Source organism: Nonomuraea sp. NPDC049400, from assembly GCF_044466425.1.
Classification (GTDB): Bacteria; Actinomycetota; Actinomycetes; order Streptosporangiales; family Streptosporangiaceae; genus Nonomuraea.
In genome coordinates this window covers 1-55259 of sequence record NZ_JBITMP010000031.1, presented here as the reverse complement: position 1 = coordinate 55259, position 55259 = coordinate 1, and the positions used below count along the sequence as shown (strand labels likewise).

The following is a 55259-nucleotide window of genomic DNA, read 5'->3' as shown; positions in this document are numbered from 1 at the left end:
GCCGCAGCCGGCCCCACGCCAGCGACCCGGCCACCGACCTCGCCGCCAACACCACCTGGCACCTGGTGGCCGACATGGAGAAGCTGCGCGAGCACCTCGGCATCGACCGGTGGCAGGTGTTCGGCGGCTCGTGGGGAAGCGCGCTGGCGCTCGCGTACGCCCAGACGCATCCCGACCGCACGACCGAGCTGGTCCTGCGGGGGATCTTCATGCTGCGGCCCCATGAGCTGCGCTGGTTCTATCAGGAGGGCGCCTCCTACCTGTTCCCCGACCTGTGGGAGTCCTACGTGGCGCCCATTCCGGCCGAAGAGCGCGGCGATCTCATGGCCGCCTTCCGCAGGCGGCTCGAGGGGCGGGACGAGGGCGCCAGGCTGGCCGCGGCCAAGGCGTGGACGCAGTGGGAAGGGGGCACGATCTCGCTGCTGCCCGACCCGGACCGGGTCGAGGAGTACGGCGAGGACAGACACGCCGTCTGCTTCGCCCGCATCGAGAACCACTACTTCCACCACAACGGCTGGTTCGAGCCCGACCAGCTCCTCAGGGACGTGCACAAGATCCGGCACATCCCCGCCGTGATCGTCCAGGGCCGCTACGACGCCTGCACGCCCATGGCCACCGCCTGGGACCTGCACAAGGCGTGGCCGGAGGCGGACTTCAAGGTCGTCCACGACGCCGGGCACGCCTTCACCGAGCCGGGGATCACAGACCGGCTCGTCGAGGCGACAGACGGGTTCTCGCGAGCCGTACGGCAGGTGTGACGGCCCCCACCACCAGCAGCGCGAACAACGGCGCCAGCGTCAGCCCGATGAGGAAGCCCGCGACCACGTCGTGCGGATAGTGCACGCCCACGAAGACCCGCGAGAACGCCATGACCGCGGCCAGCGGCAGCACCGCCCAGGCGAGGGCGCGCCAGGCCAGCACGAGCGTGGCCGCGGCGCCGGCCGCGATCACCGAGTGGTTGCTGGGGAAGGACCAGTCGTCGGTGGGCGGGCAGGTGACGAGCGTCGTGATCCCGCCCCGGCACGGCCGGTCCTCCCTGACGATGGTCTTGAGTACCTCGCTCACGACGTACGCGAACACCACGCCCGCCGGACCCGCGATCACCAGCGCCAGATCGCGTGCCGGACCCCGCCACGCCCGGAAGGCGGCGACCGCGAACAGCGCCACGAACAGGAATAATCCGGCGTCCGTCCCGACTTCGGCGAGCGTGTGCAGCCACCCGGGCGTGGTCATGGCGAAGTCGACGATGTCGCGGTACACGTATGTCCAATCCGTTAATGAGGAGTGGACATGACCTTACGGACTATCGCTGTCAGATGCCTCGACCATTAGGCCGAAATATCGGGGACAAGTCTAGGCGAGGAACTGCCGGGCGAGGGCTGCCTGCTGGGTCTCCAGCTCGCCTCTGGTGATGAGACCCTGGTCGAACGCCTCGGCGGTGGCGTCGCGGGAGGCGGCGTAGTAGGCGGCCATGATCTCGCTGCGGAGCGGCGTGAACCCGCGCTCCACGCAGTCGGAGAAGATGACGACCTTCTGCTCCACGGTGTCCGCGGCCACCGTGCAGGCCAGATCGCGCTCTCTGAGCTGCTGGACCGCCTCACGGAGCGTGACCACATGGGACCCGTTGAAATTGAAGCGGGTGTCAAGGGTGATCTTCACTTCTTTACGCCTCCACAGGTTTACAACGTTCCGATCAAGGCCGCGTATTCCCAGCTCAGAGCGGGTATGAGGGCATTCGTGATCGGAGAGCACGTGATCGTCGGCTACACCACCGACCAGGGCGGGCGGGACGCGCTGGCCCTCGGCGCGGCGATCACGCGTGTCACGGGCGGCGAGCTCACGGTGGCCACGATCTACCCGCCGGGCAGCCCGGGGCTGGCGGTGGAGGCGCAGGCCAACCTGGCGCACGCGGCCGAGGAGCTGGGGCCGGTCCCAGCCGAGTACATCTCGTACGAGAGCCGGGGCACGGGGCGCGGGCTGTCAGTGCTGGCCAGCCGGATCAGGGCGGACCTGATCGTGGTCGGCTCGGAGGAAGGCGGCCAGCACGGCCGCATCGCGATCGGCGCCACCGCCGACCACCTGCTCCACCTGTCGTCGGAGGCGGTCATGCTGGTGCCCGCCCAGTACGTCCCCGTCGACGGGCCGGGACGCTTCACCCTGGCCTACGTGCACCGGCCGCAGTGCGACGAGGCGGTCGAACGCGTCGCGCAGGCGGCACTGCGGCTCGGGATCCCGCTCCGGCTGATCACTCTCGACCTGCGCACGGAGGACCAGGGCAAGCTCAGGGACGACCTCGCCCTGGCCGTGCGGCTGGCGTGGGAGACCACGGGGATCGAGGCGGAGTCGGAGGTGGCGGAGGGGCACGACGTGGCCACCGCGCTGGCCGGCGTCGAGTGGCTGCCGGGCGAGCTGCTGGTGTGCGCGGCGAGCGAGGACGCGCAGCCGCACCGGGTGTTCCTGGGCGAGCTGGCCATGAAGGCACTACGGGCCTCGCCCTGCCCGGTCATCGTGCTCCCCCGCGGCTTCGCCTGACCCCTCGGTGCGCCGTCAGCGGGCTGTGACGAGCTCGTACAGCTCCAGGTAGCGCTCCGCCATGACGGCTGGCGAGAAGCGGCGGCGGGCCTCCCTGCGGCACTCCTCGGGATCCAGCTCGTCCACCCGCAGCACCCACTCCGCCAGCTCCTCCTCGGAGTCGGCCAGGAACCCGGTGCGGCCGTGGTCGATGATCTCGGGCAGGCAGCCGCGGCGCAGGCCGACCGGAGGCACTCCGAGCGCGAGCGCCTCGACGACGGCAGTGCCGCCGGGCTCGTCCCACTGGATCGGGAAGAGCGCGGCCCTGGCAGAGGCGTAGAGGTGGTCCCTGTCCTGGCCGCCCACCGCGCCGACCCACCTGACCAGCTTCCCGTCTAGGTAGCGGGACACCTGGTCGAGGTGGTAGCGGACGTCCGGGTGGCTGTGCAGCGGGTGGTACGGGTTCTGGACGACGACGTCCAGCTCGGCGGGGGTGTTCCGGCCGCTCACCGGCCCCGCGAGCACCAGCGGCAGGCCGAGCTTCTGGCAGATCCTGGCCGCCACGTGCTGGCCCTTGAGCGAGCAGATCCGCCCCATGACCACCAGGTGCTCGCCCCGGTCGACCCGCAGGTCGCGGTCGGCGAGCGGGCTGGCCAGGTAGACGGCGCCGAGCGAGGCCGCGCGCAGGGCGTCGGGGGCGCGGGCGATCTGCGACTCCGAGACGCCGTTCACCGCGATCCCCGGCGGGAACGCGCCGTAGAAGGCCGGATGCTTGTGCAGGTCCCAGTGAAGGGTGTGCAGGACGGGCGGCCCGCCGAGCGCGGACAACACCGCCGGCCCGACGACCTCCACGTGGTCGTGCACGAGGTCGATGTCGTCGCGGGCGCGCAGCTCGGCCACCACCCTGGCCTGGTGCGCGTGGGCGATCCCCATGACCTGGTTGTACGGCTTCTGCAGCTCCGTGAACTGGCCGTCGTCGAAGACGCTGATCAGCTCGTCCACCTCGAGCGTGCTGGACCCGACGGAGGCCAGGACGACGCGCACGCCGCGCTCGCGCAGCGCGGGCACCAGCGTGGCCACCACGTTCTCGATCCCCCCATAGCCAGGGGGCGGGACCGCGAGCCACGGCCCCGCGTTCACCAGGACTTTCATGCCACATCCTCCTCAAGTACAAGGGAGGCGAGCGGAGGTCGCTCCGCCACGGCCATGTCCACCAGGTCGACCCCGTCGAGCCCGAACTGCAGCATCGTCTGCGCGGGCGGGTCGTTCGGCTGCACCCGGCCCTGCCGCTCCAGGCGGGACCAGGCGGTGAGCATGATCTGTCCAGCCATCCGGCCGAGGGCGGCCATCGACTGATGCGTGTGCGTACGCGTGCCCAGGTCCACCTGGGCCATCCCGTCCAGCCCGACGAGCTGGAGCAGGTCGACGAGAAGCCCGAACTCCACGCCGTACTCGGTGACGAACGGAACCTGTTCCAGCACCTCGCGCCGGGCGGCGTACTCGCCGCCGAGCGGCTGGGCGAACCCGGCCAGCTCCGGCCAGAACATGTTCAGCAGCGGCCTGGCCACCAGCTCCGTCACGCGCCCGCCCGCGCCGCGGCGCACGACCCCATCGTCACCCGTGAACGGCCGCTCGTACGCCGCCTTGACGAAGTGCGTGTCGCCGTTCACCAGCAGCGGCCCGACCAGACCGGACACGAAGTGCGCGGGGAAGTCGCGCAGGTCCGCGTCCACGAACACGACGATGTCGCCGCTGGAGGCGGCCAGCCCCTTCCACAGCGCCTCGCCCTTGCCGGTCAGTGGCGGCAGGTGCGAGAGCACCTGGTTCTGTGCCACCACGCGGGCGCCCGCCTCGCGTGCCCGCTCGGCGGTGGCGTCGGTGGAGTTGGAGTCGACGACCAGGATCTCGTCGACCAGTGGCAGGCGCTCGACGAGTTCGCGACGGATCACGCGGACGATGTCGCCCACGGTGCGCTCCTCGTCACGCGCGGGGAGTACGACGCTTACCGTCGTGGATCCCTTGGCCAGCATTAAGGCTTCGACCGGCCACTCGGCTGCCGTGCTCGAGTGCGGGCCGTACCACTCCTGGACCCTGGCCAAGGCTCGCAGATCTGTCTCCATGCATCAGCCCCGATCTCATGAGGTCACGACTTCTGCCCGATCTATACGCCTTCGAACCTCTTTGTTTGGCCGCGAGTAGACGTGGCATATGCCGGATTGTGTCCCCAATGACTCGCGTCGGCATCATAGGTGCCGGAAATGTCGCCGCTCGCCACGCCGATGTACTGTCCGGCTTCCCCGATGTCACGATCGCTGGGATCGCCGACACAGATCCCCGCAGGGCCGAGGCTCTGGCCTCAAGGCATGGCGCAACCGCCTATGGCGGCCATGCCGACCTGCTCAGTGCCGGCGGTCTTGACGCCGTCTACGTGTGTGTGCCTCCTTTTGCGCACGGTAACCCGGAACACGATGTTCTGTCGTGCAATCTGCCGATTTTTGTGGAAAAACCCCTTTCTCTCGACCTCCAAACCGCAGAAATCATCGCGTCCGAAATCGAGCGGAGATGTTTGCCCTCCGCGGTCGGCCACCACTGGCGCTATCTGGACATCGTCCAGCAGGCCCGCGATCTGCTCGCCGAGCGCCCGGTACGGCTCGCCCTTGGCCACTGGCTGGACAAGGTGCCCCCGGTCGCCTGGTGGCTGGACCCGACCATGTCCGGCGGCCAGATCGTGGAGCAGGCGGTCCACGTACTGGACCTGGCCCGGGTCCTGGTGGGCGAGGTGACGATGGTGCACGCCGTACCGGCCGACAACAAGAGCGACGGCGAGGTGGACCGGGCGACGGCGGCGGTCCTGCGCTTCGCCGACGGGGCAGCCGGACTGCTGGCCACCTCCTGCCTGCTCTCCCAGAAGCACCGGGTGGGCCTGGAGGTGTGCGCCGAGGGCCTCGCGCTGGAGCTGAGCGAGACCCGGCTGCTCGTGGACGGCGAACGGGTGATCGAGGACGACGGCCTGGCGAAGACGCGGGTGGACCGGGAGTTCATCAACGCCGTGCAGGGTAAAGACGCCGACGTGCGCGTGCCGTACGGTGAGGCCCTGCGGACCCACCGCCTGGCGCTGGCGCTCGCACGGTCCGCGGCGGAACGGAGGCCGGTGGTGATCAGTGAGTGATGTGCTCAGCATTGAGGCGCCGGGCGAGGTTTGCCTGGTGCAGGAGAAGCTGCCCGAGATCCCCGAGGGCGGGTTCATGGTGGCGACCACCCACAGCGGGGTATCGGCCGGCACCGAACTGACCTATGTGAAGGGCACCAACCCGTACCTGTCCTCGAGCTGGGACCCGGCGCTCGGGCTGTTCACGGAGGGCGCGCCGTCGGTGAGCTATCCCGTGCGCGGCATCGGCTACATGCAGGTCGGCCTGGTGGTGGAGACGCGTACGCGGGCGGTGAGCGAGGGCGCGCTGGTCGCGATGTGCTACGGGCACCGCACGGCGTACGTGGCGGACCCGATGAACGACAGGTTCGTGGCGCTGCCGGACGACCTCGACCCGATACTCGGCGTCTACGTCGCGCACATGGGCCCGATCTGCGCCAACGGCCTCCTGCACGCCGCCCACGACCTGCACGGACCGGCCGTGCAGCAGTTGGGCGACGGCGTGCGCGGGCGGCGGGTCGCGGTCGTGGGCGCCGGCGTGGTCGGGCTGCTGACGGCCTGCTTCGCCATGTCCTGCGACGCGGCCGAGGTCGTGGTCGTGGACGAGACCCCGGCCAGGCTTGCGGTCGCCGAGGCGCTCGGCGCGAACGTCCTGACCGCCGACGACGATCCGGCGGTGGACCTGAAGCGCCGCTGGCGCCACGGCCGCGACGACCGGGGCGCCGACCTGGTGTTCCAGTGCCGCGGCCAGCCCCGGGCGCTGGCGCTCGGGCTCAGGCTGCTCCGGCCCCAGGGCACCCTGGTGGACCTCGCCTTCTACACGCGGGGCGCGGACGAGGTGCGCCTGGGCGAGGAGTTCCACCACAACGGGCTGACCGTGCGCTGCGCCCAGATCGGCCGGGTGCCGCGCGGCCTGTCGCACGCCTGGGACAGGGAGCGGCTCTCGCACGAGACGATCGCCCTGCTCAGGCGGCACGGCCCGCGGCTACGCGAGCACGTGATCACTGACCTCGTCGGCTTCGGCGAGGCCCCCCAGTTCCTTTCCGAGCTCGCGTCCAGACGCCGCCAGACCGTTCAGGCCGTGCTCTGCGACCACGTCGAGGATGAGGGCGGCTGACCAGCTGAAGTCGCGGCAACCATGGCCGTCCAGCGCGAACGGGTCGAAGTACTCCCTGAACCCGGCGTGCGAGACCGCGTTGATCATCCCGTCGGCGACCAGGCCGGCCAGGTCGGGGCGGCGCTCCTTCAGCCCCTGCCAGACGAGCCAGGTGAGGTTGATCCAGCTCGGGCCCCGCCAGTAGCGGGCGGAGTTGAACTCGGGCGCCGCCGGCGAGTAGCTGGGCAGCGCCCCGTCCTTGAGCGCGAACCGGTCGAGCGCGGTCGCGATCAGCGCGTCGGCGACCTCGCCGGGCAGGCCGGGGAGCATGAGCGGGGTCAGCCCGGCGGTGCTGCTCGAGCGGATCAGCTCGCCGGTGCGCACGTCGCGGGCCTGGAAGAGGGCGCCGTCGAAGAGGTGCTCGACCATGGCGGCGGTCATCGCGGCCGCCTCGCGCTCGTGCGGCTCGGGGTCGAGGCCGAGCACGTCCGCGATCTTGGCCAGCGTCGCCTCCGCCACCCCGTACGCCGTGTTGAACAGCGGGCACTCGACCTGGAACTCCCCAGGACTGCGGTAGCCGGAGTCGCGGTAGGCGCGGGCGAGGGAGACGTAGCGCTCGTAGTCGCGGTCGGTGGGCCGCTCGTCGGCGCTGACGGTGGCGAGGTCCCGGCGGACGAAGCCCGTGGTGGCGCGCCGCACGGCCTGCAGCGGCAGGTCCCAGGCCGGGCTGTTGTCCATGCCCGACTCCCAGGGGTGCACGATCGAGATCAGCCCCTCAGGCGAACGCCTGGCCGCGCGCAGGAACTCCTGCTGCGCCACGAGCCTCGGGTAGATCCGGCGCAGGAACGCGGTGTCCGGCTCGGCCAGGTGCGTCTTCCACGCGGCCAGCGCGTGGACCGGCGGCTGGATGATGCCGGAGGTCGCGCAGCCGGAGGGAGCACGTGACTCCCAGAACTCCGGCCCGGGGAAGTAGGCGCCCTCCGGCACCTCCGGGTTGAACACGATGTGCGGCACCCTGCCGTCGCGCCACTGCGCGCCGAACAGGGAGAGCAGCTCCACCCTGGCCCTTCGCGGCGACCACTGCGCGTTCCCGATCGCGATGAAGGCCGAGTCCCAGCTCCACTGATGCGGGTACAGCCGACGGGAGGGAACCGTGTAGCTGCCGTCCCAGTTCGCCACCAGGACACGCACGGCGTCGCGAAGGATCATAGGTATTTCCTGACGAAGGCTGCGGTCTGGGGAAGGACGATCTCGGGCTCGCCCCGCAGGCGGCACTCCAGGGCGAGGTAGCCGTCGTAGCCGACGGCGTCCAGCGTGGCCAGCTGCGCGCCCCAGTCGAGGTGGCCGGTGCCGGGCTGGTTTCTGTTGGACTCGCTGATCTGCATGTGGGCGAGGTAGGGGGCGGCCTCGGCCAGGGAGCGGCAGGGGTCGTCCTCCTCGATGTTCATGTGGTACGTGTCGCCGACGACCCTGATCGAGTCCATGGAGCAGTACGAGACGGCCTCGGCCAGCGTGTTGACCATGTGGTTCTCGTACCGGTTGAGCGGCTCCAGCATGATCAGCACGCCGTTGCGCTGCGCGTGCTCGCCGAGGACGCCCAGCGCCTCGGTCAGCACCTCGCGGTCCTCCTCGGGGCTGCGCGGCGGCTCGAACGGCGGCAGCCGGCGCGAGAACTGCCCCCAGGAGGCGGGCGTCATGACGCCGATGCCGCCCAGCTCGCCGATCACCGAGAGCTGCGACCTGAGCTGCTGGATGGCGTCCTTGCGCTTGGCCGGGTCGAAGTCGCCGATGAAGTGCGGCATGTCCACGCAGACCGTCGGCATGACGACGCCGTCGGCCTTGGCCCGCTTGAGCTCGGTCAGGCGGCCCGCGAAGTGGAAATCGCCCTTGCCGCGCAGCTCGATCGCGTCGAACCCGGCGTCGACCGCGAACGCGAACTTCTCCTGCAACGTGCGGCCGGGCAGAAGCTGCTCCTGTACGGCGAGCTTCACTGTCACTCCTCGAAGGTGAAGACGAGCTGGAGCACCTCGGACTGGTGCTTGTCGATCAGGTCGAAGGCCTCCGCGGCCCTGTCTACGGGGACGACGTGGCTGATCAGCTCGCCGACCTCGACCTGGCCCTCGTGCACGAGAGCCATGAACGTGCGCTGCAGGCGCTCGACATCCCACCGGTGCGCCAGCCACGAGGCCACGCCGCCGATCTGGGAGGAGACGAGCTGGACCTGGTTGTGGTGGAACTCCTCGCCCAGGCGCAGCCCGATGCCGTCGCCCTGGTAGAACCCGGCGGCGACGACCCGGCCGCCCTTGCGCACGGTCCTGATGGCCTCGTGCAGGCCCTGGTGGGTGCCGCTCAGCTCGATGACGGTGTCGGCGCCCTCGATGCGCTTGCGCATGTACTCGGCCACGGAGCCCGAGCGCACGTCGATCACCTCGGCCGCGCCGAACCTCCTGGCCAGCTCCAGCCGGTCGGGAATGGCGTCGGCGGCGAGCACCCTGGCGCCGCTCAGCACGGCCAGGCGGGTGGCCAGCAGCCCGATGACGCCCTGGCCGAAGATCGCGATCTGGTCGCCCAGATGCACGTCGGCGGCGTGCACGGCGTTGAGCGCGATGGCGCCCACGCGGGCGAACACCCCGGTCAGCGGGTCGGCGCCGGGCGGCATCACGTGGCCGACGAGCTTCTCCGCCGGGACGACGGCCTCGGCGCGGTGGCCCCAGATGCCCCACACGATGCTGCCGACAGGGGGATCCGCGACGTCGGGCGCGGCCTCGACCACCTCGCCGACCTCCTGGTAGCCCCAGCCGGTCAGCGGATAGGCGTGCGTCTGCCCGTCGACGAAGAGCCGGCGCTCGGTGTCCCAGTGCCGGTTGAGATATGGATTTGTGCCGCGATAGGCGGTGAGCTCGGTGCCTGCCGAGACGCCGGAATAGATCGTACGGACTCGTACGGTGCCCGGCACCAGGTCGGCGGGCGACTCCAGGCTGACGCGGACACGGCCTGGCTCTTCAAAGGTGATGACGCGCATTCCCCAACACTTACGCTTATTGATCAAACAAAAGTCAAAGCTTTAGTACCTGTTTGCATACGATAGTTGCGCTCGTAACACTCATAAGTCTACGACTTCAGCCGGTAAGCGCCGATGAAATTGGGGTTTCTGCCAGCGTGTCTTCCGGAAAGCGACCTTATCGGCAAAGCGGACTTAGCCGCACACCTGGGCTTTCTAGGGCGTGAGGCGACCTAAGGATGACCGAAATCACACGAACGTAGATCTTTTGCGGTAGAAGATCCTGATCTGTGGGCGTAGGCACGGAGTGGGTACAGACCGGTCTCGTTATCGACTACTGCGCGTTGCCGGGATCACGGTGAGGGTAAGGGCGGCATATCCCCTACCGGAGGAGCGTGCCATGCCGAAGAAGGTAACCGCCGTCCTCTCTGTCGCGCTGCTGGCAGCCGCTTCGCTGGCGGCGTGCGGCGACGGCGGTGGCGAGTCGTCCGCGAGCAACCAGATCACCGTCTGGACCGAGGAGAACCTCAATGACCGGATGGCCGTACAGAACCAGATCGTCGCCGAGTTCACCAAGAAGACCGGGATCAAGGTCAAGCTAGTCGGCGTGGCCGAGGACCAGTTCAGCCAGACCGTGACGGCCGCCGCCGCGGCCGGGGACCTGCCGGACGTCATCGGCGCGCTGCCGCTGTCGGCCGTGCGCGAGCTGGAGGCCAACGACCTGCTCGACACCGAGACGCCGGGCAAGGTCGTCGATCAGCTCGGCAGGGACTCGTTCTCGCCGCGGGCCCTGGAGCTCGACAGCTCGGGGGGCAAGCTGCTCGCGGTGCCCAGTGACGGGTGGGCGCAGCTCATCCTCTACCGCAAGGACCTGTTCGAGAAGGCCGGGCTGCAGCCGCCCGACACGTACGAGCGGCTGGAGGCGGCGGCCGCCAAGCTCAACACGGGCGGGGTCGCGGGCATCACGCTGGCCATCGCGCCCAAGGACTCGTTCACCGCGCAGAGCTTCGAGCACGTCGCGCTGGCGAACGGCTGCCAGCTGGTCGACAATTCCGGAAATGTCACCCTCGACTCGCCACAGTGCGTGAGGGCGTTCGAGTTCTACGCGAAGCTGGCGAAGGACTACTCCGTCAAGGGCAAGCAGGACGTCGACTCCACCAGGGCCACCTACTTCTCCGGCAAGGCGGCCATGACGATCTGGTCGTCGTTCATCCTGGACGAGATGGCCGGCCTGCGTAAGGACGCGCTGCCGAGCTGCCAGGAGTGCCGTGCCGATCCGCAGTGGCTGGCCGAGAACACCGGGGTGGTCACGGCGCTGAAGGGGCCCGACGGGAGCGCGCCCGCGCAGTACGGCGAGATCGTCTCGTGGGCGATCACCCGTGACGCCGCCAAGGACTCCGCGGCCAAGTTCGTGGCCTTCATGATGAACGAGGGTTACGAGCGCTGGTTCGGCATGGCGCCGGAGGGCAAGTTCCCGACCCGCAAGGGCTTCGAGGACAAGTGGAACAAGCTGCCCGCCGGGGTCGACTCCAAGAAGCCGCTGGCCGACGTCTACCCCGCCGACGTGCTCGACGCCCTGCGCAAGAGTCCCGATACGTTCGCCCGCTGGGGCATCCCGCAGGGCCAGGGCAAGCTGGTCGGCGCCATCATGGGCGAGCTGCCCGTGCCCAAGGCGCTGAGCGCGGTCGTGGACGGCTCGCAGACCCCGCAGGCCGCCGCCACGCAGGCCAAGACCGACGTGGAAACGATCAAGCGCGGGATCCGCCAATGAGCCCGCGACCGGGTCCGGGTCCGGCGGCCGCGCCGCCGCGCGGGGTGCGGCGATGAGCCCGCGGACGTTGCGGCAGCAGGAGGGGCGGGCCGGGCTGGCGCTCATCTCGCCCACGCTCGTCATCACGCTGGTCGTGGTGGTGCTGCCGCTGCTGTGGGCGATCATGCTGGCGTTCCAGGACGTGCGGCTGATCAACATCAGGCGGGCGGGCATCTTCGGGCACTACACGCTGGAGAACTTCTCGTACGTCGTCTCCGAGCCGGGCTTCTGGTCGTCCCTGGTCAACACGCTCGTCTACACCGTCGCGGGCACCGCGTTGTCGATCGCGATCGGGCTGGTGGCGGCGCTGGCCCTCCGGGACAGGTTCAAGGGGCGGACCCTGGTCAGGGCCTCGATCCTGATCCCGTACGTGGCGCCGGTCGTGGCCGTGGCGTTCCTGTGGGAGACGATGCTCAACCCCCAGTACGGCATCGTCAACACCTGGCTCAGCGAGCCGATCGCGTTCCTCACCCAGGCGAAGGGCGAGTTCCTCGGCGTGCAGGTGCCGGTGGCGCTGCTCACGGTGATCGCGTTCGAGGCGTGGCGGTATTTCCCGTTCGCGTTCCTGTTCATCCTGGCCAGGCTGCAGGCGCTGCCCGCCGAGCTGGACGAGGCGGCGGTGGTGGACGGGGCCACACCGACCCAGCGGTTCCGGTACGTGATCATGCCGCAGCTCTGGCGGATCATCGCGCTGCTGTCGGTGCTGCGGTTCGTGTTCACGTTCACCAAGTTCGACGACGTCTACCTGCTGACCGGCGGCGGAGCCGGCACCGAGGTGGTCAGCGTGCGGGTCTACAACTTCCTGACCGCGCGCGACGACATCGGCGCCTCAGCCGCGCAGGCGATCGTGCTGGCGGTCTTCCTGGTCGTGTTCCTGGCCATCTACCTGCGGTTCTTCGGCGGGGGTGAAGATGAGCAGAGATAGGTTCGAGCGCGGGCTTTTCCGGGTCCTCAAACCGCTGGTCATCGTGGTGCTCTTCCTGATGACCGCGTTCCCCTTCTTCTACATGGTGATGCTGTCCATACGCGACATCCAGGAGCTCATCCTGGACCCCGGCTCGCTCTGGCCGCGCAGCTTCACCCTGGACACGTACGTGGACGTGCTGACCAGGCAGGGCTTCCTGACCTTCCTGAGGAACAGCGCGATCGTGGCGGTCGGCTCGGTGGCGTTCACGCTGCTGATCTCGATCCCGGGCGCGTACGCGGTCGCCCGGCTGCGGTTCTTCGGGCGGCGGCAGGTGCACTTCCTCTTCCTGGCGGTGTACCTGTTCCCGGCGATCGTGCTGGCCATCCCGCTGTTCGTGTTGTTCACGATGCTGGGACTGCGGGGGTCGCTTTTCGGGCTGATCGCCGTGTATATCGCGCAAACCGTGCCAGTCACGGTATACATGCTCCGCAACTACTTCGAGACCGTGCCGCAGAGCGTGGAAGAAGCGGCCGCGATCGACGGGTGCACGAGGCTGTCGACCATCTGGCGCGTGGTGCTGCCGCTGTCCAAGCCCGCGCTGATGGCCACCGGCCTGTACGCCTTCATGATCGCGTGGAACGAGTTCCTGTTCGCCCTGCTCTTCCTCGTGGAGAGGCGGGAGAGCTGGACGGTTTCCCTGGGGCTCTCGCAGCTGGCGGGCAGCATAGAGATCCCCACAACGGTCCTGATGGCAGGATCGGTGGTGCTGACGCTGCCCATCGTGATCGTGTTCTTCGCCAGCGAGCGACTGCTGACGGAGGGCCTCACGGCAGGAGCAGAGAAGGGATAGATCATGCTGACGGCAGGGCAGATCCTCCAGCTCATCCGCAATGGCACCTGCCGTACCCGCAAGGAGCTCATCGAGTACACCGGGCTGTCCCGATCGACGATCACCGATCGGGTCGACCGGCTCATCGACGCCGGATACATCCACGAGTCCGGCGTCGGCACCTCCGGGGGCGGGCGACCGCCCTCGGTGCTCGACGTGGACGCCACCAGGCGCCTGATGCTGGTGGCCGATCTGGGCGCCACCCACGCCAGGGTCGCGCTCACCGACCTCGCCGCCCGGCCCATCGCCGAGGAGAGCACCGAGATGCGCATCGAGCTCGGGCCCGAGGCCGTCCTGTCGTGGGTGCGGCAGGCGTTCCAGCGGATGCTCGACAGGACCGGACGCCCTGCGAGCGAGGTGTGCGGCATCGGGCTCGACGTGCCCGGCTCGGTGGACCACGCCACCGGACGGGTGATCAGGTCGTTCCTCATGCCGGGGTGGGACGACTATCCGCTGGGCGGGGCGATCGGGGAGACGCACGACGTGCCCATCCTGGTCGAGAACGACGCCAACGCGATGGCGCTGGGCGAGTGGTGGTCGTCGTGGCGGGACACGGACTCGCTGATCCTCATCAAGGTGTCGACCGGCATCGGCACCGGCATCGTTCTCGACGGGCAGATCTATCGGGGAGTCGAGGACGCCGCCGGAAACATCGGGCACGTGCGGTTGCGCGAGACCGACGACCGCGTGTGCACGTGCGGTTCCCGCGGTTGTGTGGCCTCGCTGGCCAGCGGCCACGCCCTCGCCGTCGATCTGGGCCAGGAGTCCAGCCGCGACCTGGTGCGCCTGGTGCAGGCGGGCGACCCCGAGGCCATCGCGCGCACCCAGGAAGCGGGCCGCACGCTGGGCATCGTGCTGGCCACCGCGGTCAGCCTGCTCAACCCCGGCGTGCTGGTGCTGGCCGGGGACATGGCGGAGACCAGGGAGCACTACCTGACGGGCATCAGGGAGATCGTCTACCGCCGCAGCCTGCCGTACACGACCAGGAATCTGGAGATCGTCACCACCTCGCTGGGGGACCGGGCGGGGATCGTGGGGATGGCGGTGATCGTCATGGAGCACGTGCTCTCCCCCGCCTCCGTGGACGCCGCCCTGGCCTCCCGTACGGACGCGGCGAGCTGACGGGTCAGCCGAGTGCGCGTCGCAGGATCTCCGGCGCCTGCACGAGCGAGGGGCCGTACCAGGTGAGCAGGCGCCCGCTGACCAGCGCGCAGGCGAGCCCGGGGAAGCACTCCGGGCCGTCGGTCTCCGAGAACGCGTAGGGCTCGTCGGGCAGCACCACCAGGTCGGGCCGCCGCTCGACCAGCTCGGGCAGCGGGATCTTGGGGTAGCGCTCCCCGTGGCCGGCGTAGAGGTTGTCCACGCCGAGGTTCCTGAGCACGTCGCCGGTGAACGTGTCGCGCCCCACCACCATCCACGGTCGCCGCCAGATCGGGACGATCGCCGTCCTCCTCGGCCCGTCCACGGGCGCGCGCCACGCCTGCTCCGCCGCGTCCAGCCACGCGGGACGTCCGGTACGGCACGCCAGCCGGAACATGCGATCCAGCGAGGCGAAGGCCTCCTCGAGGGTCTCGATCCTCGTCACCCAGACCGCGATGCCCGACTCGCGCAGGGCCTCGATGTCGGGCGCGCGGTTCTCCTCGGCGTTGGCCAGGACGACGTCGGGCCTGAGCCGCATGATCGCGGCCAGGTCCGGGTTCTTGGTGCCCCTGACCCTGGCCACGTCGAGATCGGCGGGGTGCGAGCACCAGTCGGTCGCCCCCACCAGCGCTTCCGGCACGGTCGCCGCCACCGACTCGGTCAGCGAGGGCACCAGAGACACGATCCGCCGCACGGTATCGGGAATCTTCACAGGCACACCGGTATCGTCCACAGCTAGATTCAACCGAATGTCGGCCTGTATCCGTAGAATCCAGGTCGAAGATCGTTGACTCTTGATCGGGGGAATGACGGTTGGAGAGAGAGTCGCCAGCCTTCGATCCGCACACGCCCAACGTTGCCCGGCTCTACGACTACTTCCTCGGCGGCAAGGACCACTTCCCGGCCGACCGGGCGGTGGCGGCGAAGATCCTCGAGGTGGCTCCCGAGTTACGGGCGGCGGTCAGGGCCAACCGGGCGTTCGTGCGGCGGGCGGTGCGCTTCCTCGCCGAGTCCGGCATCACGCAGTTCCTCGACATCGGCACGGGACTGCCGACCCTGGACAACGTGCACGCGGTGGCCAGGAAGACCGCCCCCGAGGCCAGGGTGGTCTACGTCGATCGTGATCCCGTGGTGCTCGTGCACGCCAGGGCGCTGCTGGCCGGGCGGACCGGCACGACGGCGGTGGACGGCGATCTCCGCGAGCCCGACAGGATCCTGAAAAATCATGACGTGACGGAGGTGATCGACTTCGACCGCCCCGTGGGCGTGCTGCTGACGGCGGTCATGCATTACCTCAGCGACTCCGACCGGCCCCACGAGATCGTCGCGAGCCTGCGCGACGCCCTGGCCCCCGGCAGCCACCTCATCATGTCCCACGCCACCAGCGACGCCCGCGCCCAGGCGATGGACACGATCGCCGAGGTCTACGAGAGCACCAACATCCCGCTCACGTTCAGGAGCCGCGAGCGGATCGCGGGGCTGCTCGAAGGGTTCGAGCTGGTCGATCCGGGCCTCGTCTGGCTGCCCGAATGGCGTCCTGACCAGGCCGACACGATCGACTTCGTGGACGGCCCCGAGTCGTCGCTGATCTTCTGCGGCGTCGGCAGGAAGGGCTGAGCTCATGGACATCGGGCTGGCCGTCCCCCAGTTCGGCAGGTTCGCCGCGCTGTCGAGCGTGGTGCGGGTGGCGCGGGAGGCCGACTCGATGGGGTTCGCCGGTCTGTGGGCGGGCGACCGGCTGATGACGCCGCTGCGGCCGAAGGACCGCTATCCGGGGGGCGACCTCCCGGAGGCGTACCGGGTGTTCCTGGATCCGTTCGCGGTGTTGTCGGTGGCCGCCTCGGCGACCTCGTCCGTACGGCTGGGCACGAGCGCGCTGAACGCCTGCTGGTATCCCCCCGTGGTGCTGGCCCGCTCGCTCAGCACGATCGACCACCTCAGCGGCGGGCGGCTCGTCGCCGGCCTCGGGCTGGGCTGGTCGTCCGACGAATACGCCGCCGCGGGAGTGCCGTGGCGGGGCCGGGCGGCACGCTATGACGCCACCCTGGACGCGCTGGAGGCGATCTGGGGCACCGACCCGGTGTCGTTCGAGCACGAGTTGTGGACGATCGCGCCCAGCCACATCGGGCCCAAGCCCGCCCGCCGGCCGCCGCTCTATCTGGCCGGGTTCACCGAGCCCGCGCTGCGCCGCATCGGCCGCCGGGCCGACGGCTGGCTGACGGCGACGCTCCCGATAGCCATGCTCACCTCGATGTGGCGGACGGTCTGCCGGAGCGCCGAGGAGGCCGGGCGCGATCCCGCCGGGTTGCGCATGGTGCTGCGCGCCAACCCGGTCATCACCGATCAGGGAGCTCCGCCGAGGAGCGGCACGGTCGCCCAGATCAGCGCCCACCTCGCCGCCGCGGCGGAGGCCGGGGTCCACGAGATCATCCTGGACCTCCAGCACACCGCCGAGAGCGACCAGCACCTGCTGGACCTGGCCGGCGACTTCAAGACTCGCTTGAGCGCCGCGCCGTGACCTACTTGAGCGCGGACAGCGCGGCCTCGTAGTCGGGCTCCTGCGTGATCTCCGGCACCAGCTCGGAGTAGACCACGTTGTTGTCGCCGTCGAGCACGACCACGGCACGCGCGGCCAGCCCCGCCAGCGGCCCCGACTCCTGCGCCACGCCGTAGTCGGCCAGGAACTCGCGGCCCCGCATGAGCGAGAGCATGGTCACGTTGTCGAGCCCCTCGGCGCCGCAGAACCGCTTCTGCGCGAACGGCAGGTCGGCGGAGACGCAGAGCACGGCCACGTCGGGGTGCTCGGCGGCCACCTGGTTGAAGCGGCGCACGGAGGCGGCGCAGACGCCGGTGTCGACGCTCGGGAAGATGTTGAGCACCTTGGTCTGCTGGCCGAAGTCCGCCAGCGACAGCTCGGCGAGGTCGCCGCCCACCAGCTTGAACGCGGGCGCGCTGTCGCCGGCCTTCGGGAAGGTGCCGCCTACGGTGATGGGGTTGCCCTTGAAAGTGACGTCGGACATGAAAGCCTCCTGGTTAGCGATGTTCCCGCCCGCTGATCCTATCCGCGCCGCCCGTCCACCCCACGGCCCGCCCGCGTGTCCCGGCACGCCCCGGCGGGGACTCGTCAGACGTTACGGCGGTACTGGCCGCCCGCCTCGAACAGCGCCTCTGTGATCTGGCCGAGCGAGCAGTGGCGGGCCGCCTCCATCAGCACCTCGAACGCGTTCCCGTCCGACATCGCCACCTCGCGCAACCGGGTGAGCTGGACGGGGGCCTCGGAGCGGTTGCGCTCGTGGAAGGCCTGCAGGCGGTCCAGCTGGGAGCGCTTCTCCTCCTCGGTGCCCCTGGCCAGCTCCAGCTTGCGCTCGGGCTGCTGCTCGTCCCCGTTGCGGAAGGAGTTGACCCCGATGATGGGCAGCGAGCCGTCGTGCTTGCGCATCTCGTACAGCATGGACTCGTCCTGGATCTTGCCGCGCTGGTAGCCCGTCTCCATCGCGCCCAGCACGCCGCCCCGGTCGGACAGCCGCTCGAACTCGCCGAGCACCGCCTCCTCCACCAGGTCCGTCAGCTCCTCGACGATGAACGAGCCCTGCAGCGGGTTCTCGTTCTTCGCCAGGCCCCATTCCCGGTTGATGATGAGCTGGATCGCCATCGCCCTGCGCACCGACTCGGCTGACGGAGTGGTCACGGCCTCGTCGAAGGCGTTGGTGTGCAGGCTGTTGCAGTTGTCGTAGATGGCGATCAGGGCCTGGAGGGTGGTGCGGATGTCGTTGAAGTTCATCTCCTGGGCGTGCAGGGATCTGCCCGAGGTCTGGATGTGGTACTTCAGCTTCTGCGAGCGCTCGCCGGCGCCGTAGCGCTCCCTCATGGCCACCGCCCAGATGCGGCGGGCCACCCGCCCGAGCACGCTGTACTCGGGGTCCATGCCGTTGGAGAAGAAGAACGACAGGTTCGGGGCGAAGTCGTCGATCTTCATGCCCCTGGCCAGGTACGCCTCCACGTACGTGAAGCCGTTGGCCAGGGTGAAGGCGAGCTGGCTGATCGGGTTGGCCCCCGCCTCGGCGATGTGGTAGCCCGAGATCGAGACCGAGTAGAAGTTGCGCACGCCGTTCTTGATGAACCACTCCTGGATGTCGGCCATCATCCTGAGCGAGAACTCGGTGGAGAAGATGCAGGTGTTCTGGCCCTGGTCCTCCTTGAGGATGTCGGCCTGGACGGTGCCCCTGACCGTGGCCAGCGTCCTCGCGCGCAGCTCGGCTGCCTCCTCGGCCGACGGCGCGCGCCCCTGCTCCGCCTGGAAGCGGGCGAGGGCCTGGTCGACGGCGGTGTTGAGGTAATAGGCCAGGATCGTGGGCGCGGGGCCGTTGATCGTCATGGACACCGACGTGTTGGGCGCCGACAGGTCGAACCCGTCATAGAGCACCTTCATGTCGTCGAGCGTCGCGATGGAGACCCCTGAGGTGCCGACCTTTCCGTAGATGTCGGGCCGGAGGTCCGGGTCGTGGCCGTACAGCGTCACCGAGTCGAACGCCGTGGACAGCCTGGTCGCCGGCTGGCCCTCGGACAGCAGCTTGAAGCGCCTGTTGGTGCGGAACGGGTCGCCCTCCCCCGCGAACATCCTGGTCGGGTCCTCGTCCTCACGCTTGAACGGGAACACCCCGGCGGTGAACGGGAACGTGCCCGGGAGGTTCTCACTGCGCAGGAATCTCAGCAGGTCGCCGTGGTCGCTGTAGCGGGGCAGGGCCACGCGCGGGATGCGGTTGCCCGAGAGGGTCTCGCGCCAGAGCGGGGTGTGGATCTCACGGTCGCGGACCTTCACCACCAGCTCGTCGGCGGTGTAGCGCTCCTTGACGGCGGGCCAGGTGTCGAGCAGGGCCCGGCTCTCGTCGGTGAGCTCCCGGTCCGCCTGCGCCTGCAGCTCCTCCAGCCGCGCGTCGTCCAGGAGGGCGCGCACGGCGGCGAGCTGCTGGCGGCGGCGGGCGATCTCGGCCTGGGCGAGCGTCTCCGCGTGGTACGCGCGCACGGTCTCGGCGATGTCGGCCAGGTAGCGGACCCTGGCCGGCGGGACGATGGCGGCCGAGGCCTGCGAGATGCGCCCGGACACCTTGGGCAGCAGGCCGGGCCCCGAGTCGGCCAGCAGGAGGGGCTTGATGTGCTGGTAGAGGGCGGTGACCCCGGCGTCGTTGTAGCGGGCGGCGATGGTGCCGAAGACCGGCATGTCCTCCGGCCTGACGCCGAACGCCTCGCGGTTGCGTACGAGCTGGCGGCGCACGTCACGCAGGGCGTCCTCCGCGCCGCGCCGCTCGTACTTGTTGATCACCACGGCCTCGGCGAAGTCCAGCATGTCGATCTTCTCGAGCTGCGAGGCCGCGCCGAACTCGGGCGTCATCACGTATACCGGCACGTCCACGTGGGGGACGATCCCGGCGTCGCCCTGGCCGATGCCGGGCGTCTCGACGATCAGCAGGTCGTGGCCCGCGGCCCGGCAGGCGACGATCACGTCGTCGAGGCAGGCGGGCACCTCGCTGGCGGCGCCCCTGGTGGCCAGGGAGCGGAAGTAGGTCTGGGGGCCCAGGCTGTTCATCCTGATGCGGTCGCCGAGCAGCGCGCCGCCGCCGCGCCTGCGGGTGGGGTCGATCGCGATGATCGCGATGCGCAGCTTGTCGTCGTTGTCGACGCGGAACCTGCGTACGAGCTCGTCGGTCAGCGAGGACTTGCCCGAGCCGCCGGTGCCCGTAATGCCGAGCACGGGGGCGCGCCTCTCCGCACCGGCGGCTCTGAGGCCCTCGACCAGCTCGGCGGGCGCGCGACCCGACTCGATGAGGGTGATCGCCCGGGCCAGCGCCGCCTGGTCACCCGAGACCACGGCCTCGACCGACGGCGAGCCGTCCAGCTCGACGTCGCACTCCTCGATCAGCTGGTTGATCATGCCGGGGAGCCCGTACTTCTGGCCGTCCTCGGGCGAGAAGATGCGGGTGACGCCGCGGGAGTGCAGCAGCTCGATCTCCTCGGGGACGATCACTCCCCCGCCGCCGCCGTACACCTTGACGTGCCCCGCCCCGCGCTCGCGCAGCAGCTCGACGAGATACGTGAAGAACTCCACGTGCCCGCCCTGGTAGGAGCTGATCGCCACGCCCTGGACGTCCTCCTGGATGGCGGCGGTGACGATCTCGTCGACCGAGCGGTTGTGCCCGAGATGGATGACCTCGGCGCCCTGTGACTGGAGGATGCGCCGCATGATGTTGATCGCCGCGTCGTGGCCGTCGAACAGGGCCGCGGCGGTCACGAAGCGCACTGGGTGTTCCGGGACGTGCACGCCTTTTCACTCCTTCGTGAGGGCTCTTCCTCGAAGATACTAGGACGTCCAACTATTTCGATAGTATGACGTCCTACTATTTGCCGTGTCCGTCTGGGGTAGGGAGCTCCAGGGGGTGAGGCCGAATGCGTGCGCTGACGTTCGCGCCGGGCAGGAAAGGGACGCTCGCCGTCGAGGAGGTGCCCGACCCCGTGCCGGGCAAGGGCCAGTTGCTCGTCGAGGGGCTCGCCCTGGGCGTCTGCGGGACCGACAGGGAGCTCGTGACGGCCGAGTACGGCTGGCCGCCGCCCGGCAGGGAGCGGATGGTCATCGGGCACGAGTCGCTCGGCCGGGTGCTGGAGGTGCCCGAGGGGTCCGCGTTCTCGCCGGGCGACCTGGTCGTGGGCGTGGTGCGGCGGCCCGACCCCGTGCCGTGCGGGGCGTGCTTGCGGGGCGAGTTCGACATGTGCCGCAACGGCCAGTACACCGAGCGGGGCATCAAGCAGCTCGACGGGTACGCCTCCCAGCGCTGGGCCGTCGAGGCCGGGTACGCCGTGCGGCTGGATCGTGCGCTGGAGAGCGTCGGCATGCTGGTCGAGCCCGCCTCCGTGGTCGCCAAGGCGTGGGAGCAGATCGAGCGGATCGGGTCGCGGACCTGGTTCGAGCCCCGGACGCTGCTGGTCACCGGCGCGGGGCCGGTCGGGTTGCTGGCGGCGCTGATGGGGCGGCAGCGGGGACTGGAGGTGCACGTGCTCGACCGCGCCCCGCAAGGGCTCAAGTCCCAGCTGGTGGAGGACCTTGGGGGGACCTACCACTCGGCGACGTCGCTGAAGGCGTTCGCCTCCGACAAGCCGGACATGATCATCGAGTGCACGGGGGCCGGGGCGCTGGTCATCGACGCCATGATCGGCACGACCGCCGCGGGCATCGTGTGCCTGGCCGGCCTCGCACCCGGCGGGCGTACGCACCGGGTGGACGCCGGGGTGATCAACCGGGACATCGTGCTGGAGAACGACGTGGTCTTCGGCACCGTGAACGCGAACCTGCGGCACTACCGGGACGCCGCCGTCGCCCTGGCCAAGGCCGACCCCGGGTGGCTGGAGCGGCTCATCACCCGGCGGGTGCCGCTGTCCCGCGCCCCTGAGGCCTTCGAGCCGGGCGAGGATGTCAAGGTGGTCATCGACCTCACGAGCTGACCGGCTTCGCGGCGGGAGCGTTGAGTTGTTCCGCGTCAGCCGGGCTCGTAGGGCTTGCGTCTCGTCGGGGTCGGACGCCTGGTCGCCGTGGTGGCCGAGCCCGCCGGCACGCGCGTTCTGACAGGACGGGCCGAAGGCGGCTGGGTGGCAGGCGGTTTGGCCTGCGCGTTCGCGAAGGGCGGCGGGGTGGCGTGCGGCTTGGCCTGCGCGTTCGCGAAGGGCGGCGGGGTGGCGTGCGGCTTGGCCTGCGCGTTCGCCCGATCGTTGCCGGAGGGCGTTCGCGGGTGGGTTGGCGCGTTCCACGGCAGCCAGGAAAGGCGGCGGTGCGTACCACGGCGGCGGCCGGAGATACGGAAGGAGAGGACGACGGTCATGAGCACCATCGCGGTCAGCAGCGCGGGCGGCGTGCCCAAGAAGTCAAGCGGCGACCCCTGCCCCAGCTCCGAGCGCGGCGCCGGCACGAAGGGCCATTCGGTCGAGCGGATCTCGTCCAGCTTGTCGGCCTCGGCCTTGACCAGGCGCGGGATGCCGTACCCCACGACCTTGTCGGTCTCCCTGGTCTTGCGCTTGAGATGGATCCGGTCCACGTTCGCCTCGATGGTGTGGATCTTCGAGCCGCTGACGCGCTCCACGATCCCGACGTGGTCGATGCCCTTGTAGCTCTTGCCGCCCCGCCAGTCGAAGAAGACCAGCGCTCCCGGCTCGGGTTTCTGGGTCCACGCCCCCCGCTGGATGAACCAGGCGGCATGGGAGGGCGTCCAGGCGAATTCGCCCACGTACTGGCTGATGCCGGCCTTGTCCGCGGCCCAGGCGATGAACATGTCGCACCACGGCGCGTCGCGGTACTGGGTGTCTTGGACGCGATCTGCGTACCACTGGCCGAACTTGGTGAACTGGCCGCTCTTCTCCTTGTAGCCGAGTTCCTGCCGCACCGTCTTCAGCAGCTCGTCCGCGATCGGGTCCAGGGTGACTCCTCCCAGATAACCGACAAATCACGATGGACTGTAGTAGCGCCATCGCGGGATTGCGCGAATCACCCAGAAAGTGTCGTGGTATGAGCTGAAATTTCGGGTTTGTGACTGGCGAGGCTGGCGGGACTGACTACTAACCTTGTTAGGAGCCGGCGCCCACCCGGTAGACAGCCGCCTCACCTGCGCCCGGCGCGACGACGTCGGCCACGATCACGGTCACGTTGTCCGGCGAGCCGCCCTCGTTGGCCAGATCGATCAACCGCTGGACGGCCGCGCCCGGGTCTGCCACCGTGGTCAGCACCTCGTGCAGCACTTCGGGACCGAGCACGGTCGTGAGGCCGTCGGAGCAGAGGAGGTAGCGATCGTCGGGCTCGGCTTCGCGCAGCGCCATGTCAGGCTCGGCCCTGCCCTCGCTGCCCAGCACACGCAGCACCATCGAACGCCGGGGGTGCACGGCGGCTTGATCCTCCGTTATCCGGCCTTCGTCCACCATCGACTGCACAAGTGTGTGATCCTTGGTCATCTGGTAGAGAGCGCCATCGCGAAGCAGATATCCGCGGGAGTCACCCAGATGAGCCAGGGCGAACCGGTAGCCGTCCCACAACATGGCGGTCACCGTGGTCCCCATCCCCCGGCGCGCGGGGTCGATGTCGGCCAGCTCGACCAGCCGGCGCGCCGCCTCGTGCACGGCACCCTCCAGCGCCGCCTCGAGGTCCGCCCCCGTCTCGGGAAGCGTGGCATCCAGCTCTCGCATGACGGCGATCGCCGCCGAGCTCGCCAGCTCGCCGGCGGCGTGTCCGCCCATCCCGTCAGCCACCACGAGCAACCGGCCACTCGCATAGCCGGAATCCTCGTTCTGCTCCCTGCGGCGGCCAACGTCTGATCCGGCGGCATAGCGGATGTTGTGCTTCATACCTTGCAGTAAATCATTGGTTGAAAGACTTCACAAGCAGATGCGCTGAAGACTCTTGTGAACTACTGTTGGCTCCATGAGCCACGACCCGACCGTCAACGCCGGGGACATCGCCCGGCTCGCAGGCGTCGGGCGTGCCGCGGTGAGCAACTGGCGCCGTCGCCACGACGACTTTCCCGATCCCATCGGCGGCACGGCCAACCAGCCGCTCTTCTCGCTGCGACAGGTCGAGTCCTGGCTGCGCCGCTATGGGAAGTCCTACCAGGTCTCCCTGGGAGATCGGGTGTGGCAACGCATGAAAGCCGCGGGCGATTTGCGCCTGGGCGAGCTGGTGGCCCGGGCAGGCGCCCTGCTGACCAGCCAGGCTGACGCTCCGGACGGCGGGGCGACCCGCGCCGAGGCGCGGATGGGCGACGGAGGCACCCCGGGCGTGGCGCGGGCCGTCGCCGAGGGTGAGCCGGGCGAAGGCGCGCAGGCGTCCGGGCAGGACCTCGATCCGGAGTTGGCGGAGCTCGTGCTGGAGCTGGCCGAGCAGCATGGCGCGCTGACCGCGTACGAGTTCCTGTGCGAGCGTTACCTCGAGGCGCACTCCCGGCAGCTCTCCGTGACCCGCGAGGACGTGGCCGGGCTCATGGTCAAGCTCGTACGCCCGGGCTCCGCCACGATCCTCGACCCGGCCTGCGGCGTCGGCACGCTGCTCCTCGCTCCCGCCCAGGCGGAGCCGGGCACGGTCAAGGTGCTCGGGCAGGAGCTCAGCGAGACCTCGGCGGCCATCACCGCCTCCCGGCTCCGGCTGCGCGGCGTCGATGCCACGGTCATGGCCGGCGACTCGATGCGCCATGACGCCTTCGCCGGCGAGAAGGCCGACGGCGTGGTGTGCGACCCGCCGTTCAACGAGCGGGCCTGGGGCTACGAGGAGCTGACCGGCGACCCGCGCTGGGAGTACGGCCTGCCGCCGCGCGGCGAGCCGGAGCTGGCCTGGGTCCAGCACTGCCTCACCCACGTCAAGCCGCGCGGCCTGGTCGCCATCCTCATGCCGCCGGCCGCGGCCAGCCGCAAGGCGGGCCGCCGCATCCGCGCCAACCTCCTGCGCGCGGGCGCCCTGCGTGCCGTCATCGCGCTGCCGGGGTCGGACCTCTGGCTGCTGCGCCGCCCGGCGGCCGGCGAGCGCCCGCCGTCCGACGTGCTCATCCTCGACGCCACGGACGACCTCGGGAGCGTCGAGCCGGCCTGGCAGGCGTACCTGGAGGACCGTTCCGACCAGACCGTACGCATCATCGACCTGCTGGCCGACGAGGTCGACATGACCCCGGCCCGCCACCAGCGGCGCGACGACGTCGGCAAGGCGTACGCCGAGGCCCGCGACCGCTTCCTGGCCGCCGCGGCGGCGCCGCCCGACCTGAAGGTCCTGGAGCAGCCGCTCGACCAGCCCGCCACCACGCTGGGCGACCTCATCAAGGAGGGCCTGGTGACCACGTCGCAGGCCCCGCCCAAGATGGCCGCCGACGGCGGCGACGTGCCGGTGCTCACCTCCGACGACGTGCTCAACGGCACCCCGCCGTCCGGCTTCACCACCATGCAGCAGGGCCTGATCGCGATCCGCCCCGGCGACGTGGTGGCCTCCTACTCCAGCGTGCGGGTGATGGCCGACGGGGGCGCGATGCTCGGCCCCCACCTGACCCTCTACCGGGTGGACGCGCGCAGGCTGGACCCCGACTTCCTGGCCGGCTTCCTGCGGGCCGCGGGCGGCCGGGTGACCACCGGCTCCAGCAGGTTCGATGTGCGCCGCACCCGGCTGCCGCGCCTGTCGTTGAAGGAGCAGAAGGCGTACGGCGAGGCCTTCAGGCAGCTCGCCGTTCTGGAGGACGCCATCCGCGAGACCTCGATGCTGGGGCAGACGCTGATCCGGCTGGGCCTCGACGGCCTCGCCGACGGCCACCTGCACCCGCCCGGTCATGGCCTCACTCCCTGAGGCGGGCTCGGTCGCTGGGAGCCGTCAGGCGGCGGCGCGCCCTCGCTGTGTTCATGGCCTCCACTCCGTGGAGGCGGCTCGGTCGCTGGGAAGCCGCCGCCTTCCCTCGCCGCTCTGGTCGCTACGCTCCCGCCGCTCCTCAGTCCAGGCGGCGGCGCGCCCTCGCTGTGTTCATGGCCTCCACTCCGTGGAGGCGGCTCGGTCGCTGGGAAGCCGCCGCCTTCCCTCGTCGCTCTGGTCGCTACGCTCCCGCCGCTCCTCAGTCCAGGCGGCGGCGCGCCCTCGCGTGACGGTGTAGTTTTTTCCCGAAGGCTGCTGGGAGGGGCGGAATGGTCATCGGCGACCGCTATGAGCTCGACGACCTCCCCCTCGGGCAAGGTGGCATGGGCGCCGTCTACGCGGGCCACGACCGCCACCTCGACCGCCGGGTCGCGGTGAAGCTGCTCAGGCTGCCGAGCGGGCCGGATCACGAGCTGGAGCGCAGGTTCATCCGCGAGGCGCGCATCCTGGCCAGGCTGGAGCATCCTGGCGCCCCGGTCCTCTACGACTTCGGCACGCACGAGCAGCGGCTCTACCAGGTGATGCAGTTCATCGAGGGCGTCACGGTGGCCGACGTCGTCAGCGAGCACGGCCCGCTGCCCGTGTCGTGGGCCGCCGCGATCGCCGCCCAGGCGTGTGCCGTGCTGTCGGCGGCCCACGCGCTGGCGATCTGTCACCGCGACCTCAAGCCGACGAACCTCATGCTCTGCCCGGACGGCAGCGTGAAGGTGCTCGACTTCGGGCTGGCCATGCTGCGTGACGCGGACGTCACCACGTTCACCAGGATCGGGCAGATCCTGGGCACTCCCGCGTACATGGCTCCGGAGCAGATCCAGCACGGCGTCGCCGAGCCGCGCAGCGACCTCTACTCGCTGGGCTGCGTCCTGCACGAGATGCTGACCGGCCACCAGCTCTTCACCGGCCCCACCGACTACGTGGTCTTCGAGAAGCAGGTCAAGGAGCGCCCGCCGGCCATCCCTGGGCTGCCGCACGAGCTGAGCGCGCTGCTGTCGCAGCTGCTGGAGAAGCGGCCGGACGACCGCCCCGCCGACGCGAACGAGCTGTACGAGCGGCTCGACCCGTTCGCGGTGGAGCTGCCCGTCCTGCCCGGTTTCCTCACCAAGGCCCCGAGCCCTGGCCGCATGTACGCCCGCATGGCGGGCCGCGCGCTCAACGCCTGAGGTTTCTTCGGGAAACCCCTGTAGGTTTTTGCCGTGCTCTCCCTCTTGGTGATGTCATGAGACGCCCGACCCTCGAGGCGGTCGCCGCCCGGGCGGGTGTCTCGCGGGCCACCGCATCCCGGGTCGTCAATGGCCAGACGACGGTGGCGCCCCACATTCGCGACGCCGTGCAGCGCGCGATCGACGAGCTGGGCTACGTGCCCAACTCGGCCGCGCGCAGCCTGGTCACCCAGCGCACCGACTCGATCGCCCTGGTCGTCAGCGAGCCGGGCACCCGGGTCTTCTCCGAGGACCCGATGTTCTCCACGGCGATCAGGTCGGCGTCGATGGCGCTCGAAACGGTGAACAAGCAGGTCGTGCTGATGCTGGCCGCCTCCGCCAAGAGCCACGCCCGCGTGGAGCGTTACATCGCGGGCGGCCACGTCGACGGGGTCATGCTGATCTCCATGCACGGCGCCGACCCCCTGCCCTCCGCGCTCTCGCGCCTGCGCGTCCCCGTGGTCTCGTACGGCCGGCCGGCTGTCCCGGTGGACATCCCGTACGTCGACAACGACAACGTGGGCGGGGCGGAGACCGGGGTCCGGCACCTGGTGGAGTCGGGGCGCCGGAGGATCGCCACGATCGCGGGCCCGCAGGACATGATCGGCGGCCAGGACCGGCTGGCCGGCTACCGCAACGTGCTGCGCGCCTGCGACCTCCGCCCGATCGTCGCGGTCGGCGACTTCACGCGGGAGTCGGGCGCGGTCGCGATGCGGCAGCTGCTCCACGACGACCCCGGCCTGGACGCCGTCTTCGTGGCCAACGACCTGATGGCGGTCGGTGCCCTGCAGTCGCTCCGGCAGGCCGGGCGCCGGGTGCCCGATGACGTGGCCGTGGTGGGCTTCGACGACATCGAGGCGGCGAGATACACCGAGCCGCCGCTGACGACGCTCAGGCACCCGGTGGCCGAGCAGGCGGCGGCCATGGTCCGGCTCCTGCTCAGCCTGTTCGAGGGCGGGCCGGCGGATCCGGTGATCATGCCCACCGAGCTCGTGATCAGGGAGTCCGCCTAAATGGTCCCCGCCGTGGCCGCCGCCGTCTCCCTGGCCGTGGAGCACGGCATCCGAGTGGCGGATCCCGTGGTCCTCAATGACTCGTTCAACCTCCGCGTCCACCTACGTCCGGCGCCGGTCGTGGCGCGAGTGCCGACCGTGACCGCGCTGGGGCGGGCGCGGCCGGCCGGCGCACGCGGTCCACGAGGACGCGCATCCCGGCAACCTCCTCGCCACCCCCGCCGGGCTGCTCTGGAACGACTTCGAGGAGAGCATGGCCGGCCCCGTGGAGTGGGACCTGGCCTGCCTGCTGCGCACGAGGCGGCTCGACGGGCGGGCGGCCGTGTCGGCCTACGGGCATGATCCCGATGATCCGGCGCTGCGGGAGTTGATGGCGGCGCGCGCGCTGCAGGGCACGCTCTGGATGCTCGTCCGGGGTCTGCGGCTGCCCTCCGGGGCCGCCGACGGCCACGCGGCGCTGGAGGCATGGCTCCGGGACCCCAGCGGCGCGACGCGGTGAACCCGGCCTGATCGTAAGGCCGGGCGGGCGCTAGACCGGGGCCACGCCGCCGCGCGGGCCGAGGAAGTAGCCGCCGGTGACGTCCAGGACGTGACCGGTGATCCACCGGGACTCCTCGCGCGCGATCAGTGCCACGGCGTCCGCGATGTCCTGGGGGCGGCCGATGCGGCCGAGCGCGGTGACCTCGGTGACCGCGCGCTCGCCGGTGCCGTCGTCCTCGCGGAGCCAGGCGTTCATGTCCGTCTCCGTGACGCCCGGGGAGACGGTGTTCACGGTGATGTTCCGGTCGCCGAGGATGGGCGCCAGGCTGAAACTCAGCGTGTCGAGCGCGCCCTTCGTCATCGAGTAGACGAGGTCCGGGAGGGCGATGCGGACGACGGCGGAGGAGATGTTGATGATCCGGCCGCCGTCGTTCAGCTGCGGAAGGGCGCGCTCGATGATGAAGTACGGCGCCCGCACGTTCACCGCGAAGACCCGGTCGAACTGCTCCTCGGTCACCGTGCCCAGCACCCCGCCCAGGATGGCGGCGTTGTTGACCAGGATGTCCAGCCGCTCTCCCTGGATGCCCTCGAACAGCGCGTCCACGCCGTCCTCGAACGCGGCCTTGACCGCGTACGCCTGCCCGCCTCCGCCCTCGATCGCGGCCACCGTCTCCTTGGCCAGGTCGTCGTTGCTGGCGTAGTGGACGATCACCCGGGCGCCGTCGGCGGCCAGCCGCTCGGCGACGGCCCGTCCGATGCCGCGCGAGGCTCCGGTTACCAATGCGGTCTTGCCTGACAGATCTCTCATGCGCCCATCGTGGGCCGCGGCTTTCCCGCCCGTCCAAGACCGGCTGTTATAGCTTTTTGCTATGGATGCCCATATTCGGGATCTCAGGTATTTCGTGGCGGTCGCCGAGGAACTGAGCTTCACCCGGGCGGCGGCAGAGCGGCTGTTCATCTCGCAGCCATCGCTGAGCAGGCAGATCAGGCAGCTGGAGGTGTCCATGCGGGCCAGGCTGTTCGAGCGCGACCGCCGTACCGTGACGTTGACCGCGGCGGGGGCGGCGCTGCTGCCCGAGGCGCGGCGCATCGTCGAGCAGTGGGAGGGCGCGCAGCGGGCGGTGGCGGCGGCACGCGAGGACCGGACGCTGGTGGTCGGGTTCCAGACGCGCATCGGGCGCGGGCTCGTGCCGTCCATCTCGCGCGCGCTGCCCGGCTGGGACCTGCGCTTCCGGCAGGTGGCGTGGAGCGATCCCACCGTCGGGCTGGGTGACGGGCAAGTCGACGTGTCCGTCGCGTGGCTGCCCATGCCCGGCCACGGTGAGTACGAGTGGACGGTGGTGAGCACGGAGGAGCGCTGGGTGGCGCTGCCCGCGGGCCATCCACTGGCCGTGCGCCCCGAGATCACGCTCGCCGACCTGGCCGAGGAGCCGTTCGTGGCGATGCCGGCCTCGGCGGGGCCCATGCGGGACTTCTGGCTGGCCGGCGACCAGCGGTCCGAGCCGGCGGTCGTGGGGGCGGAGGCGGAGACGGCCGAGGAGGCGTTCGAGCTGGTCGCGGCCGGGCGTGCCGTGGTGCTGGTCTCGGCCGGGAACGCCGAGCTCTACCGGCGCGACGACGTGGTCAGCAGGCCGGTCGCGGGGTTGCCGCCGAGCAGGCTCGCCATCGTCTGGCGGCGGAGCGACCGGCGGCAGGCCGTGCGGACGCTGGTGGAGGCGTTCGTCAGGTGCATGTGCGCCACCTGAACGGCCTATGTTGACACCGTATACCTCGCTGTTTACGGTGTATACATGGCGATCAAACTGGGGGCGCTGGTTTTATCGGCGGTGCTCTTCTATTTCGGTACGGGTTTCGCGCCGGTCCCGGCGTTGACCTGGTTGGCTCCGCTGCCGGTGCTGCTGCTGGCGCCGCGGGCGAGCGGGAAGGCGACCTTCACCGTCGCGTTCCTGGCGTACCTGCTGGGGCTGACGAACCAGGTGAACTTCTTCCTGCGCACCCCCTCGGTCCCGTTGCCGATCGGGATCGGCATCATCGTCGGCTCCTCGCTGCTGTTCGGGCTGGTGGTCTGGCTCTTCCGTGCGCTCGGCCGGCGCGGGCTGCTGCTGCTCGCCGCCTGCGCTCCCCCCGCGCTGTGGGTGTCGCTCATGTACCTGACCGTGCTGACCAACCCCACCGGCATCATCTGGCCGCTCGCCACATCGGTGGCCGGCGTGCCGGCCGTCACCCAGATCGCCTCGGTGACGGGCGCCTGGGGAGTCGAGTTCACGGTGCTGCTGGCTCCGACCGCACTGGCGGCGGTGCTGTGGCCGGGGGCGGCCGTGGGGGCGCGGCTGCGTACCGGCGTGGTGGGGGCGGCCGTGTGCCTGCTCGCGATCGCCTTCGGGGCCGTGCGGCTGGCCGGCGCGGATTCGACCGGCTGGCGGGGAGTGGCGGTGATATCGGCCAGCCGATACCAGTGGGCGCCCGACGCGGCGAAGCCGGACACGCAGGCGCTGGTCCGGGAGTACGTGAAGGAGATCGCCGGGCTGCCCGCCGGGATCGCCACGGTGGTGCTGCCCGAGGGCACGCTGGGCACCGACGAGGCGAGCCTGGAGCGGGCGCTCGCGCCGCTGCGCGAGGTCGCCCGCGATCGGGGCGTCGACGTGGTGATCGGGGTCGTCCACACGACCCCGGAGATCAAGTACAACTACTCGGTGGGCCTCCCGGCAGACGGTTCCGCGCCGCTCTACTACACGAAGTGGCACTTCGCGCCCGGGGAGCCGTTCCGGCGCGGCGACAAGCTGGTCTTCGCACGCGACCGCGTCGGCCTGGCCAACTGCATGGACCTCAACTTCCCCGCGCCGATCCGCGACTACGCCAGGGCCGGGTCTCGCCTGATGGCCGTGCCGGCGGCGGACGAGTTCGGCAACGGCTGGCAGCACAGCCGGATGGGGCTGCTGCGCGGGGTGGAGACCGGCGTCTCGGTGGCCTGGGCGGCGCAGTGGGGCACGCCGATGATCTCGGATCCATGGGGCCGGGTGCTCAGCGAGCGGGACACCGAGAGCGCGCGGCAGCCGTTCGTCGCGGCCTTCGCCGACGTGCCCTCGGGTCCAGGACCCACCTTCTACGCCCGTTTCGGCGACTGGTTCGCCTGGCTCTGCCTCGCGCTGGCCGTCGCCGGGCTGGTGGCGCTGCGGTCAGCCCCGCGTGAGCCAGGCCGTGGTGTCGGTGGGGAGGGCGCCGTCCGCCAGCGGGCCGCTGGCCAGGAGGAGCCGTCCCGCGGGTAGCGGCACCGGATCAGGGCTCAGGTTGGTGAGGCAGATCAGGCCCGAGTCGCGGGTGAAGGCCAGGACCTCCCCGCCCAGCGGGAACCAGGTCAGGGTGCCGTCCCCCAGCAGGTCCCGGCGCAGTCCCAGGGCGTCGCGGTAGAGGTTGAGCATCGAGCCCAGGTCCGTGCGCTGCGCGTCGGCCGTCAGCTTGCGCCAGCTCTCCGGCTGCGGCAACCACGGCGTGCCGGCGCCGAAGCCGAACGGGGGCTCGTCGCCCGACCACGGCAGCGGGATGCGACAGCCGTCGCGGCCCGGGTTCGTGCCGCCCGATCTGGCGTACATCGGGTCCTGGCGGAGCTCGTCCGGGAGGTCCTCCACCTCGGGGAGGCCCAGTTCCTCGCCCTGGTAGACGTACACCGAGCCGGGGAGCGCCATGGCGAGCAGGGCCGCCGCCCTGGCCCTGCGGTAGCCGAGCTCCAGGTCGGACGGCGTGCCGTGGAGGCGGCCTCCGTGCGCGAACGTCGTGTCGGCACGGCCGTACCGGGTGACCGGGCGCGTCACGTCGTGGTTCGACAGGACCCACGTCGGCGGGGCGCCGATGGGGGTGTGGGTGGCGAGGGTCAGGTCGATGACCCTGCGCAGCTCGGCCGGGTCCCACGGGCAGGACAGGAAGTCGAAGTTGAAGGCCGTGTGGAGCTCGTCGGGGCGGAGGTAACGCGCGAAACGCTCCTGATCGGGGAGCCAGACCTCCCCGATCAGGACGCGCTCGCCGTACTCGTCGGCCACCTCGCGCCACCGGCGGTAGACGTCGTGGACCTCGTCGAGGTCTTCGTACTTCGTGTCCGACTTGATCAGCAGGGCCGCGGAGTCGATCCGTACGCCGTCCACGCCCCGGTCGAACCAGAAGCGCAGCACGTCCTCGAACTCCTGGTGCACCTCCGGATTGCCCCAGTTGAAATCCGGTTGCTCCGGAGCGAACAGGTGCAGGTACCACTGCCCGTCGGGCACCTGGGTCCAGGCGGGGCCGCCGAAGATCGACTGCCAGTCGTTGAGCGGCTCGTCGGCGAACCAGAAGCGGTCCCTGGCGGCGTGGTTCGCCAGCGCCTCCTTGAACCAGGCGCTCTGCGTGGAGCTGTGGTTCGGCACCACGTCGATGATGACCCTGATGCCGAGCTCGTGCGCCTCCCCGATGAACCGCTCCGCCTCAGAGAGCGTGCCGAAGACCGGCTCGATGCCGCGGTAGTCGGCCACGTCGTAGCCGCCGTCGGCCATCGGCGACGGATACCACGGGTTCAGCCAGATGGCGTCGATCCCGAGCTCCTTCAGGTACGGCAGGCGGGAGCGCAGACCGGCGAGGTCGCCCACCCCGTCACCGTTCCCGTCGGCGAAGCTGCGCAGGTAGACCTGGTAGATCGCGGCCCCCCGCCACCACGTTTGCGACATGCGCTTATCCCTTGATGCTTCCGGCGGTGAGCCCCGCCATGATGTGACGTTGGAAGATGAAGAACACGATGATCATGGGGATGCCGGCGATGACCAGGCCGCCCATGACCTGGTTCTGGGTCACCGCTCCCGCCGTCTGCGACAGGCCCACGCTGATCGTCATCTTGTCGCTGTCGGTCATGACCAGCAGCGGCAGGACGAAGTCCTTGAACGCGGTGACGATCGTGAAGATGGAGACCACGCCCAGGATCGGCCTGGAGACCGGCAGCACGACCGACCACAGCACCCTCAGCGGTCCCGCGCCGTCGATCTGCGCCGCCTCGATCAGCTCCCGCGGTATGGAGTCGAAGAACCGCTTGAGCAGGAAGATGTTGAAGCCGTTCGCCGCCGCCGGGAACCACAGGCCCCAGGCGTTGTTGAGCAGCCCCAGGTCCACGATCGTGACGTAGAGCGGGATGAGGATGACCATCGGCGGGATCATCAGCGTGGCCAGCATCGCGCCGAGGATCACGTTGCCGAACATCGGGCGCAGCTTCGACAGCGCGTACGCCGCCGTGACGTCCACCGCCATGGAGAACAACCAGGCGCCCAACGCGTAGTAGGCGGTGTTCGCCAGCAGCGTGCCGATGTCGAACAGGTCCCACGCCTCGAAGAACGCCTCCAGCGTGGGATCGGCCGGGACGAGGGTCGGCGGCATCTGGGCGATCTCGTCCGGCGTCTTCATGGCGCCGGTGACCATCCAGTAGAGCGGGAAGACGAAGGCCAGGGTGAAGGTCACGATGACCGCGACGAGCACGAGCCAGTAGATCCGCCTGCCCCATCTGCTGTTGAGCTGGTGCGGCGAGACGATCGTACGGAACTGCGCCTGGATCGGTTTCGGCGGTCGCTTCCGCTCCCGCCGCCGCCCGGCAGCGGCTCGGGCGATCATGCCTTGTCCTCACGGGTCGTCCTGAGCTGGAAGGCCGCGAAGAGGAGGAGCGCGAGCATGAGCAGCATGCCGAGCGCGCCCGCCTGGCCGTAGTTCATCTGCGAGAAGGCGAACTGGTACATCAGGTACGCGACGGAGACCGTGGCGTTCTCCGGGCCGCCGCCGGTCAGCATGTACGGCTCGATGAACACCTGCATGGTCGCCACGATCTGCAGCATCAGCATGAGCAGCAGGATCAGCCGGGTCTGCGGGATCGTGACGTGCCTGATCCGCTTGAGGATCCCGGCCCCGTCGAGCTCGGCGGCCTCGTACAGCTCGGGCGGGATGTTCTGCAGCGCCGCCAGGTAGATGAGCGTCGCGCTGCCCATGTTCATCCAGGTCGAGACGAGGACGAGGGAGATCAGGGCGGTCGACGACGAGTCCAGCCAGGCCAGCGGCGGCAGGTGGAGGAAGTCCAGGACCTGGTTGAACAGCCCGGGCCCCGGGTCGTAGAACCACCTGAACAGCAGCACCGCGACGATCGGCGGCAGCATGACCGGCAGGTAGACCACGAACCGCAGGTAGGCCCGGGCGTGCCGCAGCTCGTTGAGCACGAGCGCGACGACGAACGGCACGGCATAGCCGCACAGCAGCGCGAGCAGCGTGAACTCCACGGTGTTCAGCCAGGCCTCGCCGAAGGCCGGATCCTGGACGGCAGCCTTGAAGTTGTCCAGCCCCACCCAGGTGGGCGGGTTGATCAGGTCGGTCTTCTGGAAGCTCAGAATGAACTCCCTGACCATCGGATACCAGGCGAACACCGTGAAGCAGAACAGCGCCGCGCAGAGGAACCCGTAGGCCGTCAGATTGCGCCTCAAGATCCCCATAAGGTCAGCCCTTGGCCGCCAGCATGGAGTTGGCCTTGGTCTCGGCGTCGGCCAGGAGCTGGTCGATGCTCGCGTCCTTGCGGCTCAGCACGCCCGACATGACCACGTCGAGGATGGCGTACAGCTCCTGCGCGTGGACCGGCTCGGCCTTCGGCGGGATGGCGGCGGCAGCCTGGACGTACGGCTCGTAGTTCTGGACCGGCAACGAGGCGTTCTTCACCCGGTCGGCCCGGATGGCCTTGCCGGTGGCCGAGTCGCCGTAGACGTCGTTGTCGGGCACGCCGACCGGGTTGCCGTTGGCCTTGCCGCGGGCGAAGTCGAAGCGGCCCTTGCCGACGGTGTTGAAGCGGAAGCCGACCCACTCCAGTCCCGCCCTGGCCTCCTCAGGAGTGGCCTTCGGGTTGATCATGAACGCTTCGCCGCCGCTCAGCGACGCCCTGGCCTCGGGGAAGCCGGTGATGCCGTAGTCGGCGACGTTGCCCTTGAACTTGTTGACCACGTCGGTGACCACGTCGGGCGCGCCCAGCATCATGCCGACCTTGCCGCTGCCCATCGCCATCATCAGCGACTCCCAGCCGACCAGGAGCTTGTTGCCCATGCTGTTGTCCACCCAGCGCATGTCGTGCAGGTTCTGCAGCACGGCCTTGCCCTCGGGCGAGTTGAACGCGGCCTTCTTGTTGTCGGGGGTCAGGATGGCGCCGCCGCGGCCGTAGATGGCCTGGGTGAAGTGCCAGCCGCCGGTGTTGCCGCCGGAGTACTCGCCGTAGCCGACGTAGCCGGGGCCGAGCGCGGCGATCTTCCTGGCCGCCTCGCGGACCTCGGCCCACGTCTTGGGCGGGGTGTTCGGGTCGAGGCCGGCCTTGGTGAACAGGGCGCGGTTGTAGACCAGGCCGACGCTGTAGTGGACGTTCGGCACGCCGTACACCTTGCCGTCCCTGGTGACCAGCTCGCGGACGTCGGAGCGCAGGTCGTTCCAGTTCTTGACGGCGCCGGTGTACTGCGTGACGTCGAGCGCCTGGCCCTGGCCGATGACGTCGTCGTAGTTCGTCACGGGCACCACGAAGACGGTCTCCATCTGGCCGCCGGCCAGCTTGGGGCCGAACGTCTTGGGGTCGAAGCACGGCTGCTGGTCCGTACTCTTGACCGTCACGCCGGGGTGCGCCTTCATGAACGCGGCCACGTCGTCGTCCCAGGCCTGCCGCTCCTTCGGCGCGGACTTGGCGGGCTGGCACGCCACCGTGATCGTCACGGCCTTGGCGCCACCCGCCGTCGGGGCGGCGGGCTCGCCGGAGCCACAGGCTGTGGCCGAGATGCCGAGCACGGATACGAGCAAGAGTCCGGTGGATCTCCGCATGGTCTGACCCTTCTGATGCGAGGTGCCCACACCATAGGATCGCGGACCAGAGCGCGCAATATTTCGACTAGCTATTGCAAGATAACGACTGGATCACGTCCGCGCGCGGGCGGTGGAGGCGCGCACCACGAGTTCCGGCTCGAACAGGAGCTCGTCGGCCGGCACCACCGCCTTGTCGATCTGCGCGACCAGCAGGTCCACGGCGGCGCGGCCCATGGCGTCGATGGGCTGGCGGACGGTGGTCAGCGGGGGCTCTGTGCAGTTCATCAGGGCCGAGTCGTCGAAGCCGATGACCGAGAGGTCCCCGGGCACTGAGAGCCCCGCGCGGCGGGCCGCCCGCACGGTGCCGAGCGCGAGCAGGTCGCTGGCGCCGATCACGCCGGTCACGCCGCGCCTGACCAGCCGGGCGGCGGCCGCGTGCCCGCCCTCCAGCGAGAACATCGTGTGCTCGACCAGCGTGGGGTCGCCGCCCTCCGCCTGGAACGTCTCCAGCTTGCGCCGCGACGGCATGTGGTCCTTGGGCCCGAGCACCATGCCGACCCGCTCGTGGCCGAGCGCGCGCAGGTGGGCCAGCGCGATCTCGGCGGCCACCGCGTCGTCGCACGAGACCTGCGGGAAGTCGAGGTGCCGGACGGCCGCGTTCACCAGCACGGTGGGCAGCTTGCGCTCATGCAGCAGCTCGTAGTGCCCGTGCGAGGCGTCGGCCTGGGCGTAGAGGCCGCCGGCGAAGACCACGCCGCTGACCTGTTGCTGGAGCAGCAGGTCCACGTAGTCCGCCTCGGAGACGCCCCCGACCGTGCGCGTGCACAGCACCGAGGTGAACCCCTGCTGGGCCAGCGCCCCGCCGACCACTTCCGCGAAGGCGGGGAAGATCGGATTCTGCAGCTCGGGGAGCACGAGGCCGACCAGCCTGGCCCGGTCGCCGCGCAGCTGGGTCGGGCGTTCGTAGCCGAGCACGTCGAGGGCGGTCAGCACGGCCTCGCGGGTCGCGTCGGACACCCCGGGCTTGCCGTTGAGCACACGGCTCACGGTCGCCTCGCTCACCCCGACCTTCTTGGCCACCTCTGCGAGTCGTCGCGTCATGCGCAAACTATACGACCTTCGACGCAAACGCTTGCAACGGCTTACGTGGACAGGACGTCGGCCCTTGCAGCTTCTCCATGACGGTCTTCCTGCTCTCGGCCCCTTCCTGACCAGCGAAGAGATGCCGCAGCCCACATATCTCGGTCAGTCAAATGCTTGCGAAATATAGTCGAAATATTGCGGCTATCTGCTCGCCATCCTATGGTTCGGCCATCCGCCTTACCCTGAAGGGCCACCCCCATGAGAGCACTGTTAGCCGCCCTTGCGTTACTGATCGGACTCCTGGCCGCACCCGCGTACGCGGCGGCCGACACCAACCTCGCGGCCGGCAGGCCCGCCACCGCGAGCAGCTTCACCGACGTCTACACCGCCGCCAACGTCACCGACGGCAACCAGGCCACCTACTGGGAGTCGGCCAACAACGCCCTGCCCCAATGGGTCCAGGTCGATCTCGGCGCCGCCGCGAGCATCACCAAGCTCGTGCTCAAGCTCCCCTCCGGCTGGCCCGGCCGCACCCAGACGCTGACCGTCCAGGGCAGCACGAACGGCTCAGGCTTCAGCACGATCGCCGCCTCGGCGGCCTACACGTTCAACCCGGCCGCGACGATCACCTTCGCCGCCACGACCGCCCGTTACGTCCGGCTGCAGATCACCGCGAACACCGGCTGGCCGGCGGGCCAGATCTCCGAGTTCGAGGTCTGGGGCGGCACGACCGGGAATCCGGGCGCCAACCTGGCCCTCGGCAAGCCGATCACCGGGTCCTCACACACCCACACGTACGTGGCCGCCAACGCCAACGACGACAACCTCCAGACCTACTGGGAAGGCGCCGCCTATCCCGGCACCCTCACCGTGCAGCTCGGCGGCAACGCCGACCTGACCTCGATCACGCTCAAGCTCAACCCCGACCCCGCCTGGGCCAGGCGCACCCAGGCCATCCAGGTCCTCGGCCGCGAGCAGAGCGCCACGGGCTTCACCAACCTCGTCTCCTCGGCCACGTACACCTTCGACCCGGCCACGGGGAACTCGGTGACCATCCCGGTGACCGCCAAGGTCGCCGACGTCCGGCTGCAGATCACCGCCAACTCCGGCGCGCCGGGCGGGCAGGTGGCCGAGTTCCAGGTCTTCGGCACCCCGTCCGCCAACCCCGACCTGACCGCGAGCAGCCTCACGTCGAGCCCGGTCGCGCCGGTCGAGACCGACGCGGTCACCCTCTCCGCCACGGTCAGGAACGCCGGGACCGCGGGCTCGGCCGCCACCTCCGTGAACTTCTACGCGGGCACCACCAAGGTCGGCAGCGCCGGCGTGGGTGCGCTGGCCGCAGGGGCGTCGACCACCGTGTCCGCAGATATCGGGACCAGGGATGCCGGGACGTACCAGCTCTCCGCCAAGGTGGATGAGGACAACAAGGTCATCGAGCTGAACGAGGCCAACAACACCGCCACCGGCACGCTGACCGTGAAGCCGGTCGACACGGCCGACCTGGTCGCCTCCCCCGTCGCCTGGACGCCCGGCAACCCCGCCGCGGGCAACCCGGTGACGTTCTCCGTGGCGATCAAGAACCAGGGCACAGTGGCCGCCAGCGGCGGCTCCCACGGCATCACGCTCATTGTCACGAACGACTCCGGCACCGTCGTCAAGACCCTGACCGGCTCGACCAGCGGCGCCATCGCGCCGGGCGCCACCACGAGCCCGGTCAGCCTCGGCACCTGGACGGCCGCCAACGGCAGGTACACGGTCAAGACCGTGCTCGCCGACGACCCCGACGAGCTGCCGGTCAAGCGCGCCAACAACACCAGCGAGTTGCCGCTCTTCGTCGGCCGCGGCGCGAACATGCCGTACGACACGTACGAGGCCGAGGACGCCGTGATCGGCGGCGGCGCGGCCCGCGTCGGCCCGAGCAGGGACATCGGCACGCTCGCCGGCGAGGCCTCGGGGCGGCGCGCGGTGACGCTCGACCAGACCGGCGCGTACGTCGAGTTCACCACCAGGGCGGACACGAACACCCTGGTCACCCGCTTCTCGATGCCCGACGCCCCGGGCGGCGGCGGTCTCGACTCGACGCTGAACGTCTACGTCGACGGCGCCTTCCGCAAGGCGATCAACCTGACCTCCCGCTACGCCTGGCTCTACGGCGCCGAGGCCAGTCCGAACAACTCGCCCGGCTCGGGCCCGCCCAGGCACATCTACGACGAGGCGAGCCTGCTGCTCGGCACCACCGTGCCGAAGGGAAGCAAGATCAGGCTGCAGAAGGACGCGGCCAACGGCCAGACGTACGCGATCGACTTCGTGGACTTCGAGCAGGCGACCCCGGTCACCAACCCGGACCCGGCGAAGTACGCCGTACCGACCGGCTTCACCCACCAGGACGTGCAGAACGCCCTCGACAAGGCCCGGACGGACGCCGGCTTGGCCGGCGTCTACCTGCCCCAGGGCGACTACCAGACGTCCGGCAAGTTCCAGGTGTACGGCAAGCCCGTCAAGATCGTCGGCGCCGGCCCCTGGTTCACCAGGTTCCACTCCCCCAGTGGGCAGGAGAACACCGACGTGGGCTTCCGCACGGAGGCCTCCGCCAACGGCTCGACGTTCGCGAACTTCGCCTACCTCGGCAACTACACCTCGCGCATCGACGGCCCCGGCAAGGTGTTCGACTTCTCGAACGTGGCGAACATGACGATCGACAACATCTGGGCCGAGCACCAGATGTGCCTGTACTGGGGCTCCAACACGGACAACATCACGATCAAGAACTCGCGGATCCGTGACCTGTTCGCCGACGGCCTGAACATGACCAACGGCAGCACCGGCAACCACGTCACCAACGTCGAGGCCAGATCCACCGGCGACGACAGCTTCGCGCTGTTCTCGGCCACCGACAACAACCCCGGCGAGCAGACCGGCAACGTCTACGAGAACCTGACCTCGCTGCTCACCTGGCGGGCCGCGGGCGTGGCCGTGTACGGCGGCTACGACAACACCTTCAGGAACATCTACGTCGCGGACACGCTGACCTACTCGGGCGTCACGATCAGCTCGCTGGACTTCGGGTACCCGATGCACGGGTTCGGCGCGAGCCCGCCCACCACCTTCGACAACATCTCGCTGGTCAGGGCCGGCGGGCACTTCTGGGGACAGCAGACGTTCCCGGCGATGTGGCTCTACTCGGCCTCGAAGGTCTTCCAGGGCATCCGCGTCAGCAACCTGGACATCGTGGACCCGACCTACCACGGGATCATGTTCCAGACCGACTACGTGGGTGGTCAGGCGCAGAACCCCGTCAAGGACACGGTCATGACGAACGTGTCGATCAGCGGGGCACAGCGGAGCGGCGACGCGTTCGACGCCAAGTCGGGCTTCGGCATCTGGGTCAACGAACTGCCGGAGCCGGGCGAGGGCCCGGCCGTCGGATCGGCCACGATCAACAACCTGAGGTTCAGCAACAACTACCAGAACGTCAAGAACACGACCTCGACCTTCACCCTGACCACCGACTAGAGATCTGACCTGGTGGGCAACCCCTGCCAGTCACTGACGCTGGTCACCGCGGCGGCGCTCAGCTGCGCCCCGCGGTGCAGGCGTTCCTGGGGGATGAGGCCGTCGAGGGCGGCGCTGATGTAGCCGGCCGCGAACGCCTCCCCCGCGCCCGCCGTGTCCACGATGGGGACCTGCCAGCCGGGCACGTCGTACCGCATCCTGTCGGCGCGCACGCTCGCGCCCTTCGCGCCGCGGTCCACCACGACCTCCCGCTCCGGCGTGAGCGCGGGCTTGACCAGGTCGAGCTCGTCCTGGCGGAGGAAGAGCAGGTGCGAGGCGCAGGCCAGCTCGCCGAGCACCTCCTCGGCCTCGCGTACCGACGGCCACAGCTCGGGGACGTACTCGACGGAGAAGGAGATCATCACCTCGGCGTTCCTCGCGGCGCTCACGGCGGTGCGCACCGCGTCGAGCGCGTCCCTGCCGAGACCGGCAGTGAGGCCGGTGACGTGCAGCATCTTCGACGCGGCGATCCGGTCGATGGGCACGTTGCCCGGAGTGAGCCGCGAGCCCGCCGAGCCGGCGCGGTACTGCGTCACTCTCTGTTCACGGCCGACGCGGATCTCCCTGAGGATCAGCCCGGTACGCAGCCCTTCGGAGACGCGCATGTCCGCGACGTCCACGTCCTCGCCCTTGAGCGCGGTGAGCACCCTCGCGCCCAGCTCGTCATCGCCCACCTTGCCCAGGTACGCGGACCGGTGCCCGAGTCTGGCCAGCGCGATGGCGAGGGTGAACTCCGGTCCGCACACGTCCAGCCGGGCCTCGCTCTCGTGGCGGACCCTTCCGCTGGAGACGACGCCCAGAGGCTCGCCGAGCGTGTAGACGTCGGTCATGCGCCAGACTGTACTTGGTCACGTAGATCTGGGCGATTTTTCACGCATAACCCCTGGATAAAGGCTTGATCAAATTTTTTCTCCAACTTTAGCCAACTTTTCCCCCATCTCATGGCTCAAAGTAGTAAAGGGGTCGGCCGCCCCGAGCCGGCTCCGAGTCAATACGGGGAGAGGAATCAGCACCCTCATGAGAAAGATCGCACTTGGTATCGTCTCCGCTCTTGTGGGCGGGGCCATGTTGGTGTCCGGCGCGGGCGCTGCCTCGGCGGCCACCAAGACCGACACCCAGCTCAAGATCCGCGACATCTCGCCGAACCCGGTCGTGGTCAAGGCCGGAGCCGAGACGACCGCCTACTTCGACATCGGGGCCAGCTCCGACGTCAAGAAGGTCGAGCTCAGCGTGGCGCCCGAGGGCGTACGCGCGCTGCGCGCCAAGGACGTCAAGGACCTCGAGGGCTGGCGCTTCGCCGTCGGCTTCACCGAGGGCGACGCCCACGGCAAGTGGAGCGCCACCGCCGTGGCCTTCGACAGCGCCGGCAAGGAGATCGCCAAGGACACGGCGTTCTTCTCGGTCGAGCTCGAGAAGGGCAAGGCCGACACGCGCATCACGCGCTTCAGCGCCGACCCGTACAAGGTCCGCAAGGGCAAGTCGATCTACTTCTCCGGCCGTCTCCAGGTGGATGACGAAGGCTGGGAAGGCGTCCGCGGCGAGAAGGTGAACATCTACTTCCGCGCCAACGGCTCCACCGGCTGGAAGTGGGTCGCCTCCGACTGGACCGGTTGGGGCGGCAAGTTCAGCACCAAGGCGAAGGCGTACCGCAGCGGCACGTTCCGTGCCGTGTACGCCGGCGACGACGAGCTCGAGAGCGCCACGAGCCGCACGGACTACGTGCGGGTCTACGGCCCCTGGTGGCGTCGCTAGTCCATGACACCGCAGGCCCGGTCCCCTCAACGGGGGCCGGGCCTCCGGCTTTTCGGGCTCCTTTACCGGCGCGCAGGTTTAGCGATCTCCCATCCCGCGCATGGACAGTCGCATTGCGTTGATCGACCCCCGAAGGAGCCTCGCATGCCGCATCCCCTCATCGCCCTCGTCCTCAGCATGACGAGCACGCTGGGAGCGGCCCCCTCATCAGAGCTGTCCGTACGCTACGAGCAGCCGGACTCGCCCCGCGCCGAGCAGGCCAGGAAGCTCCTCAAGGACAGCGGCGCGCTGGAGACCGGGATCCGGTTGCCCGCGCCGATCAAGGTGGTCGCGCGTGACTGCGACTCGGCGGAGGCCACCTGGGACCACGACGAGCGCCGGATCACCATCTGCTACCAGGTGGTCGACAAGGCGCGGCAAGTGCTGGACGGCATCTCCGAGACCGAGGAGGCCGACGCCGGCACCAGGTCCGCCCGCGTGGACGCCGCGCTGTCCGTGCTCTTCCACCAGCAGCTCGGCCACGCCCTGACCACGCTCAACGGCCTGCCCGACAGCGACGCGCAGGCCGACCAGTTCGCGGCGCTGACGCTTCCCGTCGACGCCTCCAAGCGCGTGGTGGCCGCCGCCGAGGCCCGCCACCTGCTCGCCGGCCACACGGGCATCGACGGGCTGTCCGGGACGGCCGAGTCCGCCACGTTCTCCTGCCTGCTGTACGGCGCCGACCCCGGCAAGTACCGCCGCATCGCCCAGGGCGGCTGGGTTCCGCCCGAGCGGGTGCCTTCGTGCGCGGACGAGCACAACCGGGTCAGGTCCGCCATCGGCTCCATGGCTGTGAAAGCAGACACATAGCGGGTAGCGTCCGGATATGGCCGACGACCTGCTCAAAGACTTCAACCCGTTCGACATCTTCGACGCGGAGGCGGCGCGGCTCGACCGGTTCTTCAGCGGGCTCGACGAGGCCGGCTGGCAGCGGCCGTCCCGGTGCGAGGGCTGGTCGGTACGTGATGTGCTGGGGCACCTGGCGGGCGAGGAGCTCTACAACCACGCCTGCCTCGACGGGACCGTGCAGGACCTGCTGACCCGGCTCTCCAAGGCCGGCGTGTCCGGGTTCAACGACTTCAACGAGTGGTCGGTGCGGCAGCGGCGCGGCATGCCCGTGGCAGACGTGCTGGAGGAGTGGCGGGCCGACAACGGCGGGACGCGGCGGCGCATGCGGGAGTTCGGCCCCGACGCGCTGCTCGACACGATGGCCGGGCCTTATCCGTGCGGCCTGCAGGCCTTCCACTACGACTCCGAGTACGCCACCCACGCCGACGACGTCGGCGCGCCCGTCTCCGACTCCGAGGCCGACGACAGGACGTTGTGGCGGGTGGCCGTGGCGCGGTTCGTGCTGCGGGAGCAGGAGGCCAAGGTGCAGGTGGAGCAGACGGCCGACGAGATCTGGGCGGCCGTGGACGGGGTCACCGCCTCGCTGTCGTACCCCGAGTTCGTGGAGGCCGCGGTGGGGCGCCTGCCCGCCTCGCACGGGATCGACCCGCGCATCGTCGCGGCCCTGAGGTGCCTGGCGTAAGTGCCCGGAGAGGAGATCGATCATGTGGCTGCGTAACCGGGCGGGCACGGAGCCACTGACCGCGCGCAGCCCGATCGGCGCCCGGCGCATCCTGTCGCTGGTGGCGCTCGTGCTGGGCGTCGCAGCGGCGGTGTTCTTCGCCCTGCGCGCCCAGAGCACGGGGGCGGAGGTCTGGCGCTGGGAGGCCGCGATCGCCGCCGCGGTGGCCGTCGTCGCCGCCATCGACCTGGCGGTGCTGCGACGCCGGCAACGCGGCTCAGGTGGTCAGCACGGCCAGCAGTAGCAGCACGATCAGCAGTGCGCCCACCGTGAAGATCATCCAGACGTGCGCCAACGCCCACATGCGCAGGCGATCACCGTACGCCTGAGGGAAGATGTTCCCGTCGGACTCGATCTTGTTGATTGCCGCGACGCGCTTGGCCAGCTCGGGGTCCTCTCGCTCAAGGGCCTGCTCGATCTCAGCGAGAATGCGGCGTTCCTTTCCAGAGAGACTCATCGCCATCACCACTGCTCCGACGCCGGTGACCCCCTTTTACCCACCAGTAGCGCAGGCATGCCCGCTTCTTCCAGGTCGGCTTCACTTCCTCCCAAAACGCTGGTTGAAGCGCTCGACGCGGCCCGCGGAGTCGAGAATGCGGCCACGCCCGGTGTAGAAGGGGTGGCTGGCGGACGACACGTCCACGTCGACGACGGGGTACGTCCGGCCGTCCGCCCACTCGACGGTCTGGTTGCTGGTCAGTGTCGAGCGGGTGAGGAAGGCGAACCCGACGCTGGGGTCGCGAAAGACGACGGGACGGTACGCGGGGTGCAGGTTCTTCTTCATGCCCCGCTCAAACCGCATGACAACGGTTTTCATTCCCGCGCTTCAGGGTCGAGCCCGAGCACCGTGCGCCCGCCGTCCACGGGCACGGTGACGCCGTTGACGAACGCGGCCTCGTCCGAGAGGAGGTGCGCCACGACGGAGGCCACCTCGGCGGGGGTGGCGACCCGGCCCAGGGGGTGCAGCCTGGCCAGCTGCTCTTCGACGGCCTGCCGCCCTTCGGGGGTCTGGGAGGCCAGGAACGCCTCGTACCGCTCCGTGGCCACCGAACCGGGGGCCACGGCGTTGACCCTGATGCCGCGCCTGCCGTACTCCACGGCAAGCGACCTCGTCAGGCCCTCGGTGGCGGCCTTGGCGGTCGCGTACGGGAGGCTGCCGGGCACCGGCTTGGCGGCCTGGTGCGAGGTGATGTTGACGATGGCGCCGGGCGTGCCGGCCGCGAGGAAGTGGCGCACGGCGGTGGCGCAGCCCACGACGGCGAGGTCGAGGTTCGCCGCGATCAGGGCCCTGACCTCGGAGATCGGGGAGGAATGCACGGAGGCGTCCCGGAACACGGCCGCGTTGTTGACCCAGCCGCGCAGGGTGCCCGACTCCTGGGCCAGGTCGGCGGCCCAGGCGGCGACCTCCTCGTCGGCCGCGTCGCCGATCACGGGGACCACCCTGGGGCCGGCCCAGGAGAGCGCGCCGGGGTCGCGTTCGACGGCCACCACGGTGTCCTTCTCGCCGAGCAGCCGCTCTACCACGGCCTTTCCAATTCCACGTCCGCCGCCGGTAACCACGTAGGAAAAGCTCATGACTCGACGTTATTCCAATTTCACGTTCTGTCGTTCTCTGCCGAGTGAAGTGACTTTTATCACCGTATTTCCCCTCGATGAACGGGAACCATTCTCTGCGTGATCGACGCCGCCGGATCGAAGTCCCAGGTATGGATGATCGGCGCGCTCTCCATCACGCAGACCGCCGGTTACGGTGTGCTTTATTACGCGTTCTCTGTGTTCATCCCGCCGATGTCCCGCGAGCTGCACGCCGGGGTCGCACAGCTCACGGGGGCGATCACGCTGGCCGTGCTGGTGTCGGGGGTGGTGGCGCCGGTCATCGGGCGCTGGCTGGACCGGCACGGCGGGCGCGGGCTGATGACGGTGGGCTCGGTGCTGGGCGGGCTGGCGGTGCTGGCCTGGTCCCAGGTGCGGTCAGTGGCGCAGCTGTACCTGGTGTGCGGGGTGCTCGGCGTGGCGTCGGCGATGGTGCTGTACGAGGCGGCGTTCGCGGTGATCGTGGCCTGGTTCGACGCGACCAGGCGGGCGCGGGCGTTACTGGCGGTGACCGTCGTGGCGGGGTTCGCCTCCACCATCTTCCTGCCGCTGACGGGCCTTCTCGTCGATCTGTACGGGTGGCGGCAGGCGCTGGTCATCCTGGCCGTCGGATACGCGCTGACCTCCGGGCCGCTGCACGCGCTGGCCGTGCGGAGCCGGGCTGCGCCGCCGCACGCCGATCGGCGCGAGATCGTCGGGACGGCGCTGCGCGAGCGGCCCTTCTGGCTGCTGGCGGCGGCTTTCCTGACCCAGACGGGCGCGGTGTCGGTCATGGGGGTGCTGCTGGTCACGTACCTGATCGCCCTCGGACATCCACCCGTGTTCGCGGCCAGTGTGGCGGGGCTGCTCGGAGTGCTGTCGGTGACAGGGCGGCTGGTCACCACGGGGCTGCAAGGACGGTGGTCGGTGGCCTTGATCACGGCTGTCATGTTCGGCCTGCAAGGGCTGGCGGCGGTGCTGCTGCCGCTGGTGGGGCGGAGCGTGGCGGGGGCGGTGGCCTCTGTCGTGCTGTTCGGGCTGGGGTTCGGGGTGGGGACCATCGCCCGGCCCGCGCTGCTGGCCGACCGGTACGGCACGGGGGCGTACGCGTCTCTGAGCGGGGCGCTCGCGCTGCCCGTCACGGTGGCCAAGGCCGTCGCGCCGCTGCTGGCGGCGGGGATCGCCCAGTTCGCCGGGTATCCGGCTGTGATGGGAGCGGTGGCGGCGGCGTGCGCGCTCGGCGCCCTCGCCCTGGTGGCCTACCACCGCGGCATCCGCCCCGGCACCGCTCCCGCCTGATGGGAGCCACCGGGTCGGCTGTTCGGGCAGACTGGTGGGACGCCGCCGGGGCGCTGCGGGCGGGCTCCGATCGCGGCGCTTCCGGGCGCCACGGGCGGGCTCCGATCGCCGTCGGCGGAACTCACCAAACGTTCACCCCCGAACACGTAAGGTAGCCGCATGGATACCCCCACCGAGGTTCTGCACCGCGTGTTCGGCTACGACTCGTTCAGGGCGGGACAGCAGGAGATCATCGACCATGTCGTGGCCGGCGGCGACGCACTCGTCCTCATGCCCACCGGCGGCGGCAAATCGCTCTGCTACCAGATCCCCGCGCTGGTGCGCCGTGGCGTGGGGGTGGTCATCTCGCCCCTGATCGCGCTGATGCAGGACCAGGTCGACGCGTTGCGCGCGCTCGGCGTGCGGGCGGGGTTCCTCAACTCGACGCAGGACTTCGACGAGCGGCAGCTGGTCGAGTCCGAGTTCCTGGCCGGCGAGCTCGACCTGCTCTACCTCGCCCCGGAGCGGCTGCGGGTCGACGCCACGCTGCGGCTGCTGGCCAAGGGCGAGATCTCGATGTTCGCCATCGACGAGGCCCACTGCGTGGCGCAGTGGGGTCACGACTTCCGCCCCGACTACCTCGAGCTGTCCACGCTGCGCGAGCGCTGGCCGGAGGTGCCGCGCATCGCGCTGACCGCCACCGCCACCCCGGCCACCCACGCCGAGATCTCCTCCAGGCTAGGCCTCGACCAGGCCCGCCACTTCGTGGCCGGCTTCGACCGGCCCAACATCCACTACCGCATCACGCCCAAGAGCGAGCCCAAGCGGCAGCTGCTGGAGTTCCTGCGCACCGAGCATCCCGGCGACTCCGGCATCGTCTACTGCCTGTCGCGCTCCTCGGTCGAGAAGATCGCCGAGTTCCTGACGGACAACGGCATCGCGGCGGTGCCGTACCACGCGGGTCTCGACGCCCGCACCCGCGCCGCCCACCAGGCCCGCTTCCTGCGGGAAGACGGGCTGATCGTGGTGGCCACGATCGCGTTCGGCATGGGCATCGACAAGCCCGACGTGCGCTTCGTCGCCCACCTCGACCTGCCGAAGTCGGTCGAGGGCTACTACCAGGAGACCGGGCGCGCGGGTCGCGACGGTCTGCCCGCCACCGCGTGGATGGCGTACGGCCTCCAAGACGTCGTGCAGCACCGGCGGATGGCCATGGAGGGCGACGAGGCGCACCGCCGCCGCCAGGTGCTCCATCTCGACGCCATGCTGGCGCTGTGCGAGACCGTGGGCTGCCGCCGGGTGATGCTGCTCGACTACTTCGGGCAGAAGGGCGCCGAGCCGTGCGGAAACTGCGACACCTGCCAGACGCCGCCGGAGTCGTGGGACGGCACGGTCCCCGCCCAGAAGGTGCTGTCGGCCGTGCTGCGGCTGGCGCGCGAGCGGCGGCAGAAGTTCGGGGTGGGACAGGTGGTCGACATCCTGCTCGGCAAGAAGACGGCCAAGGTGCTGCAGCACGGCCACGAGACGCTGTCCGTGTTCGGGGTGGGTGCCGACCTGGGCAACGCGGAGTGGCACGGCGTGGTGCGGCAACTGCTGGCGCAGGGGCTGCTGGCAGTCGAGTCCGACTACGGGGCGCTGGTGCTGACGGACGCCAGCGCGGCGGTGCTGCGAGGGCAGCGCGAGGTGCTGCTGCGCCGCGACACCCTGCGCCCGGTCCGGGCCAAGGCGGCCTCCTCCGCCAAGTCCCAGGCCGTGGTCGAGCTGTCCGCCGAGGCCGCCCCGCTCTTCGAACGGCTCCGTTCGTGGCGCGCGGCCACGGCGAAGGAGCAGGGGGTGCCCGCCTATGTCATCTTCCACGACGCGACGTTGAGGGAGATCGCCACCGTCCGGCCGTCTTCGATCGCCGAGCTGAGCGAGGTCAACGGGGTTGGGGAGAACAAGCTGGCGAAATACGGGGAGCAGCTGCTGGAGGTCCTCCAGGAGGATGCCTGACGGTCACGGCACGTCGGACAGCCCTCCGTGAGGATGCCGGAGGGGCGGGGCGTGGCAAAGGTCCTCACCACGACACCCAGCGGTCGCAGCACGGTGGCAGCCCTCCGCGAGGACGCCGGAGGGGCGGGGCGTGGTGGTGGCGACGGCCGCACGAAGAACGGTCGTCGCCACCACGTTGGTCGGCCTGGTCGCGGCGATCAGCTTCGCCGCCCCGCTGACAACCGGCCGGACGCGTGTCGGGGCTCGTGATGACGAGCGCCCTTGACTTGCCGTACAAGATGATCGTACGGCGTGTGAACGGGAAATGGTGCCCGGGGCTGGGTGTTCTGTCCTTGCGGTTGGGGTTGCCGGGCTGGTCAGGGGCTTGTCGGCCAGTTCGGATCGCGGCCGAGGTAGGCCAGGAGGCGGTCCTCGGCGGGCGCGTGCGGCGGCACGGTCACCCGCGAGGCGAACCTCTGCGGCCGGTCGTCCCCGGTGACGAACAACTGGGCGAGGTCCAGCAACTCCTCGGCCAGCAAGGTTGGGATCGGGCGGTGCTCGCCGCAGGCTCTGGCCACGTCCCAGCCATGCACGGTGATCTCGATCGCGCCCACCGCGGCCACCATCGGGCTCGTCAGGTGGTGGCCGGCCATGGCGACGATCCGGTTGCCGGTCAGGGACGCCGCCCACAGGCCCAGCACCTCGGTGGCTCCGTCCCGGACGAGAAGTGCCGGGTTGCGGCAGGCGGCCCGTGAGATCCCGGCCACCGGCGGAGGGGAGATGCGGCCCGTGGCGGCGTCGTTCAGGGTCTGCAGCGAGTCGGCCATGTGGTCGAGCAGGTGCTGGAGGTTCCAGCCCGCGCAGGGTGTCGCCCGGCAGAGGGCCGCCGTCGTGACGGTGCGCAGGCTGCCCAGCGCGTAGTCGATTGCCCGCTCCAGCAGCGCCACCCCTGCCGCCGGCGCCAATGTCTGCTCGCCCATATCGCCTCCTCGTCAATCAGACCGCGCTCCTCGGGAAAACTCATCGGCCCTGCCATGGGCATGCCGAGAAGGTGGGGCAGGCCGCACGGACGCGGCCGACCGGGGCTCCGTAGCGGGAACCTCCTGCCGGGATCTCGAGTAGAGAGGGCGAGGAGGTTCGATGAATCGGTTGATGGTGGTGCTGCTCTTGCTGGTCGCCGGGTGTTCGGCTGGGGCCCGCGCCCCTGCCCCTGTGGCGACGTCGGCCACCCCAAGCCCCGACATCTCGGTCATCAGCCCGAGCCCGACCGCTACCCGGGCGGCGTGCAACGGGACTTCGGTGATCCTCAGTGCAGGGTTTCCGGAGCTGCGGGGGACGGCTCAGGACGCGGAGTTGTGGGGGCTGCTGTTCGCCCCCGGCCCGCCGCTCGCCAGTCGCGAAGAGATCAAGATCGTGTGGCGGATGACCGGTGAGGGCCCGCTGCGGGTCAGGGCGACGCTTCCCGACGGCACGCCAGCCAGGCTCGCCTGGGGTCCGCAGCCGCACGACGGATCGAGCTGGCGCCGGCCCGGCGAGGAGTGGGGCACGGGGTTCGTGTTCCCGAAGCCCGGCTGCTGGAAGATCGAGCTCAGCCGTACGCGGGGCTCGGGATACGTGTGGCTGTCCGTCAAATAGCCCGGTCTGGTTATCCGTCAAATGGCCCGGTCGATGAAGGCCGTCACGTCGTCGAGCACCTCGTCCTTGTTGGTCTCGTTGAAGACCTCGTGCCTGGCGCCCTCGTAGATCCGCTCGGTCAGGTCCGTCCCCCTGATCGCCTCGATGCCGGGGCGGCTGCCGCTCAGCGGGACGAGCTCGTCGTCGGCCCCGTGCACCCAGAGCGTGGGCAGCGGCCCCAGCGTGCCGCCCTCGGCGATCGTGGCCAGCGTGGTCGCGAACGCCTCCAGGGTGGGGCGCTTGAACGGGCCGTGCCACACCAGCGGGTCGGCGGCGTACGCCTCGCCCACCGAGAGGTCGCGGGAGAGGGTGGCCGGGTCGATGGGGGTGTCCGGTGGCTCCTCGTAGGCCAGCAGGGCCGGGACGACCTCCCATCCGCCGATCACCGGCCCGGACAGCACGAGCGCGGCCAGGCCGTCGCCGTAGCGCTGGGCGTAGCGGGCGGCGATCATGCCGCCCATCGAGTGGCCGATCACCACGACGGGAACGCCGGGATGGTCGGCCCTGGCGCGCTTTTCGACGGTGTGCACGTCCGTGACCACGTCCTCGAAGTCCGCGACGAGCACCCGGTCGCCTGCCGACTTGCCGTGGCCCATGTGGTCGAGGCCGTAGACGGCGGCGCCGTGCCGGACGAGCCGGTCCGCGACGTACTCGTAGCGGCCGATGTGCTCGCCGTATCCGTGGATCAGGACGGCGACGTATCGCGGGCGGTCATGGGGCCATTCGCGGACCGTGTTCGGGCCCTTGGTGCCGGTGAAGGTGTGCTCTCGCGACTCGGCCATGGTCACCGAGGCTACGCTGATCATCGCCGTGGCGTCCACCGGTGCAGCGAGCGCCGCACACCCGCCGTACTTCGCCAGGAGAGGCGTGGCGAGCCGTCGGTCCCGTTCGGGCTTCGTAAGGCTGGGGGTTGCGAGGTCCGAAAACCGCCGACTTCCGGGTGCCCGCCGGTGTTGTAGAAGGTATGGACATCTACACCACGATCGGCAGCCCGCTGGGCGAGATCCTGCTCGCCGGTGACGGCTCGGCGCTGACGCGCGTGTCGTTCGACGTGGGCGTGCCGACCGGCCTGAAGGGGGATCCGGCCGCGTTCGCCGAGGTCGAGCGGCAGTTCGCCGAGTACTTCGCGGGCGAGCGGGTCTCGTTCGACCTGCCGCTCGCCTCCCACGGGACCGCGTTCCAGGAGCGGGTGTGGGCGGAGGTGGCGGCGCTGCCGTACGGGACCACGACGACCTACGGCGCGCTCGCCGCGCGCGTCGGCGCGCCACGTGACCGGATCCGCGCGGTCGGCGCTGCTGTCGGCGCGAACCCGTTGCTCATCGTCCGCCCCTGCCACCGCGTCGTCGGCGCGGACGGCACGCTGACCGGGTACGCGGGCGGCGTCGAGCGCAAGCACGAGTTGCTCACCCTCGAAGGCGCCCTCCAGCCGCGGCTCTGGAGCACGGTCTCATGAACTGGGCGAAGCTGACGGAAGAGGTCAACGCCTACGGGTGCGCGCTCATGCCGCCGCTGCTCACCCCGGAGGAGTGCAAGGAGATCTCCAGCCTGTACGACGAGGCAGCGCTGTTCCGGTCCACCATCGACATGGAGCGGTACCGGTTCGGGGCCGGGCAGTACCGGTACTTCGACCGGCCGTTCCCGCCGCTGGTGGAGAGGCTGCGGGCGGAGCTCTACCCGCGGCTGCTGCCGATCGCCCGCGACTGGGCGAGCAAGCTGGGCCGACCGGCTCCGTGGCCGGACGACTTCGGTGAATGGCTCGACATGTGCCACAGAGCCGGGCAGACGAAGCCGACGCCCATCCTGCTGAGGTACGAGCGGGACGACTGGAACGCGCTGCACCGCGACCTCTACGGCGACCTGGTGTTCCCGTTGCAGGTCGTGATCGGCCTCGACCGGCCGGGCGAGGATTACGCCGGAGGCGAGTTCCTGCTGGTGGAGCAGCGGCCCCGGGCACAGTCGCGGGGCACGGTGACGCTGTTGCCGCAGGGACACGGGCTGATCTTCACCACGCGGGACCGGCCCGTACGGTCGTCGCGGGGCTGGTCGGCCTCCCCCGTGCGGCACGGAGTGAGCACCGTGCGGTCGGGGCTGCGGCATACGCTGGGGCTCGTCTTCCACGACGCCCGCTGACCAGGAAGGGACAGCCGATACGGGAGACAGCGCCCGGCGCGGTGCACGTGCCCGGGTGGCTCACGCCGGACGAGCGGCGCCACCTCGCCCAGGCGTGCCGATCCGGCCGGCCTCCGGCCGCCTCAACATCACGATGCGCGTCACGGGTCCACGATGACGTAGTCGAAGTCGTCGTCGGTGAGCTTGCGTCGCAGGATCTGCAGGACCCGCTGCGGCTTGTCGTCCGGCCCCTGCACGTAGAACGGCTTGCCGTTACGGCCGAACGTGATCGCCGAGTCGCCGTCCCACTTGCCCAGCATGTCGTCGGCCAGCGGCGCGTAGTCCTCGTGCGCCTCGAACCCGAGCGTGCGGGCGTGGTCGATGGACCCGAACACGATGTTCTTGGCCAGCTCGACCGGCGCCTCCTGCCAGCCCGCGTACTCGCCGAAGAAGTACTGGCGGAAGCGCACCAGGTCGCGCTCGTCGAGCACATCGGGGCCGATGGCGTTCTTCAGCCCGAGGCAGTAGACGTCCGCGAGGTAGCCGCAGACCGTCATCTTGTCCCAGGTGTGCCGCCGGGCGACCAGCACGCACACCATGCCGCCCGTGCCCGACTCCGGCGCCTCGTCCACCCACCCGCGGGCGGGGTCGACGATGAGTCCCTCGCTCCAGCCGACGTTGATCCAGCACCCGACCACTTCGGGGTCGACGGCGGGAATCTCCGCCGCGATGGCCCGCACCAGCGGCGCCACCACGGACGGCGACACCTTCAGCGCCCTGGCGATCTCCTTCGGGGAACGGCCCTGAGCACGCAGTTCGCGCACCTGATCCTTCAGCTCCATTCGGGCAGCCTAACCGTGCTAAGGGCACGCATCGAGCCACCACCAGCCGTCGGCGAGCTCAAATCTGGGGCAGATCATCATCCCGAATCCGTCGTACGGACCGCCGGGCGCCCCCGTGAAGTGCGCATAGCCGACGGCATCATCCGGAATCCCCACCCAGTCCGGCACGAAAAGGGCGCCGTCCTCCCAGGTCACCACGGTGCAGGTCGCGGAGACGAAGCAGAGCTCGCCGGGCAGCCGCGCACCGTAGTACTCGTCGGAGTCCAGCCGGCCCTGCCGCGCCAGCTCGGCCACGGCGTCGAACGCGGGCCGCTCCACGTAGAACCGCGCGCGGCTGCGTGCCTCCGGCACGAACACCAGCGTCGCGGGCAACGCCACGCCCAGGACGAAGACCAGGCAGGCGACGCCCACCCGGCCGCGCGCCACCACGATGGCCAACGCCGGTGCGGCGAGGAGGACGTACAGGAGGAAGACAGCGATCAGCGCGAAGGGCGCGAGCAGCCAGAACTCGGAGTACAGCCAGCCCGCGTGCAGGGCCAGGGCGACGAACGCCAAGGACAGCGCGGCCATCCACAGGAGGAAGGCCCAGGAAGGGATCCGCCATTTCACACAATCTGAGGCTAGAGATCACTTGTGCAGACGGTGCCCGCCAAATGTGGAGATCCCGGCAAACTGTCTAGTGGAAAGAGGACCCGCGCGGCTCCTGGCCGGTCAGGCTGCCGATGCAGCGGTAGAAGCGCACGCCCTGCTCGAACTGCGCCTGTGACGGCGGCATGACGTCGGCCTGCCATCTGGCGGACCCGAAGCGCCTGGCCGTGCCGACCCTGCTGGCCAGGAGAATCGCCCGGCTGCAGACCCGCTTCACCGTCGGGTGCTTGGCGAGGTCCTGCTGCACGTACGTGTCGGCGTCGGACGGGATCGGGGCCACCGCGAACGTCTCCCATGAGTGCCTCTCCTCGCACCCGAGCCGTCTGGCCTTCGTGTCGCCCACGATGATGACCAGGCCGCCCCAGCACTCCGACTCCCGCACGCAGGCCGCGTCCGCGCCGCGCACCTTGGCGGCCGGGCAGTTCTCCGTGAAGGTGTCCAGCGCTCCGAACACGGTCTTGGCCGGTTCTTCCTTGGGCTGGGTGGTGGTGGTCGTGGTCGTGGTGCCGGGTGAGGCCTGCTGGGTGCCGTCCTGCTCCTTGATGACGTACGAGTAGACGACCGCGCCGACACCCGCCGAGACGACCAGGGCCAGGGCGGCGACGATCGCGACCAGCGCCTTCGAGGTGCCGTCCCGGGCGGATGGCCGGGTGTCCGGATGAGTCCTTCATATCGCTGCGGGACGCCGGTTCCGGCGTGAAAATGGGGCCTGGTGGCCGTCTGTGACGTCGTGGTTTCTTGGTGCCGGTT

At 70.0% G+C, this 55259-nt stretch carries 52 protein-coding genes and 3 pseudogenes (1 of these 55 running past the window's edge); 28 read left to right on the top strand and 27 right to left on the bottom strand.

Annotated features, from left to right (window positions below):
- On the top strand, positions 1-758 hold the 3' portion of the coding sequence (gene pip, locus ACIBVN_RS37815; RefSeq protein ID WP_397144894.1) for a prolyl aminopeptidase. The gene continues 214 nt to the left of window position 1, outside the view; only the last 758 of its 972 coding nucleotides appear in the window; its start codon lies beyond the left edge, outside the window; its stop codon occupies positions 756-758.
- Here the strand turns inward: pip and ACIBVN_RS37810 are convergent.
- Positions 700-1260 (bottom strand): phosphatase PAP2 family protein, encoded by a 561-nt coding sequence (locus ACIBVN_RS37810; RefSeq protein ID WP_397144892.1) that lies wholly within the window; start codon positions 1258-1260, stop codon positions 700-702. The two genes, pip and ACIBVN_RS37810, sit on opposite strands and share 59 nt — an antisense overlap.
- A 93-nt stretch (positions 1261-1353) precedes the next feature.
- On the bottom strand, positions 1354-1659 hold the full coding sequence (locus tag ACIBVN_RS37805; protein ID WP_397144890.1) for a hypothetical protein: 306 nt from the start codon (positions 1657-1659) through the stop codon (positions 1354-1356).
- 78 nt (positions 1660-1737) lie between these two features.
- Here ACIBVN_RS37805 and ACIBVN_RS37800 point away from each other — a divergent pair, with 78 nt between their 5' ends.
- Positions 1738-2532: a universal stress protein gene (locus ACIBVN_RS37800; protein WP_397144888.1), complete on the top strand. Its 795-nt coding sequence runs from the start codon at positions 1738-1740 to the stop codon at positions 2530-2532.
- Positions 2533-2547: 15 nt separating this feature from the next.
- Here the strand turns inward: ACIBVN_RS37800 and ACIBVN_RS37795 are convergent, their stop codons facing one another.
- On the bottom strand, positions 2548-3663 hold the full coding sequence (locus ACIBVN_RS37795) for a glycosyltransferase (protein WP_397144886.1): 1116 nt from the start codon (positions 3661-3663) through the stop codon (positions 2548-2550).
- Entirely contained in the window at positions 3660-4631 is a 972-nt protein-coding gene (locus ACIBVN_RS37790) for a glucosyl-3-phosphoglycerate synthase (RefSeq protein WP_397144884.1), read from the bottom strand. The genes ACIBVN_RS37795 and ACIBVN_RS37790 overlap by 4 nt, the downstream gene beginning before the upstream one ends.
- Positions 4632-4648: 17 nt before the next feature.
- Between ACIBVN_RS37790 and ACIBVN_RS37785 the strand changes: the two are divergent.
- The 3 genes and pseudogenes from ACIBVN_RS37785 to ACIBVN_RS37775 form a co-directional block, all read left to right on the top strand.
- Positions 4649-5062 (top strand): annotated as a pseudogene (locus ACIBVN_RS37785) (Gfo/Idh/MocA family protein); the annotation flags it as partial.
- Between the two features lie 15 nt (positions 5063-5077).
- On the top strand, positions 5078-5680 hold the full coding sequence (locus tag ACIBVN_RS37780) for a Gfo/Idh/MocA family oxidoreductase (RefSeq protein ID WP_397145015.1): 603 nt from the start codon (positions 5078-5080) through the stop codon (positions 5678-5680).
- The gene (locus ACIBVN_RS37775) at positions 5673-6776 is read left to right on the top strand and encodes a zinc-binding dehydrogenase (protein ID WP_397144882.1); all 1104 of its coding nucleotides are present in this window, start codon (positions 5673-5675) and stop codon (positions 6774-6776) included. Before ACIBVN_RS37780 ends, ACIBVN_RS37775 begins: the two co-directional genes overlap by 8 nt.
- A 9-nt stretch (positions 6777-6785) precedes the next feature.
- On the opposite strand, the pseudogene ACIBVN_RS37770 reads toward ACIBVN_RS37775, so the two are convergent.
- The 3 genes and pseudogenes from ACIBVN_RS37770 to ACIBVN_RS37760 all read right to left on the bottom strand — a co-directional run.
- Positions 6786-7964, bottom strand: a pseudogene (locus tag ACIBVN_RS37770) (MGH1-like glycoside hydrolase domain-containing protein); the annotation flags it as partial.
- The gene (locus tag ACIBVN_RS37765) at positions 7961-8746 is read right to left on the bottom strand and encodes a sugar phosphate isomerase/epimerase family protein (protein WP_397144880.1); all 786 of its coding nucleotides are present in this window, start codon (positions 8744-8746) and stop codon (positions 7961-7963) included. The pseudogene ACIBVN_RS37770 and the gene ACIBVN_RS37765, both read right to left, overlap by 4 nt.
- Positions 8747-8748: 2 nt before the next feature.
- Positions 8749-9777, bottom strand: a complete 1029-nt coding sequence (locus tag ACIBVN_RS37760) for a zinc-binding alcohol dehydrogenase (protein WP_397144878.1) — start codon at positions 9775-9777, stop codon at positions 8749-8751.
- Between the two features lie 379 nt (positions 9778-10156).
- On the opposite strand from ACIBVN_RS37760, the gene ACIBVN_RS37755 reads away from it, so the two are divergent.
- The 4 genes from ACIBVN_RS37755 to ACIBVN_RS37740 are packed head-to-tail and all read left to right on the top strand — an operon-like array spanning position 10157 to position 14484.
- On the top strand, positions 10157-11527 hold the full coding sequence (locus ACIBVN_RS37755) for an ABC transporter substrate-binding protein (RefSeq protein WP_397144876.1): 1371 nt from the start codon (positions 10157-10159) through the stop codon (positions 11525-11527).
- A 52-nt stretch (positions 11528-11579) separates the two neighbouring features.
- On the top strand, positions 11580-12491 hold the full coding sequence (locus ACIBVN_RS37750; protein ID WP_397144874.1) for a carbohydrate ABC transporter permease: 912 nt from the start codon (positions 11580-11582) through the stop codon (positions 12489-12491).
- The gene (locus tag ACIBVN_RS37745) at positions 12478-13323 is read left to right on the top strand and encodes a carbohydrate ABC transporter permease (protein ID WP_397144872.1); all 846 of its coding nucleotides are present in this window, start codon (positions 12478-12480) and stop codon (positions 13321-13323) included. Before ACIBVN_RS37750 ends, ACIBVN_RS37745 begins: the two co-directional genes overlap by 14 nt.
- Positions 13324-13326: 3 nt before the next feature.
- Positions 13327-14484, top strand: coding sequence for an ROK family transcriptional regulator (locus tag ACIBVN_RS37740; protein ID WP_397144870.1), 1158 nt, complete (start codon positions 13327-13329; stop codon positions 14482-14484).
- Positions 14485-14488: 4 nt separating this feature from the next.
- On the opposite strand, the gene ACIBVN_RS37735 is transcribed toward ACIBVN_RS37740, so the two are convergent.
- Positions 14489-15214 (bottom strand): helical backbone metal receptor, encoded by a 726-nt coding sequence (locus tag ACIBVN_RS37735; protein WP_397144868.1) that lies wholly within the window; start codon positions 15212-15214, stop codon positions 14489-14491.
- A gap of 101 nt (positions 15215-15315) precedes the next feature.
- Here ACIBVN_RS37735 and ACIBVN_RS37730 point away from each other — a divergent pair, with 101 nt between their 5' ends.
- Positions 15316-16119, top strand: a complete 804-nt coding sequence (locus ACIBVN_RS37730) for an SAM-dependent methyltransferase (protein WP_397144866.1) — start codon at positions 15316-15318, stop codon at positions 16117-16119.
- Positions 16120-16123: 4 nt separating this feature from the next.
- The gene (locus ACIBVN_RS37725; protein WP_397144864.1) at positions 16124-17020 is read left to right on the top strand and encodes a TIGR03619 family F420-dependent LLM class oxidoreductase; all 897 of its coding nucleotides are present in this window, start codon (positions 16124-16126) and stop codon (positions 17018-17020) included.
- Position 17021: 1 nt separating this feature from the next.
- Here ACIBVN_RS37725 and tpx read toward each other — a convergent pair whose 3' ends face one another.
- Both tpx and icmF read right to left on the bottom strand, forming a co-directional pair.
- Positions 17022-17522: a thiol peroxidase gene (gene tpx / locus ACIBVN_RS37720; protein WP_397144862.1), complete on the bottom strand. Its 501-nt coding sequence runs from the start codon at positions 17520-17522 to the stop codon at positions 17022-17024.
- Positions 17523-17626: 104 nt separating this feature from the next.
- Positions 17627-20818 carry a fused isobutyryl-CoA mutase/GTPase IcmF gene (gene icmF, locus ACIBVN_RS37715; RefSeq protein ID WP_397144860.1) on the bottom strand — a complete coding sequence of 1064 codons (3192 nt, stop codon included), beginning with the start codon at positions 20816-20818 and terminating at the stop codon, positions 17627-17629.
- Between the two features lie 125 nt (positions 20819-20943).
- Here icmF and ACIBVN_RS37710 point away from each other — a divergent pair, with 125 nt between their 5' ends.
- The gene (locus tag ACIBVN_RS37710; RefSeq protein WP_397144858.1) at positions 20944-21993 is read left to right on the top strand and encodes a glucose 1-dehydrogenase; all 1050 of its coding nucleotides are present in this window, start codon (positions 20944-20946) and stop codon (positions 21991-21993) included.
- Positions 21994-22028: 35 nt separating this feature from the next.
- Here the strand turns inward: ACIBVN_RS37710 and ACIBVN_RS37705 are convergent, their stop codons facing one another.
- Positions 22029-22925, bottom strand: coding sequence for a CHAP domain-containing protein (locus ACIBVN_RS37705; protein WP_397144857.1), 897 nt, complete (start codon positions 22923-22925; stop codon positions 22029-22031).
- Positions 22926-23106: 181 nt separating this feature from the next.
- Complete coding sequence (locus ACIBVN_RS37700) at positions 23107-23877, bottom strand: protein phosphatase 2C domain-containing protein (RefSeq protein ID WP_349450571.1); 771 nt, start codon at positions 23875-23877, stop codon at positions 23107-23109.
- A gap of 76 nt (positions 23878-23953) precedes the next feature.
- Here ACIBVN_RS37700 and ACIBVN_RS37695 point away from each other — a divergent pair, with 76 nt between their 5' ends.
- From ACIBVN_RS37695 to ACIBVN_RS37680, 4 genes and pseudogenes are all read left to right on the top strand, one after another.
- The gene (locus ACIBVN_RS37695; protein ID WP_397144854.1) at positions 23954-25849 is read left to right on the top strand and encodes a class I SAM-dependent DNA methyltransferase; all 1896 of its coding nucleotides are present in this window, start codon (positions 23954-23956) and stop codon (positions 25847-25849) included.
- A gap of 329 nt (positions 25850-26178) precedes the next feature.
- Entirely contained in the window at positions 26179-27069 is an 891-nt protein-coding gene (locus ACIBVN_RS37690; RefSeq protein ID WP_397144852.1) for a serine/threonine-protein kinase, read from the top strand.
- A 56-nt stretch (positions 27070-27125) separates the two neighbouring features.
- Positions 27126-28121, top strand: a complete 996-nt coding sequence (locus ACIBVN_RS37685) for a LacI family DNA-binding transcriptional regulator (RefSeq protein ID WP_397144850.1) — start codon at positions 27126-27128, stop codon at positions 28119-28121.
- A 178-nt stretch (positions 28122-28299) separates the two neighbouring features.
- Positions 28300-28620 (top strand): annotated as a pseudogene (locus ACIBVN_RS37680) (phosphotransferase family protein); the annotation flags it as partial.
- 30 nt (positions 28621-28650) lie between these two features.
- On the opposite strand, the gene ACIBVN_RS37675 reads toward ACIBVN_RS37680, so the two are convergent.
- A complete protein-coding gene (locus ACIBVN_RS37675; RefSeq protein WP_397144848.1) occupies positions 28651-29409 on the bottom strand; it encodes an SDR family oxidoreductase in 759 nt (252 codons plus the stop codon).
- Between the two features lie 61 nt (positions 29410-29470).
- On the opposite strand from ACIBVN_RS37675, the gene ACIBVN_RS37670 reads away from it, so the two are divergent.
- Both ACIBVN_RS37670 and ACIBVN_RS37665 read left to right on the top strand, forming a co-directional pair.
- Positions 29471-30346 (top strand): LysR family transcriptional regulator, encoded by an 876-nt coding sequence (locus tag ACIBVN_RS37670; RefSeq protein WP_397144846.1) that lies wholly within the window; start codon positions 29471-29473, stop codon positions 30344-30346.
- Between the two features lie 45 nt (positions 30347-30391).
- Positions 30392-31867 carry a nitrilase-related carbon-nitrogen hydrolase gene (locus tag ACIBVN_RS37665; RefSeq protein WP_397144845.1) on the top strand — a complete coding sequence of 492 codons (1476 nt, stop codon included), beginning with the start codon at positions 30392-30394 and terminating at the stop codon, positions 31865-31867.
- Here ACIBVN_RS37665 and ACIBVN_RS37660 read toward each other — a convergent pair.
- The 5 genes from ACIBVN_RS37660 to ACIBVN_RS37640 form a co-directional block, all read right to left on the bottom strand.
- Positions 31778-33292 (bottom strand): glycoside hydrolase family 13 protein, encoded by a 1515-nt coding sequence (locus tag ACIBVN_RS37660; RefSeq protein WP_397144844.1) that lies wholly within the window; start codon positions 33290-33292, stop codon positions 31778-31780. The two genes, ACIBVN_RS37665 and ACIBVN_RS37660, sit on opposite strands and share 90 nt — an antisense overlap.
- Positions 33293-33296: 4 nt before the next feature.
- Positions 33297-34220 (bottom strand): carbohydrate ABC transporter permease, encoded by a 924-nt coding sequence (locus ACIBVN_RS37655; RefSeq protein WP_397144842.1) that lies wholly within the window; start codon positions 34218-34220, stop codon positions 33297-33299.
- Positions 34217-35083, bottom strand: a complete 867-nt coding sequence (locus tag ACIBVN_RS37650; RefSeq protein WP_397144840.1) for a carbohydrate ABC transporter permease — start codon at positions 35081-35083, stop codon at positions 34217-34219. Before ACIBVN_RS37650 ends, ACIBVN_RS37655 begins: the two co-directional genes overlap by 4 nt.
- 4 nt (positions 35084-35087) lie before the next feature.
- Positions 35088-36437: an ABC transporter substrate-binding protein gene (locus tag ACIBVN_RS37645; RefSeq protein ID WP_397144838.1), complete on the bottom strand. Its 1350-nt coding sequence runs from the start codon at positions 36435-36437 to the stop codon at positions 35088-35090.
- 93 nt (positions 36438-36530) lie between these two features.
- Entirely contained in the window at positions 36531-37520 is a 990-nt protein-coding gene (locus ACIBVN_RS37640; protein ID WP_397144836.1) for a LacI family DNA-binding transcriptional regulator, read from the bottom strand.
- Between the two features lie 240 nt (positions 37521-37760).
- Between ACIBVN_RS37640 and ACIBVN_RS37635 the strand changes: the two genes are divergently transcribed.
- Complete coding sequence (locus ACIBVN_RS37635) at positions 37761-41015, top strand: discoidin domain-containing protein (protein ID WP_397144834.1); 3255 nt, start codon at positions 37761-37763, stop codon at positions 41013-41015.
- Here the strand turns inward: ACIBVN_RS37635 and ACIBVN_RS37630 are convergent.
- On the bottom strand, positions 41012-41884 hold the full coding sequence (locus ACIBVN_RS37630) for a sugar kinase (protein ID WP_397144832.1): 873 nt from the start codon (positions 41882-41884) through the stop codon (positions 41012-41014). The two genes, ACIBVN_RS37635 and ACIBVN_RS37630, sit on opposite strands and share 4 nt — an antisense overlap.
- Positions 41885-42071: 187 nt before the next feature.
- On the opposite strand from ACIBVN_RS37630, the gene ACIBVN_RS37625 reads away from it, so the two are divergent.
- The 4 genes from ACIBVN_RS37625 to ACIBVN_RS37610 all read left to right on the top strand — a co-directional run bounded on the left by ACIBVN_RS37625 (position 42072) and on the right by ACIBVN_RS37610 (position 44659).
- Positions 42072-42806 (top strand): hypothetical protein, encoded by a 735-nt coding sequence (locus tag ACIBVN_RS37625; RefSeq protein ID WP_397144830.1) that lies wholly within the window; start codon positions 42072-42074, stop codon positions 42804-42806.
- Between the two features lie 144 nt (positions 42807-42950).
- Positions 42951-43655 carry a DUF4344 domain-containing metallopeptidase gene (locus ACIBVN_RS37620; protein WP_397144828.1) on the top strand — a complete coding sequence of 235 codons (705 nt, stop codon included), beginning with the start codon at positions 42951-42953 and terminating at the stop codon, positions 43653-43655.
- Between the two features lie 16 nt (positions 43656-43671).
- A complete protein-coding gene (locus ACIBVN_RS37615; protein ID WP_397144826.1) occupies positions 43672-44376 on the top strand; it encodes a maleylpyruvate isomerase family mycothiol-dependent enzyme in 705 nt (234 codons plus the stop codon).
- 22 nt (positions 44377-44398) lie between these two features.
- Positions 44399-44659 (top strand): DUF6343 family protein, encoded by a 261-nt coding sequence (locus tag ACIBVN_RS37610; protein WP_349450588.1) that lies wholly within the window; start codon positions 44399-44401, stop codon positions 44657-44659.
- On the opposite strand, the gene ACIBVN_RS37605 is transcribed toward ACIBVN_RS37610, so the two are convergent.
- The 3 genes from ACIBVN_RS37605 to ACIBVN_RS37595 form a co-directional block, all read right to left on the bottom strand.
- Positions 44633-44872 (bottom strand): DUF3040 domain-containing protein, encoded by a 240-nt coding sequence (locus tag ACIBVN_RS37605; RefSeq protein ID WP_349450589.1) that lies wholly within the window; start codon positions 44870-44872, stop codon positions 44633-44635. The genes ACIBVN_RS37610 and ACIBVN_RS37605 overlap by 27 nt on opposite strands.
- 81 nt (positions 44873-44953) lie before the next feature.
- Positions 44954-45199 carry a type B 50S ribosomal protein L31 gene (locus tag ACIBVN_RS37600; protein ID WP_397145013.1) on the bottom strand — a complete coding sequence of 82 codons (246 nt, stop codon included), beginning with the start codon at positions 45197-45199 and terminating at the stop codon, positions 44954-44956.
- 29 nt (positions 45200-45228) lie between these two features.
- Positions 45229-45990, bottom strand: a complete 762-nt coding sequence (locus ACIBVN_RS37595) for an SDR family NAD(P)-dependent oxidoreductase (RefSeq protein WP_397144823.1) — start codon at positions 45988-45990, stop codon at positions 45229-45231.
- Positions 45991-46089: 99 nt separating this feature from the next.
- Between ACIBVN_RS37595 and ACIBVN_RS37590 the strand changes: the two genes are divergently transcribed.
- Both ACIBVN_RS37590 and recQ read left to right on the top strand, forming a co-directional pair.
- Positions 46090-47286 carry an MFS transporter gene (locus ACIBVN_RS37590; RefSeq protein WP_397144821.1) on the top strand — a complete coding sequence of 399 codons (1197 nt, stop codon included), beginning with the start codon at positions 46090-46092 and terminating at the stop codon, positions 47284-47286.
- Between the two features lie 159 nt (positions 47287-47445).
- On the top strand, positions 47446-49257 hold the full coding sequence (gene recQ / locus ACIBVN_RS37585; protein ID WP_397144819.1) for a DNA helicase RecQ: 1812 nt from the start codon (positions 47446-47448) through the stop codon (positions 49255-49257).
- 356 nt (positions 49258-49613) lie between these two features.
- Here recQ and ACIBVN_RS37580 read toward each other — a convergent pair whose 3' ends face one another.
- Complete coding sequence (locus ACIBVN_RS37580; RefSeq protein WP_397144817.1) at positions 49614-50216, bottom strand: TIGR03086 family metal-binding protein; 603 nt, start codon at positions 50214-50216, stop codon at positions 49614-49616.
- Positions 50217-50376: 160 nt separating this feature from the next.
- Here ACIBVN_RS37580 and ACIBVN_RS37575 point away from each other — a divergent pair, with 160 nt between their 5' ends.
- Positions 50377-50871, top strand: coding sequence for a hypothetical protein (locus tag ACIBVN_RS37575; protein WP_397144815.1), 495 nt, complete (start codon positions 50377-50379; stop codon positions 50869-50871).
- Positions 50872-50888: 17 nt separating this feature from the next.
- On the opposite strand, the gene ACIBVN_RS37570 is transcribed toward ACIBVN_RS37575, so the two are convergent.
- Positions 50889-51692, bottom strand: coding sequence for a lysophospholipase (locus tag ACIBVN_RS37570; RefSeq protein ID WP_397144813.1), 804 nt, complete (start codon positions 51690-51692; stop codon positions 50889-50891).
- A gap of 182 nt (positions 51693-51874) precedes the next feature.
- Here ACIBVN_RS37570 and ACIBVN_RS37565 point away from each other — a divergent pair, with 182 nt between their 5' ends.
- Positions 51875-52363 (top strand): methylated-DNA--[protein]-cysteine S-methyltransferase, encoded by a 489-nt coding sequence (locus tag ACIBVN_RS37565; RefSeq protein ID WP_397144811.1) that lies wholly within the window; start codon positions 51875-51877, stop codon positions 52361-52363.
- A complete protein-coding gene (locus ACIBVN_RS37560) occupies positions 52360-53040 on the top strand; it encodes a 2OG-Fe(II) oxygenase (RefSeq protein WP_397144809.1) in 681 nt (226 codons plus the stop codon). Before ACIBVN_RS37565 ends, ACIBVN_RS37560 begins: the two co-directional genes overlap by 4 nt.
- 140 nt (positions 53041-53180) lie before the next feature.
- Here ACIBVN_RS37560 and ACIBVN_RS37555 read toward each other — a convergent pair whose 3' ends face one another.
- The 3 genes from ACIBVN_RS37555 to ACIBVN_RS37545 form a co-directional block, all read right to left on the bottom strand.
- The gene (locus tag ACIBVN_RS37555) at positions 53181-53861 is read right to left on the bottom strand and encodes a helix-turn-helix domain-containing protein (protein WP_397144807.1); all 681 of its coding nucleotides are present in this window, start codon (positions 53859-53861) and stop codon (positions 53181-53183) included.
- An 18-nt stretch (positions 53862-53879) separates the two neighbouring features.
- A complete protein-coding gene (locus tag ACIBVN_RS37550) occupies positions 53880-54470 on the bottom strand; it encodes a hypothetical protein (RefSeq protein ID WP_397144805.1) in 591 nt (196 codons plus the stop codon).
- A 67-nt stretch (positions 54471-54537) separates the two neighbouring features.
- The gene (locus ACIBVN_RS37545) at positions 54538-54963 is read right to left on the bottom strand and encodes a hypothetical protein (RefSeq protein WP_397144803.1); all 426 of its coding nucleotides are present in this window, start codon (positions 54961-54963) and stop codon (positions 54538-54540) included.
- Positions 54964-55259: the final 296 nt, after the last annotated feature.

Bases quoted from the DNA above. Each gene is read 5' to 3' on its own strand.
- ACIBVN_RS37795 (WP_397144886.1), bottom strand. From the start codon at position 3,663: ATGAAAGTCCTGGTGAACGCGGGGCCGTGGCTCGCGGTCCCGCCCCCT.
- ACIBVN_RS37790 (WP_397144884.1), bottom strand. From the start codon at position 4,631: ATGGAGACAGATCTGCGAGCCTTGGCCAGGGTCCAGGAGTGGTACGGC.
- ACIBVN_RS37760 (WP_397144878.1), bottom strand. From the start codon at position 9,777: ATGCGCGTCATCACCTTTGAAGAGCCAGGCCGTGTCCGCGTCAGCCTG.
- ACIBVN_RS37755 (WP_397144876.1), top strand. From the start codon at position 10,157: ATGCCGAAGAAGGTAACCGCCGTCCTCTCTGTCGCGCTGCTGGCAGCC.
- ACIBVN_RS37750 (WP_397144874.1), top strand. From the start codon at position 11,580: ATGAGCCCGCGGACGTTGCGGCAGCAGGAGGGGCGGGCCGGGCTGGCG.
- ACIBVN_RS37745 (WP_397144872.1), top strand. From the start codon at position 12,478: ATGAGCAGAGATAGGTTCGAGCGCGGGCTTTTCCGGGTCCTCAAACCG.
- ACIBVN_RS37740 (WP_397144870.1), top strand. From the start codon at position 13,327: ATGCTGACGGCAGGGCAGATCCTCCAGCTCATCCGCAATGGCACCTGC.
- ACIBVN_RS37725 (WP_397144864.1), top strand. From the start codon at position 16,124: ATGGACATCGGGCTGGCCGTCCCCCAGTTCGGCAGGTTCGCCGCGCTG.
- tpx (WP_397144862.1), bottom strand. From the start codon at position 17,522: ATGTCCGACGTCACTTTCAAGGGCAACCCCATCACCGTAGGCGGCACC.
- ACIBVN_RS37710 (WP_397144858.1), top strand. From the start codon at position 20,944: ATGCGTGCGCTGACGTTCGCGCCGGGCAGGAAAGGGACGCTCGCCGTC.
- ACIBVN_RS37700 (WP_349450571.1), bottom strand. From the start codon at position 23,877: ATGAAGCACAACATCCGCTATGCCGCCGGATCAGACGTTGGCCGCCGC.
- ACIBVN_RS37695 (WP_397144854.1), top strand. From the start codon at position 23,954: ATGAGCCACGACCCGACCGTCAACGCCGGGGACATCGCCCGGCTCGCA.
- ACIBVN_RS37690 (WP_397144852.1), top strand. From the start codon at position 26,179: ATGGTCATCGGCGACCGCTATGAGCTCGACGACCTCCCCCTCGGGCAA.
- ACIBVN_RS37685 (WP_397144850.1), top strand. From the start codon at position 27,126: ATGAGACGCCCGACCCTCGAGGCGGTCGCCGCCCGGGCGGGTGTCTCG.
- ACIBVN_RS37675 (WP_397144848.1), bottom strand. From the start codon at position 29,409: ATGAGAGATCTGTCAGGCAAGACCGCATTGGTAACCGGAGCCTCGCGC.
- ACIBVN_RS37670 (WP_397144846.1), top strand. From the start codon at position 29,471: ATGGATGCCCATATTCGGGATCTCAGGTATTTCGTGGCGGTCGCCGAG.
- ACIBVN_RS37665 (WP_397144845.1), top strand. From the start codon at position 30,392: ATGGCGATCAAACTGGGGGCGCTGGTTTTATCGGCGGTGCTCTTCTAT.
- ACIBVN_RS37660 (WP_397144844.1), bottom strand. From the start codon at position 33,292: ATGTCGCAAACGTGGTGGCGGGGGGCCGCGATCTACCAGGTCTACCTG.
- ACIBVN_RS37655 (WP_397144842.1), bottom strand. From the start codon at position 34,220: ATGATCGCCCGAGCCGCTGCCGGGCGGCGGCGGGAGCGGAAGCGACCG.
- ACIBVN_RS37650 (WP_397144840.1), bottom strand. From the start codon at position 35,083: ATGGGGATCTTGAGGCGCAATCTGACGGCCTACGGGTTCCTCTGCGCG.
- ACIBVN_RS37645 (WP_397144838.1), bottom strand. From the start codon at position 36,437: ATGCGGAGATCCACCGGACTCTTGCTCGTATCCGTGCTCGGCATCTCG.
- ACIBVN_RS37640 (WP_397144836.1), bottom strand. From the start codon at position 37,520: ATGACGCGACGACTCGCAGAGGTGGCCAAGAAGGTCGGGGTGAGCGAG.
- ACIBVN_RS37635 (WP_397144834.1), top strand. From the start codon at position 37,761: ATGAGAGCACTGTTAGCCGCCCTTGCGTTACTGATCGGACTCCTGGCC.
- ACIBVN_RS37630 (WP_397144832.1), bottom strand. From the start codon at position 41,884: ATGACCGACGTCTACACGCTCGGCGAGCCTCTGGGCGTCGTCTCCAGC.
- ACIBVN_RS37625 (WP_397144830.1), top strand. From the start codon at position 42,072: ATGAGAAAGATCGCACTTGGTATCGTCTCCGCTCTTGTGGGCGGGGCC.
- ACIBVN_RS37620 (WP_397144828.1), top strand. From the start codon at position 42,951: ATGCCGCATCCCCTCATCGCCCTCGTCCTCAGCATGACGAGCACGCTG.
- ACIBVN_RS37615 (WP_397144826.1), top strand. From the start codon at position 43,672: ATGGCCGACGACCTGCTCAAAGACTTCAACCCGTTCGACATCTTCGAC.
- ACIBVN_RS37610 (WP_349450588.1), top strand. From the start codon at position 44,399: ATGTGGCTGCGTAACCGGGCGGGCACGGAGCCACTGACCGCGCGCAGC.
- ACIBVN_RS37605 (WP_349450589.1), bottom strand. From the start codon at position 44,872: ATGAGTCTCTCTGGAAAGGAACGCCGCATTCTCGCTGAGATCGAGCAG.
- ACIBVN_RS37600 (WP_397145013.1), bottom strand. From the start codon at position 45,199: ATGAAGAAGAACCTGCACCCCGCGTACCGTCCCGTCGTCTTTCGCGAC.
- ACIBVN_RS37595 (WP_397144823.1), bottom strand. From the start codon at position 45,990: ATGAGCTTTTCCTACGTGGTTACCGGCGGCGGACGTGGAATTGGAAAG.
- recQ (WP_397144819.1), top strand. From the start codon at position 47,446: ATGGATACCCCCACCGAGGTTCTGCACCGCGTGTTCGGCTACGACTCG.
- ACIBVN_RS37580 (WP_397144817.1), bottom strand. From the start codon at position 50,216: ATGGGCGAGCAGACATTGGCGCCGGCGGCAGGGGTGGCGCTGCTGGAG.
- ACIBVN_RS37575 (WP_397144815.1), top strand. From the start codon at position 50,377: ATGAATCGGTTGATGGTGGTGCTGCTCTTGCTGGTCGCCGGGTGTTCG.
- ACIBVN_RS37570 (WP_397144813.1), bottom strand. From the start codon at position 51,692: ATGGCCGAGTCGCGAGAGCACACCTTCACCGGCACCAAGGGCCCGAAC.
- ACIBVN_RS37565 (WP_397144811.1), top strand. From the start codon at position 51,875: ATGGACATCTACACCACGATCGGCAGCCCGCTGGGCGAGATCCTGCTC.
- ACIBVN_RS37560 (WP_397144809.1), top strand. From the start codon at position 52,360: ATGAACTGGGCGAAGCTGACGGAAGAGGTCAACGCCTACGGGTGCGCG.
- ACIBVN_RS37555 (WP_397144807.1), bottom strand. From the start codon at position 53,861: ATGGAGCTGAAGGATCAGGTGCGCGAACTGCGTGCTCAGGGCCGTTCC.